Source organism: Vibrio satsumensis (genome assembly GCF_050337435.1).
Taxonomy (GTDB): Bacteria; Pseudomonadota; Gammaproteobacteria; order Enterobacterales; family Vibrionaceae; genus Vibrio; species Vibrio satsumensis.
Window position 1 is genome coordinate 288,357 of sequence record NZ_JAKJSX010000006.1, and the last position, 57,671, is coordinate 346,027.

General features: G+C 44.8%; 45 protein-coding genes (2 of these 45 cut by a window edge). 19 read left to right on the plus strand and 26 right to left on the minus strand.

What is annotated here, in order from left to right; translation table 11 throughout:
* Positions 1 to 280 carry the final stretch of an acetoacetate--CoA ligase gene (locus L4C44_RS08825; protein ID WP_428804893.1) on the plus strand. 1,775 nt of this gene lie to the left of the window's left edge, so only the last 280 of its 2,055 coding nucleotides appear in the window; its start codon lies beyond the left edge, outside the window; its stop codon occupies positions 278 to 280.
* A gap of 523 nt (positions 281 to 803) precedes the next feature.
* On the plus strand, positions 804 to 1,733 hold the full coding sequence (locus L4C44_RS08830; protein WP_428804894.1) for a carbamate kinase: 930 nt from the start codon (positions 804 to 806) through the stop codon (positions 1,731 to 1,733).
* Between the two features lie 316 nt (positions 1,734 to 2,049).
* Here L4C44_RS08830 and maiA read toward each other — a convergent pair whose 3' ends face one another.
* The 4 genes from maiA to hppD are packed head-to-tail and all read right to left on the minus strand — an operon-like array spanning position 2,050 to position 6,007.
* Complete coding sequence (gene maiA / locus L4C44_RS08835) at positions 2,050 to 2,739, minus strand: maleylacetoacetate isomerase (RefSeq protein WP_327784616.1); 690 nt, start codon at positions 2,737 to 2,739, stop codon at positions 2,050 to 2,052.
* A gap of 21 nt (positions 2,740 to 2,760) precedes the next feature.
* Complete coding sequence (locus L4C44_RS08840; RefSeq protein ID WP_327784617.1) at positions 2,761 to 3,798, minus strand: fumarylacetoacetate hydrolase family protein; 1,038 nt, start codon at positions 3,796 to 3,798, stop codon at positions 2,761 to 2,763.
* Between the two features lie 12 nt (positions 3,799 to 3,810).
* Positions 3,811 to 4,941, minus strand: a complete 1,131-nt coding sequence (locus L4C44_RS08845) for a homogentisate 1,2-dioxygenase (RefSeq protein ID WP_428804895.1) — start codon at positions 4,939 to 4,941, stop codon at positions 3,811 to 3,813.
* On the minus strand, positions 4,934 to 6,007 hold the full coding sequence (gene hppD / locus L4C44_RS08850; RefSeq protein WP_428804896.1) for a 4-hydroxyphenylpyruvate dioxygenase: 1,074 nt from the start codon (positions 6,005 to 6,007) through the stop codon (positions 4,934 to 4,936). The genes L4C44_RS08845 and hppD overlap by 8 nt, the downstream gene beginning before the upstream one ends.
* Before the next feature lie 83 nt (positions 6,008 to 6,090).
* Here hppD and L4C44_RS08855 point away from each other — a divergent pair, with 83 nt between their 5' ends.
* Entirely contained in the window at positions 6,091 to 6,273 is a 183-nt protein-coding gene (locus L4C44_RS08855) for a hypothetical protein (RefSeq protein ID WP_428804897.1), read from the plus strand.
* A gap of 94 nt (positions 6,274 to 6,367) precedes the next feature.
* On the opposite strand, the gene L4C44_RS08860 is transcribed toward L4C44_RS08855, so the two are convergent.
* The 6 genes from L4C44_RS08860 to L4C44_RS08885 are packed head-to-tail and all read right to left on the minus strand — an operon-like array spanning position 6,368 to position 11,759.
* On the minus strand, positions 6,368 to 7,027 hold the full coding sequence (locus L4C44_RS08860) for an HAD family hydrolase (RefSeq protein ID WP_428804898.1): 660 nt from the start codon (positions 7,025 to 7,027) through the stop codon (positions 6,368 to 6,370).
* Position 7,028: 1 nt separating this feature from the next.
* Complete coding sequence (locus tag L4C44_RS08865; protein ID WP_428804899.1) at positions 7,029 to 8,048, minus strand: ABC transporter ATP-binding protein; 1,020 nt, start codon at positions 8,046 to 8,048, stop codon at positions 7,029 to 7,031.
* Entirely contained in the window at positions 8,048 to 8,833 is a 786-nt protein-coding gene (locus L4C44_RS08870) for an ABC transporter permease (RefSeq protein ID WP_210472204.1), read from the minus strand. Before L4C44_RS08870 ends, L4C44_RS08865 begins: the two co-directional genes overlap by 1 nt.
* Positions 8,833 to 9,726 (minus strand): ABC transporter permease, encoded by an 894-nt coding sequence (locus L4C44_RS08875; protein ID WP_428804900.1) that lies wholly within the window; start codon positions 9,724 to 9,726, stop codon positions 8,833 to 8,835. The genes L4C44_RS08870 and L4C44_RS08875 overlap by 1 nt, the downstream gene beginning before the upstream one ends.
* Positions 9,723 to 10,622 carry an alkaline phosphatase family protein gene (locus L4C44_RS08880; protein ID WP_428804901.1) on the minus strand — a complete coding sequence of 300 codons (900 nt, stop codon included), beginning with the start codon at positions 10,620 to 10,622 and terminating at the stop codon, positions 9,723 to 9,725. Before L4C44_RS08880 ends, L4C44_RS08875 begins: the two co-directional genes overlap by 4 nt.
* 33 nt (positions 10,623 to 10,655) lie before the next feature.
* Positions 10,656 to 11,759: an ABC transporter substrate-binding protein gene (locus L4C44_RS08885; protein ID WP_428804902.1), complete on the minus strand. Its 1,104-nt coding sequence runs from the start codon at positions 11,757 to 11,759 to the stop codon at positions 10,656 to 10,658.
* A 211-nt stretch (positions 11,760 to 11,970) separates the two neighbouring features.
* Here L4C44_RS08885 and L4C44_RS08890 point away from each other — a divergent pair, with 211 nt between their 5' ends.
* The gene (locus tag L4C44_RS08890; protein WP_146492667.1) at positions 11,971 to 12,699 is read left to right on the plus strand and encodes a UTRA domain-containing protein; all 729 of its coding nucleotides are present in this window, start codon (positions 11,971 to 11,973) and stop codon (positions 12,697 to 12,699) included.
* A 115-nt stretch (positions 12,700 to 12,814) separates the two neighbouring features.
* On the opposite strand, the gene L4C44_RS08895 is transcribed toward L4C44_RS08890, so the two are convergent.
* Positions 12,815 to 15,220: a response regulator gene (locus L4C44_RS08895; protein ID WP_428804903.1), complete on the minus strand. Its 2,406-nt coding sequence runs from the start codon at positions 15,218 to 15,220 to the stop codon at positions 12,815 to 12,817.
* An 88-nt stretch (positions 15,221 to 15,308) separates the two neighbouring features.
* On the opposite strand from L4C44_RS08895, the gene L4C44_RS08900 reads away from it, so the two are divergent.
* On the plus strand, positions 15,309 to 16,067 hold the full coding sequence (locus L4C44_RS08900) for a substrate-binding periplasmic protein (RefSeq protein ID WP_428804904.1): 759 nt from the start codon (positions 15,309 to 15,311) through the stop codon (positions 16,065 to 16,067).
* Positions 16,068 to 16,249: 182 nt separating this feature from the next.
* Here L4C44_RS08900 and ybiA read toward each other — a convergent pair whose 3' ends face one another.
* Both ybiA and L4C44_RS08910 read right to left on the minus strand, forming a co-directional pair.
* Positions 16,250 to 16,735 carry a riboflavin biosynthesis intermediates N-glycosidase gene (gene ybiA / locus L4C44_RS08905; protein ID WP_146492670.1) on the minus strand — a complete coding sequence of 162 codons (486 nt, stop codon included), beginning with the start codon at positions 16,733 to 16,735 and terminating at the stop codon, positions 16,250 to 16,252.
* Between the two features lie 263 nt (positions 16,736 to 16,998).
* Positions 16,999 to 17,193 (minus strand): PA3496 family putative envelope integrity protein, encoded by a 195-nt coding sequence (locus L4C44_RS08910; RefSeq protein ID WP_004736928.1) that lies wholly within the window; start codon positions 17,191 to 17,193, stop codon positions 16,999 to 17,001.
* Positions 17,194 to 17,555: 362 nt separating this feature from the next.
* Here L4C44_RS08910 and L4C44_RS08915 point away from each other — a divergent pair, with 362 nt between their 5' ends.
* The 3 genes from L4C44_RS08915 to L4C44_RS08925 are packed head-to-tail and all read left to right on the plus strand — an operon-like array spanning position 17,556 to position 19,837.
* Positions 17,556 to 18,380 (plus strand): ABC transporter ATP-binding protein, encoded by an 825-nt coding sequence (locus L4C44_RS08915; RefSeq protein WP_146492671.1) that lies wholly within the window; start codon positions 17,556 to 17,558, stop codon positions 18,378 to 18,380.
* A 9-nt stretch (positions 18,381 to 18,389) separates the two neighbouring features.
* Entirely contained in the window at positions 18,390 to 19,322 is a 933-nt protein-coding gene (locus L4C44_RS08920) for an ATP-binding cassette domain-containing protein (protein ID WP_285953424.1), read from the plus strand.
* Positions 19,319 to 19,837, plus strand: a complete 519-nt coding sequence (locus tag L4C44_RS08925) for a transcriptional regulator (protein WP_371714101.1) — start codon at positions 19,319 to 19,321, stop codon at positions 19,835 to 19,837. Before L4C44_RS08920 ends, L4C44_RS08925 begins: the two co-directional genes overlap by 4 nt.
* A 381-nt stretch (positions 19,838 to 20,218) precedes the next feature.
* Here L4C44_RS08925 and L4C44_RS08930 read toward each other — a convergent pair whose 3' ends face one another.
* Positions 20,219 to 22,198 carry a replication initiator protein RctB domain-containing protein gene (locus L4C44_RS08930; protein WP_086714653.1) on the minus strand — a complete coding sequence of 660 codons (1,980 nt, stop codon included), beginning with the start codon at positions 22,196 to 22,198 and terminating at the stop codon, positions 20,219 to 20,221.
* 1,261 nt (positions 22,199 to 23,459) lie between these two features.
* Between L4C44_RS08930 and L4C44_RS08935 the strand changes: the two genes are divergently transcribed.
* The 4 genes from L4C44_RS08935 (at position 23,460) to L4C44_RS08950 (ending at position 29,941) form a co-directional block, all read left to right on the plus strand.
* A complete protein-coding gene (locus L4C44_RS08935; protein ID WP_285953426.1) occupies positions 23,460 to 24,677 on the plus strand; it encodes a ParA family protein in 1,218 nt (405 codons plus the stop codon).
* Between the two features lie 5 nt (positions 24,678 to 24,682).
* Entirely contained in the window at positions 24,683 to 25,657 is a 975-nt protein-coding gene (locus L4C44_RS08940) for a ParB/RepB/Spo0J family partition protein (RefSeq protein ID WP_371714099.1), read from the plus strand.
* Between the two features lie 93 nt (positions 25,658 to 25,750).
* On the plus strand, positions 25,751 to 27,853 hold the full coding sequence (locus tag L4C44_RS08945; RefSeq protein WP_428804905.1) for a tRNA(Met) cytidine acetyltransferase TmcA domain-containing protein: 2,103 nt from the start codon (positions 25,751 to 25,753) through the stop codon (positions 27,851 to 27,853).
* Between the two features lie 417 nt (positions 27,854 to 28,270).
* Positions 28,271 to 29,941, plus strand: coding sequence for a flagellar assembly protein A (locus tag L4C44_RS08950; protein ID WP_428804906.1), 1,671 nt, complete (start codon positions 28,271 to 28,273; stop codon positions 29,939 to 29,941).
* Positions 29,942 to 30,089: 148 nt separating this feature from the next.
* On the opposite strand, the gene L4C44_RS08955 is transcribed toward L4C44_RS08950, so the two are convergent.
* The 6 genes from L4C44_RS08955 to L4C44_RS08980 form a co-directional block, all read right to left on the minus strand.
* Positions 30,090 to 32,204, minus strand: coding sequence for a type I secretion system permease/ATPase (locus L4C44_RS08955; RefSeq protein ID WP_428804907.1), 2,115 nt, complete (start codon positions 32,202 to 32,204; stop codon positions 30,090 to 30,092).
* An 18-nt stretch (positions 32,205 to 32,222) separates the two neighbouring features.
* Positions 32,223 to 34,133, minus strand: coding sequence for a bifunctional diguanylate cyclase/phosphodiesterase (locus L4C44_RS08960; RefSeq protein ID WP_146492680.1), 1,911 nt, complete (start codon positions 34,131 to 34,133; stop codon positions 32,223 to 32,225).
* A 5-nt stretch (positions 34,134 to 34,138) separates the two neighbouring features.
* Positions 34,139 to 34,807 carry a transglutaminase-like cysteine peptidase gene (locus L4C44_RS08965; RefSeq protein WP_428804908.1) on the minus strand — a complete coding sequence of 223 codons (669 nt, stop codon included), beginning with the start codon at positions 34,805 to 34,807 and terminating at the stop codon, positions 34,139 to 34,141.
* Between the two features lie 59 nt (positions 34,808 to 34,866).
* Positions 34,867 to 36,258, minus strand: a complete 1,392-nt coding sequence (locus L4C44_RS08970; RefSeq protein WP_327784632.1) for an HlyD family type I secretion periplasmic adaptor subunit — start codon at positions 36,256 to 36,258, stop codon at positions 34,867 to 34,869.
* 112 nt (positions 36,259 to 36,370) lie between these two features.
* Positions 36,371 to 37,666 (minus strand): sigma-54-dependent transcriptional regulator, encoded by a 1,296-nt coding sequence (locus L4C44_RS08975; RefSeq protein ID WP_428804934.1) that lies wholly within the window; start codon positions 37,664 to 37,666, stop codon positions 36,371 to 36,373.
* Positions 37,667 to 37,734: 68 nt separating this feature from the next.
* Positions 37,735 to 39,672: a sensor histidine kinase gene (locus L4C44_RS08980; RefSeq protein ID WP_428804909.1), complete on the minus strand. Its 1,938-nt coding sequence runs from the start codon at positions 39,670 to 39,672 to the stop codon at positions 37,735 to 37,737.
* 167 nt (positions 39,673 to 39,839) lie between these two features.
* Here L4C44_RS08980 and pdxH point away from each other — a divergent pair, with 167 nt between their 5' ends.
* Positions 39,840 to 40,475: a pyridoxamine 5'-phosphate oxidase gene (gene pdxH / locus L4C44_RS08985; RefSeq protein WP_428804910.1), complete on the plus strand. Its 636-nt coding sequence runs from the start codon at positions 39,840 to 39,842 to the stop codon at positions 40,473 to 40,475.
* A 124-nt stretch (positions 40,476 to 40,599) separates the two neighbouring features.
* On the opposite strand, the gene L4C44_RS08990 is transcribed toward pdxH, so the two are convergent.
* The 3 genes from L4C44_RS08990 to L4C44_RS09000 all read right to left on the minus strand — a co-directional run bounded on the left by L4C44_RS08990 (position 40,600) and on the right by L4C44_RS09000 (position 44,878).
* Positions 40,600 to 41,382 (minus strand): helix-turn-helix transcriptional regulator, encoded by a 783-nt coding sequence (locus tag L4C44_RS08990; protein ID WP_285953431.1) that lies wholly within the window; start codon positions 41,380 to 41,382, stop codon positions 40,600 to 40,602.
* 375 nt (positions 41,383 to 41,757) lie between these two features.
* Positions 41,758 to 43,587, minus strand: coding sequence for a formylglycine-generating enzyme family protein (locus L4C44_RS08995; protein ID WP_146492684.1), 1,830 nt, complete (start codon positions 43,585 to 43,587; stop codon positions 41,758 to 41,760).
* 187 nt (positions 43,588 to 43,774) lie between these two features.
* A complete protein-coding gene (locus L4C44_RS09000) occupies positions 43,775 to 44,878 on the minus strand; it encodes a PEGA domain-containing protein (protein ID WP_146492685.1) in 1,104 nt (367 codons plus the stop codon).
* Positions 44,879 to 45,407: 529 nt separating this feature from the next.
* Here L4C44_RS09000 and L4C44_RS09005 point away from each other — a divergent pair.
* The 4 genes from L4C44_RS09005 to putP all read left to right on the plus strand — a co-directional run bounded on the left by L4C44_RS09005 (position 45,408) and on the right by putP (position 51,929).
* Positions 45,408 to 46,232 carry an AraC family transcriptional regulator gene (locus tag L4C44_RS09005; protein WP_428804911.1) on the plus strand — a complete coding sequence of 275 codons (825 nt, stop codon included), beginning with the start codon at positions 45,408 to 45,410 and terminating at the stop codon, positions 46,230 to 46,232.
* A 182-nt stretch (positions 46,233 to 46,414) separates the two neighbouring features.
* Positions 46,415 to 49,552, plus strand: a complete 3,138-nt coding sequence (gene putA / locus L4C44_RS09010) for a bifunctional proline dehydrogenase/L-glutamate gamma-semialdehyde dehydrogenase PutA (protein WP_428804912.1) — start codon at positions 46,415 to 46,417, stop codon at positions 49,550 to 49,552.
* A gap of 11 nt (positions 49,553 to 49,563) precedes the next feature.
* A complete protein-coding gene (locus tag L4C44_RS09015) occupies positions 49,564 to 50,268 on the plus strand; it encodes a 1-pyrroline-5-carboxylate dehydrogenase (protein ID WP_146492687.1) in 705 nt (234 codons plus the stop codon).
* 134 nt (positions 50,269 to 50,402) lie between these two features.
* Positions 50,403 to 51,929, plus strand: coding sequence for a sodium/proline symporter PutP (gene putP, locus L4C44_RS09020; protein WP_186728108.1), 1,527 nt, complete (start codon positions 50,403 to 50,405; stop codon positions 51,927 to 51,929).
* An 878-nt stretch (positions 51,930 to 52,807) separates the two neighbouring features.
* Here putP and L4C44_RS09025 read toward each other — a convergent pair.
* On the minus strand, positions 52,808 to 52,978 hold the full coding sequence (locus tag L4C44_RS09025; protein ID WP_186728051.1) for a hypothetical protein: 171 nt from the start codon (positions 52,976 to 52,978) through the stop codon (positions 52,808 to 52,810).
* Positions 52,979 to 53,258: 280 nt separating this feature from the next.
* On the opposite strand from L4C44_RS09025, the gene L4C44_RS09030 reads away from it, so the two are divergent.
* A complete protein-coding gene (locus L4C44_RS09030) occupies positions 53,259 to 53,747 on the plus strand; it encodes an Lrp/AsnC family transcriptional regulator (RefSeq protein WP_428804913.1) in 489 nt (162 codons plus the stop codon).
* 109 nt (positions 53,748 to 53,856) lie between these two features.
* Here the strand turns inward: L4C44_RS09030 and L4C44_RS09035 are convergent, their stop codons facing one another.
* Positions 53,857 to 54,561, minus strand: a complete 705-nt coding sequence (locus L4C44_RS09035; protein WP_428804914.1) for a DUF445 family protein — start codon at positions 54,559 to 54,561, stop codon at positions 53,857 to 53,859.
* A 286-nt stretch (positions 54,562 to 54,847) separates the two neighbouring features.
* Positions 54,848 to 56,698 carry an ABC transporter ATP-binding protein gene (locus L4C44_RS09040; RefSeq protein WP_215402661.1) on the minus strand — a complete coding sequence of 617 codons (1,851 nt, stop codon included), beginning with the start codon at positions 56,696 to 56,698 and terminating at the stop codon, positions 54,848 to 54,850.
* A gap of 544 nt (positions 56,699 to 57,242) precedes the next feature.
* On the opposite strand from L4C44_RS09040, the gene L4C44_RS09045 reads away from it, so the two are divergent.
* Positions 57,243 to 57,671, plus strand: partial view of an arginine deiminase-related protein gene (locus L4C44_RS09045; RefSeq protein WP_372385534.1) — the beginning only. The gene runs 546 nt beyond the window's last position; the window shows 429 of its 975 coding nt (coding positions 1-429); its start codon is at positions 57,243 to 57,245; the stop codon falls past the right edge of the window.

A 57,671-nucleotide genomic window follows, 5' to 3' on the forward strand; every position in this document is an offset into this window, starting at 1 on the left:
CGACCGTAATGAGCAGATATGGCTGTTCGTTCAACTACAGCAAGGTGTAGATCTAGATGAAACGTTATTAGCAACCATCAAGAGTAAGCTCAAATCATCATGCTCACCAAGGCATGTGCCAAGCCAGATATTTACGATCAGCGATGTGCCAAAAACACGCTCAGGAAAACTGGTGGAGCTAGCGGTGAAACAGGTAGTAAATGGCAAGAATGTAGAAAACCTAGGGGCTATCGCTAACGCAGAGGTCTTGGAAGAGATAAAACGCGCTGTTTCGCTTTAACGTAGAGCCTTAGAAAGTGGCTAACTATCTCCAATTTTCACTTGGCTGTCAGATAACATCTGGAGTAAAGGCAGCCGATTGAAAACCGAATCGAAGCCACTCTTTGAGCTCGTAACCCCTCGCCTCAGTTTGACCCCTTACCTTTTCTAAAGTTCTTAATGAGATCTGAACGTCATATTTAAAACAAAAATGTTAAATTATTCATTTTTTGGGCTGAGATAATATTCACTAAAGACGAATCATTTATACAAAAAAAGAGTCCACCACTGGATTGTATCCAAGCTTATGGATATTTAATCGAATTGCAATAATTTCCGTTTCCACAGCTCTATTTCTAGTAAAATGATAATTTGATAGCTATCACATTTAGAACGATTATTTTCCAATACTATCTCGGCATGTTAATTACTTAAGAGTAATTAAAAACCTAGTCATTGTTATTAATAAGCTTGAATTTAATTAGAAACAAGTGGTTAATCCCTACGTAAAATAAAATCATTATTAAATGATCGGAGACATTATCATGCGCATAGTATTAGCTTTAGGCGGTAACGCTCTTTTAGCAAGAGGCCAAGCATTAACGGCTGAGAACCAACGTGAAAATATAATAAAATCAGCGGCGAGTATTGCCGCGATCGCACGCGAGCATGAGATTGTTATCGTTCATGGTAATGGCCCACAAGTAGGTTTATTGATGGAACAAAACGCAGCTTATAGCGAATACTCACCAGAGACGACCCCGTACCCAATGGATGTACTAGGCTCTCAAACCTGTGGCATGGTGGGTTACATGTTACAGCAAGAGCTCAGAAACATTGATCCTGAATTAGACGTAGCGACGCTAATCACGCAAACTGAAGTATGCAAAAAAGACCCTGCGTTTGCTAACCCGACTAAATTTGTTGGGCCTGTATATACAGAGCAGCGAGCTAAAGAGTTGATGGCTCAAAGCACAATGCAGTTTAAAGCTGATGGCGAGTACTACCGACGCGTTGTGCCTTCTCCTATGCCAAAAAGCATTGTTGAAATTCAGCAAATTGAAACTCTTCTAGATACAGAAAACCTTGTTATCGCTTGTGGCGGCGGCGGTGTTCCCGTGAGTATTGAGCAAGGTAAGAGTACTGGCGTAGAGTGCGTAATTGACAAAGATCTTACGGCTGAACTACTGGCTGAAAAAATCCATGCCGACTTATTTATTATCTTAACCGATGGTTCAATTTTCCGGAACTATGGTAAAGAAGACCAAGCAGAAATGAAGCAAGCAACGCCTGCTGGTTTAGCAGAATTTTCATTCCCTGCTGGTTCTATGGGGCCAAAAATTGATGCCGTTTGTAAATTCGTTGAAGCTGGCTTAGGTAATGCGGCGATTGGTTCATTATTTGATTTAGATAAAATAATCACCAATGAAGCTGGCACTCTGATAACGAAAGGTGAAGGTATTGTTTATTACTAATATTCTCGAATGAGAATCACCACCAATATAAAAACCTTTGATTAAAGCCTCTTATTTAATAACGAGGCTTTTTTCTTATAAACATATTAGTGCTAAACGGGATAAATATTCATACACTTACTGAATTTCATATATTTAATTAACATTATAAAAACGAGTTTTGTGCTCCACATTTGGCAGTTTTGAGTACTAAAAGAATAACTTTCCATACCTGTATTTATTCAATAATAGCTAATATTTAATTTTGGAAACCGCTTCTTTCAAGAAACGGTTTTGATAGTGTAAGGGACGAGTATTTTCGTTTACATCAGTTATTCTACATGGGCTCATTTGCATCTCCTTGATTCTCTGGCATCGCACCAATAAACGCGGGCAATTTGTTACACGCTTCAGCTATCGAGTTAATCAGCGGATAAGGCGACATATCAAGATCAAAGCGCAACGCATTGTAGACTTGCGGCACTAAGCAAATGTCTACGATGCAAGGCGAATCCGTGAGGCTATACACCGAATCACCGTGTACTTTTCTGTGCTTCGCTAGCTTCTCTTCTAACGCCAAAAAACCTTGGCTCATCCAATGATGAAGCCAATCCATTTTCGCCTCTTGTTCGCACAACAATTCTCGCTCCAAATACTGCAACACGCGCAGGTTATTCAGAGGGTGAATTTCCATCGCAATATCCTGAGCCATCGCCAACGCTTGATAGCGCAGTGGGGTTTGCTCAGGGATCAACAAGGTATCTGGATAGCTCTCGTCCAAGTATTGTAAAATCGTCAGTGACTGATTGAGTTGAACTTCACCATCCACCAGCACGGGCACTAATTCACTGGCGTTGAGATCGCGATATTGTGGATCATGTTGCTCGCCGCCATTACGCACCAAATGCACCGATTTAGACTCATAGTTGAGCTGTTTTAGGTTCAACCCAATACGCACTCGATAGGCTGCAGACGAGCGCCAGTAACCGTAAAGTACAATGTTCTTGTTCACGATGCTCTCGCTCATGCAGAAATCCTATTATGTAGATTATAGCGCTCGATACTGGCTCACTTTTTGGTCTATCGCGCCAAAAATGGAATTACCCGCCTCATCGAACATCTCAAGTTTGATCGAATCACCAAACGACATGAATTGAGTCGAAGGTTTACCATCGCGAATCGTCTCAATCATACGAACTTCAGCAATGCATGAATAACCCACACCGCCCTCGGCAATTGAGGTGCCATGGTCAGTGCCTTGCTTATTGGAAACCGTGCCCGAGCCTATGATTGCACCTGAAGATAATGGGCGAGTTTTCGCAGCATGCACGACCAACTCTGCAAAATTGAAAGTCATATCGACGCCAGCATTCGGACGACCAAAAGGCTGGTCGTTGTAGGTCGATATCAGCGGTAGATGAACCTTGCTGCCTTTCCACTGTTCACCTAGCTCATCAGGTGTAACGGCAACCGGAGAGAACGCCGAAGACGGTTTAGACTGGAAGAAACCAAAACCCTTAGCGAGTTCAGCCGGAATCAAACCACGCAGCGACACATCATTCACTAACATCAGCAAGCGAATTGAATCGTGCGCTTGTTTAGCACTGGCACCCATAGGCACATCACCGGTCACAATCGCGACCTCACCTTCGAAATCGATACCCCATTCGTCGCTGGCAAATTCGATGTTGTCACGAGGGCCAATAAACGCATCAGAGCCACCTTGATACATGAGCGGGTCAACCCAGAAGCTTTCTGGCATTTCAGCACCACGCGCCTTACGCACCAGTTCAACGTGGTTTACATAAGCGCTACCATCCGCCCATTGATAAGCGCGTGGCAGAGGTGATTCACAATACTGAGGTGCAAAGACTTCACTGCCAGTCACATGCCCGTTGTTTAACGAGGTATATAACTCTTCTAACTGAGAAGCCACGCTATCCCAGTTATCCAAAGCCACCTGCATGGTTGGCGCCAGATGCATCGCATGGAAGATTTCAGTGGCAGCCACACACTGTTTGAGATCTTTACTTACGACCATCAACAGCCCATCACGAGTACCATTTTTCTTGGTTGCTAATTTCATCTTTGCTGTCCCTTACTTCTCTTGCCAACTGTAGACATATTCTTTGTTCTCAACGCTATCGAGTTCGTCAGAAAACTGTAGTGCGTGGCGAGTATCGATCATCACCGCCACTTCATCGGTGAACTTTTTCTTGTGCGCTTGCCCTGCCTTAAAGGCTTTAGGGTGAGGCCCATGCGTAAAGCCCGCAGGGTGGAAAGTCACCATGCCCGCTTCAATGTTGTCGCGGCTGAAGAAGTCACCTGCGTGATAGAAAAGCACTTCATCGTAATCATCATTGTTGTGGTAGAACGGCACTTTCAGCGCTCCGGGGTCGCTCTCTATCGGGCGTGGTACAAAGGTACACACCACAAAGCCAGCACCCACAAACGTTGTATGCGCAGAGGGTGGCAAGTGGTAGCGATGCGACATCAGCGGTCTGATATCGCGCCAATTCACTTTCGCCACCGCTAAGTCGCCATGCCAGCCAATTGCATCCAATGGATTGAACGGATAGGTGATCACGCTGACTTTATCGTGACGTTTTACCTGAACCTGAGTCTGGTTTTCTGAATACTGAGCGCGGAATTGATCATTGATCGACGGGATGTCGAGCACCGCAGGATCAAACACCGCGTGATTGCCGACCATGCCTTTCTCTGGCAGGGAGTAAGCCGCGTCTGTATTCTCAATCATCAAGATGAACATCGGCTCGCTTGGCTCCAAGCGCCAGTTGGTTGAGCGCGGTATCATCACGTAATCCCCTTCACTCACCGCTAGATGACCATAGTCACAATAGAGATCGGCGCTGCCTTGGTGAATGAACAACAGCTCATCCCCGTCGGAATTACGCACCAAGAAGTCCATCTTGTCATCCATGCGCCACACACGGATTTTGCAGTCCGCATTGTGCAAAAGATGAGGCACCGCCCAAGGGGTTATCTGGCCGGCTTTTTCCACCAGCGTAAAATCAAAAGCGCGAGGACGTAAATCACCCTCCCACTCCGACCAACCTGTTGGGGCATGTTGGTGATGAAAGTGAGTGGCAGGACCGAAGAAACCACTTCGGCCCGCCTCTCGCTCATAGATTGCCTCTTCGGGGAAGTCGGCATGCGCTTGTTTAGAACATACCCCCTCCCGATGAGGAAACGAGATCCATTTATGCATCGTCTAATACTCCTCGACGAATCTGGTCCTCTTCAATCGATTCAAACAGCGCCTTGAAGTTGCCTTCGCCAAAGCCTTCATTACCTTTACGCTGAATGATTTCAAAGAACACAGGCCCGATTACTGTCTGTGTGAAAATTTGCAGCAAGATGCCGTCTTTAGTCGGTGCGCCATCAATCAGAACGCGAAGCTCGCGCAGCAGATCAGTGTCTTCACCGTGGCCTTTCACACGCTCGTCGACTTTCTCGTAGTAGGTATCTGGGGTTGGCATAAAATCCATGCCGCGATCACGCAGAGTTTTCACTGTTTTGTAGATGTCATCCGTAGCAAGCGCGATGTGCTGGATGCCTTCGCCGTTGTATTCGCGGATGAACTCTTCGATTTGTGATTTGTCGTCTGAAGACTCGTTGATAGGAATGCGGATTTTGCCGCAAGGTGAGGTCATAGCGCGGCTCACAAGGCCTGTCAGCTTTCCTTCAATATCGAAGTAACGAATCTCACGGAAGTTACCGATACGCTCATAAAAGCCAGACCACAGGTCCATATTGCCTTGTTTCACGTTGTGCGTGAGATGGTCGATTTCATACAAGCCAACATTAGCTTCGGCCATGCGCTGTTCCGCATCGTCATAGAATCGGAAATCGACGTCATAGATGCTCTGCTTGCCATAGCGATCCACAAAATAGAGCAGGCTTTCACCAATGCCGTAAATGGCAGGAATGCTCAGTTCCATCGGCCCTATTTCTGTTTTGTACTCTTCACCACCGCCCTTGAATGCTTGCTCCATAGCAGCCGTTGCCTCGTTGACACGAAAAGCCATGCCACAGACCGATGGCCCATGCACCTTGGCGAACGCTTCCGCTTGACTGTGTGGTTGTTCATTAACGATAAAGTTGATGTCACCTTGTCGATACAGCCAAGCTTCTTTTGAGCGGTGCTTGGCAATCTCAGCAAAACCAAGTGACACAAACAGCGCTTTAAGTTGCTCTATTCCCTTGTGGTCAACGGCCGTGTATTCAACAAACTCGAATCCATCCGTGCCAAGCGGGTTGTATGACTCCACCATGAACTTTCTCCTTGTACCTATTGGTTTTGTGTTACGTGATTTTTGTCCTTAATTAAATTTGGCCCACAAGCGGAAAGATTGGAATGGATGGAAGGAAATGGGCAATAACGCTAAAAACCCGTCAGGTTGTAAAATATTTGTTACACAAAGAGCCTCGCAACAACAAAATGAGTGCTATCAAGGGATTGAAAGATGGTGGTTTGATTTACAGCAGAGCAAGAGATGTTATTAAATTGTTACGCATATCCTTTTGTCAGCTACGGTGATAAATCAAACATTAGCCTGATGATGCAAAAAAGCCGCTGTAGTCAGCGGCTTGATGAGTTCTAAGACGAACATGATTCAGAGATGGGTTAAGCGTTAATCCCAGTTGAGAATCGACCAATTCGGTTGATCGGCTAACGCTTTCAAACGCGGGCACGGGTTGACCAAATATGCAAAATCAGCGTGTACACACAAAGGTAAGTCGTTGATTGAATCGGTATAAAAGTGAATGTCTGAGTAGTTGGTTTCTTGATTGTCTAACCACTCTTTTAAACGCGTCACTTTGCCTTCACGGTAGCTTGGCACACCTGAGATCTGAGACGTGAAACGGCCTTGGTTTTCAATCAAATCAATACCGAGTGCGTTCTCAATACCAATCTTACGACCGACCGCTTCCACTAAGAAAGTCACGCTGGCAGAGATGATCAACATGTCGATATCATCATTCTCAAGCTGCTCAATCAAAGGTTTCGACTGCTTGAACTGTCTAGGCAAAATATGCTGTTCAACACACTCTTCCACCAATGCGCTGACTTGCTCTGTTGGCATATCGGCCAGTGGCTGCATGGAAAATGTTAGGTAATCTTCCATGTTCAATTTACCTTCCGAATACAGGCCCATTAAGCGCTTATCTTCTTCAATAAAGTTAGGCGCAGTGGCAATGCCCTTTTCAACCAAGAACGCATTCCAGAGCATCGCTGCATCGGCATTGATCAGCGTTTCATCCATATCAAATACATACAAAGGTTTGAACATCTTAGGCTCTCACAGGTTGAATTTCGTTAAGGTTAAACAGGAGTTCAAGTTGGCTACCGTTTGCCAACAGTCGTTCAGAAGAACGGTTAAGCAGGTCGACCGTCAGTTCACACTCATCAACGTCCACTTGATAGCGAATCACATTGCCTAATAGCTGGTGATTGCGAATGGTACCGGTTTTCGGCGCAGAGATATGTTCGCCATATTGTCGGCCTTGCTCTTTAACGTAGATAGATTCAGGTCGAATCGCCACTTTCCACTCGGTTTCAATATTAAACAGCTGCTTAGCTTTGTTGGCTTGCACCAGATTGTAGTGACCCATGAACCCCGCCACGAATTCATTGGCAGGTTGAGTGTAGATCTCTTCTGGTGTACCTGCTTGAACGATCTCGCCTTTGTTCATCAAGAAGATGCGGTCAGACATGATCATCGCTTCTTCCTGATCATGAGTCACGAAGATCGTGGTCAGGTTCATCTCTTTTTGGATGTCTCGGATCTGCTGGCGCAAATGCTTACGGATCTTCGCATCCAGCGCTGAAAGCGGCTCATCGAGTAATAATATACGAGGCTTAACCACCAAGGCTCTTGCCAAAGCCACACGCTGACGCTGACCGCCTGATAGCTGATGCGGGTAGAACTTCTCTTTGCCCGTTAAATCCACCAGCCCAATCACTTTTGCGACTTCACGCTTAATCTCGTCAGCAGCAAGCTTTTTCATCTTGAGGCCAAACGCAATGTTGCCCTCAACCGTCATGTTCGGGAACAGCGCATAAGATTGAAACACCATACCGATGCCACGCTGTTGCGGCACTTGGTGAGTAATCTCTTCGCCATTAACCCAGATTTCGCCACTATCGACCGGATTCAGGCCTGCCAAGCTGCGCAGCAGCGTTGATTTGCCACAGCCACTTGGGCCAAGCAGCGTGATGAACTCTCCCTTCTCGATGGAGAATTCAATGTCTTCAAACACTGTGTTGTCGCCAAAGCTCTTGGTGAGGTTTTTCGCATTTACATAGCTCATTATTTGGTTCCTTGGCTGAAACGACTTGCCAACCAAGTCAGTAAGAAAATAAACAGGAAGTACGTCATCACAAGCGCTGACGTGAAGTGACCACTGGTTTGACGCATGTTGTATAGGTAGATTTGCAGCGTCTCGTAACGTGTACCGACCAAGATATTGGCAAACACGAACTCACCCAATAGGAACGAGAACGACAAGAACAGCGACGCCATTAAGCCTTTCTTGAGGTTTGGCAGAATAATCAATAAGAACGCCTTAGTGGTGCTTGCGCCGAGTAGGTGGGCAGCGTCCATCAAGTCGTGCAGGTTGATCGCTTCAAAACTGTTGGCAATCGCGCGATACATAAATGGCAGCGCGATGGTGAAGTAAGTACCAATCAGGATCCATGGTGTGCCTATCAGTGAGATTTCGCTATCGGCATACAATTGAAGCAACCCCACCGACGACACAACAGGCGGCACGGCGAATGGCAATAAAATAAGGATATTCATGATCTTGTCGAGTTTCGGGAAATAATAAAACACCACGAAAATCGCAGGCAGAATCAACACCACACTCAGTGACAACGCCGCTACACAGATAAACAGTGAACGACCAAAGGCTTGTAAGAAGCGAGGATCCGTCAGAAGATTGATGTACCAATCCAAAGTAAAACCATCAGGCAAGATCGTGGCGCCCCAACGCGACGAGATCGAGTAAATGAAGGTCGCTAAGATCGGGATCATCATGATACCAACGATCGAATAGACCACGGTTTTATGAAAGTGAGTATTTACGGTGTTCATTACTTTCTCTTCCCTGCGTAGCTTTTGCTGATCAGCCATTGGTTAATCACGGTGATGAAGGCCAGCATCGCCATCAGAATCACGGAAATTGCGGCAGCTAGATTAGGTTCTAGGAACAAGTCGCCTGATACCAAGCTCGCGATACGAATCGTAATCACGTTGTAGTTACCCGAGGTCAACGCATACACGCTCGCATAGGCGCCAATCGCATTGGCAATCAAGATGATGAAGGTGCCAAATAAAGCTGGAGACAGCACAGGCAACGCAACTTTGGTCCAGTATTGCCAGGTTTTCGCACCAAGCAGCGCTGAGGCGGCTTGCCAGTCATCGCTAAGGGCATCAAACGCTGGATACAGCAACAGCACCGCCAATGGGATCTGGAAGTAGATGTACATTGCTAGCAAACCCCACTTGCCGTACAAGTCGAAGTCCCCTAGCAATCCATACTGCTTAAGCAATAAGGTGATTGCCCCGTTGGTGCCTAATATGATGATGAAGGCGAACGACAGAGGCACACCAGAGAAATTGCTGCTCATGTTGGTGAAAGCAATCACTGCGTCGCGGATTTTAGAGTCGACACGGCGCAATGAAGAAACGAGCAGAGTCGCAATGGCCAAACCAAAGATACTCGACCAAATCGACAGCCATAAACTGTTACCAAAGGCCTGCATCATGAAGGCTGAATCGAAGACTTCAGAGTAGTTTTCTAAAGAAAGCTCATCGTCGTAGAAGAAGCTGTTGATCAACACCCAAACCATAGGTGCTAGTTGGAACAGATAGAAAAACAGGGCGAAAGGCGCAAGCCACAAAGCGGGCTTGAAGCGTTTGAACCAAGATTTGGTTTGAGGTTTAAGCGCAGAGCCATCGCTCTGCGTGATTACAGAACTGCTCATAGGGCCAACAATTCCTGAGTGTAAGATTTATCGTGTTCAAGGTTGAGTAACTGACAGACGCTGCCGCAGATATCGGTCTGTTTCACTGAACATTCTTGGTGTGTGAACTTATCGCCAATCACAAAGAAAGGCACTTCACGCTCTTCAGGCAGAATACCACCGTGAGACAAGTCATTGTTCATGCCATGGTCACTGGTAATGATCACTTGATAACCATCGTCTACCCATTTCTCAAGGTAGTTCGACAGGTAGATATCCGCGCCACGTGCACTATTGCGGTACTGGCGAGAATCCAACCCATGCTTGTGGCCCATGTCGTCAATGTTCATTGGGTGAATCAATAAGAAATCAGGCTGATGAGTCACGCGCAGGTGCTCGGCATCCAAGAACAAGGCTTCATCTGGGTAGTGATCCCAGTGGTAGAAACAGCCATGTTGAATGTTCATGGTTTCATCGTTGGTGAAACGGTCACGCACGGCATCAAATGGCGCTCGATTATACAACTCGCTCACCCAGTGATAGGCCGCGGCAGCCGTCACTTTGCCTTGCGATTTAGCCAAACTAAAGATCGACTCGTGATTCGACAAACGCACGATTTGATTGTTAACGATGCCACTCTCAACAGGGCGAGCCCCAGTTAAGATGCATTCATACAGTGGGCGTGACATGGACGGCAGTTCACACTGCATTGGGTAAAGTGTGGCGCGCAGCTTGTTTTTTTGCGTGCTTTGCGAAGTGCTCTGTTTATTGTACGAATCGCCCTGTTTATTGTGCAAATCGCCCTGTTTTATCTGCAAATTGCTTAGTTCTAGAAGACCGTTCAGGTAGCCCATGCAATCACGGGCTACCTGATAATTCAGTCCATCTAGAACAACAAGGATAACCTTATTGCTCATGGTCTATTCTCTGTTGCTTGTTTTGAATATGGATTACTGCTGATGAATCAAGACGCTTTCTTGCCATTGACGCGGCAGACGACGTGCTGATTTTTCCCATGCTGAGAAATCAGTGACTGGGTGAACGTTGCTGTATTGCTCGTTCGAGATCAGCTTGTCTTGTACTGATTGAGGAAGCGTAACGTTGCTACGGATTGGGCGCGCGTAACCTTCTGCTAGGTTGATCTGGCCTTGGTCACTGAAGATATATTCACGAGCCAACTTCGCCGCATTCGGGTTCTTTGCATATTTATTGATGATGGTGGTGTAACCAGAGATCACTGAACCATCTTGTGGGATGTTTACGGTAAAGCGCTCACGGTCAATCTTGTCGCGGTAGTTCAGTGCGTTGAAATCCCACATGATCGCGACTTCCACTTCGCCTTTTTCAAGGTTCGCAATACTTGGATCTGTGTAAGATAGGCGACCTTGCTTCGCTAGTTCACCAAAGAACTTAATCGCCGGTTTTAGGTTCGACTCGTCACCGCCATTCGCAAATGCCGCCGCTAGAATCGCGTTGTTAGCTTGTGCTGCGACACCTACGTCACCTACAGTGACTTTGTAATCGCCTTCGAGTAGGTCACTCCAAGATTTTGGTGCGTCTTTAACAAGGTTGTTGTTTGATATAAACGAGATAGTGCCCGTATAAGCCAGAGCCCAGTGACCATCTTTGTCTTTCGCCCAGTCCGGAATATCATTCCAAGTACTTGGCTTGTATGGCTGAGTCACGTCTTTCTTCACCGCAACACGTGCAAAGGCGAAGCCAACGTCACCGATATCTGCGGTTGCGTTTCTTTTCTCTGCTTCAAATTTCGAGATCTCTTGTGCTGAGCTCATGTCAGTATCCTGATGCTTCAAACCGTAGTTTGCTTTCAGATCAGCCCATGTGCCTTTCCAGTTTGCCCAACTGTCTGGCATACCCACACTGTAAACCGCACCCTCTTTTTGAGCGGCTTCAATCAATGACTCAAGATCAGCATCCTTCGCCATCGCTGGCATTGAAAGTGTTGCCGTTATTAACGTTGCGCCGATTAGCTTTGTAGATGAACCCATAAGTTTGGCTGGCGATACAGTTGAACGGCTAAGCAAAGTTTTCATTGTCTCTATCCCTCTGGACTAGGTCAGTAAGTTCGTTTTGTATGCTATCGCCAGAATATGACGCTTTCGCGCAACTTATTTGACAGTTCAGATGCATTTACATGGCAGTTATATTTCACTCATATGACAGTAAGCCCTTGTTTACTGTCACATTCCTGTTAACTCCATGGTTTACCTTATTGAGCACACGAACTTATGGACTAGATCAGCAATGAGAACATTGGCAACAGCGCAATCAGGGACACAGCTAGGTAGAATTAAGGCGAGCATCAGAGAACAACTTCAATCGGGTATCTTCACCGAGGGACAAAAACTGCCATCCGAACGAGAGCTCAGCGAACTGTTTTCCACCACACGAATCACGCTCAAAGATGCATTGGTGTCGTTAGAAACTGAAGGTCTAATATACCGAGAGGAGCGCCGAGGCTGGTATGTGTCACCCGAACGTATTCGCTACAATCCATTGTCTCGTTCTCACTTTCATCAAATGATTCGCGAACAAGATCGCATTGCAGAAACACGACTGCTGAGCACTCGCACAGAGATGGCGGCTGGCGACTACGCCAAAGCATTAGAGATAGAGCAGATAACGCCAATACACGTGATTGAGCGATTACGCTTTATTGATGGTAGAGCGGTACTGTTCGTTGAAAACGTACTGAAAGCACCGCTATTTGAGAAAGTATTGTCGGAAAATCTCACCATGTCGCTGACGGGAATCTACCGAGAAAAATACGGCTACGAGACCAAACGATCGCGCTTTGATGTCATTCCCACTTCCGCTCCTGCGCATGTCGCTAAGGCGTTAAACCTAGCTGAAGGTCAGCCAGTGCTGAAGATCTGCCGTGTAAACTACAAACAAGATGGCGAGCTAATGGACTGTGAATTGGAATACTGGCGACCAGATTCTGTGGTGATCCACATTGATAGCATCGGGTAACGCCGTATGGCTTAGGTCTCGCAATAAGGGAGGAAGTAAAGCTAGCATATACAAAAACTCCGACGGATTAGGTCGGAGTTTTGAGGTTTAACAATCGGATATAATGGCGCACAGACTAAACAATCTTCTGTTCACCTTCTCCCGCTAACTCGCTCTTATCCGACAAAAAACTCGCTACGATCTCTCTCAGTTTGCCTTGGTTAACCGGTTTAGGTAAAAACTCATCCATGCCCACATCAAAGCACAAATGCTTATCCCTTTGCACTACATTGGCTGTCAGCGCTACGATTGGGATATGTTTCGACGTCCCCTCTTCGAGTGCTCGGATCTGTTTGGTTGCTTCAAAACCATCAAGAACCGGCATCTGACAATCCATAAATATCATCACATATTCATTGTATTTGAATTTATCGACTCCAACTTTACCGTTGTCGGCAATGTCGACTTCAAACCCGAGCTTCTTAAGCATCATCTTGGCCACTTGTTGATTCACTCTCGAATCTTCCACAACTAAGACTTTGCCACTAAAAGAGGTTGTGACCGCCGCAGGTTTTGGTTCTTCTTTTAAAGCCGTTTTCTCTGGTTGTGCTGGCTTAGCAACAGTCGCAGGTTTGGTGACTGGTACCGGTTCATTGTCTTTAAACGCCACCTCGCCTCGATTTGGATAGGTGAAGGTTGAAGTATCAGCGGCTCTCGCAAGCACCTCACTGATGGTCCACTTAAGTTGATTGTCTTGATAAGGGCGAGCGATGTAAGCGACAAAGCCGACTTGTTTCGCGCGAACTTCATCTTGCTTTCTTGGGTCGGCGGAGATCATCACTAACTTAGGACACTCGCTACCAAAGCGCTCGACCAAGCTTCTTGCCAGTTGGAAGCCATCAACCGACGGCATCACTTTATCAATCAGCACTAAATCGTATGGCGATGACTTAGCCACAGACTCTGAAACCAACTCTAACGCTTGGTTTGCCGTTTCACAGCACTCAGACTTAACGCCGAAGGATTGAAGCTGTGTAGACGTTATACGCATGTTCAGCTGGCTATCATCCACTAGCAAAACCGAAACCTTAGTGAAATCGATATTGCTTTCGTCGGCTTCTAAACATACGTCAAAGTCAGCCGTAAAATAGAATGTACTGCCCTGACCTTCAACACTGGTTAGTTCAAGCTTACTGCCCATCAATGTCACTATCTTCTCGCATATTGTTAGACCAAGCCCAGTGCCTCCGTAAATACGCGTGGTACTGCCGTCGGCTTGTTGAAACTTATCAAATACCGATTGCTGTTTGTCTTCTGCAATACCGATGCCGCTGTCGACAACCTCGAACTTCACTCTGAGTTTTTGCTCAGGCTCAACCACTTCTTCCAAACGAAGCGAGAGCGTGACATGACCATGCTCAGTAAATTTAATTGCGTTGCCGACTAAGTTATTTAGGACTTGTCTTAGTTGAGTACCATCACCGATCACCATGGTTGGGATCTTAGGGTCGATCGCCAATTGGAATCGAAGTCCTTTCTGTTCCGCTTTTACTCGGAAGGTTGACTCAACGTCGGCCGCAATGCCCATCATTTTCATCGGCTCTTGCTGAAGCTCTAGTCGCCCCGCTTCAATCTTCGAATAATCGAGAATGTCATTAATCAGGTCTAGCAGGGTAAGTGAAGAGGTGTTGAGCATATTGACATACTCTTTCTGCTCTTTCTGCATATCCATTTCAGAAAGCAGAGACGACAGCCCGATAATCCCATTCATTGGGGTACGGATCTCGTGGCTCATGTTAGCCAGGAATTCACTTTTGTTACGGTTAGCCACCTCGGCGATATCTTTGGCTTTTTCCAGTTCTTGGTACTGTTGACGAATGCGTTCAATTGACTGGTTGTAACTGCTTTCTAGCGTCGAGATCTCATCTTTGTAAGTCGAATCGGTTGGTGTTAAAAAACGCGGTTTGTTGTCTTCTACTCGTTGCTGATTGATCTGGGAAGACATGGTCATTAAACGCTTCACAACGAGGCGATACACTATCGTTAGACACACCAGAGACAACAAGAAGATTTTAACGGCTTCGAAGGCGAGTAGTAATAGTACGCGTTCTTCAAAGTCATTGAGGATCATGCTCAAATCAGATTGCACCGTGAGCGTCGCCAATGGGAAATCTGTCCCCGCCATTTGGTGAACCATTTCCCAAGACTGAGAATAAGACTGACCTTCAGTCTTTTTACCTAATTCTAGAATTTTTTCATCAGGGCTTTCGATAAGAAGATAGCTAACTGAGGGGAGGCGAGAGATGCCTTCAGCTTGCACAAGCAACTGCTCTCGATCTTCAACCCACAAACTCGCTGTTAAGCCAGAAAGATAGCCAGCCTTAACCTGTTCGATCTGAGAACTAATAAAAGAAACTCGACTTTGATACTCTACATACAACCCGAGACCTGTCACTATAACTGTGAATAAGGTACTAATTGCTATGATAGTCCCGATCAACTGTCGGGAGAGTCCAATATAGCGTTTTCCTTTTTTCACCATACACAAATTACCATTATTGTTATCCTAGCAAACTACAATTACTCAACTAGTATAATAGTAGTCATTCATCAAATAACTAGGGAAGGTTATGAAAAAACATCTTATCGTTGCATCCATAGTCAGTTTGTTTTCAAGCAGTTATGCTCTTGCAAGCGAACCTCTTCACTACTACATTATTGCGAGCCAAGCGCAACCTTTTCAGATCGAAACTGACGGGTCATCTCACAGAGGAATGGTTTCTGATATCGTTGAAGCGGTATTCGATGACAGCCAGTATGAGATCAAGTACCACACCTACCCATTTAATCGAATGATCGACAAACTCGATGCGAGAGAGAACCCAAACTGGGTAACCTACGGCAGCCCAAGTTGGGGAAATATCCAATCTGTTAACCTGTCTGAAGATCCGATTTACAATGTAAAACATGTGCTACTCAGCAGCGGTAAGAAGCCGTTTGAGTTTAATACAATCGACGATCTAGACGGAAAAGCAGTGGTATTGCTGGTGGGGTTTGAATATCCGAACCTAGAACCTTACATCCAACAAGGCAAGCTCAACGAGATTCGAGTTAAGGATTACAGCGCGGCTTTTCGAGTCCTGAACCGTGCACCTGGTGATACAGTGTTTGTTGAAATGGAATCACGAATCAAATACAACCTAAACGAGCAGAAGCTGAGTATTAATGACTACCAGATGCAAGAGTTCGGTTCAGTCATTAATAACTACCCTATCCATTTAGCGTTCGACCCTGAGATGGACCCTAAACTGCAAACCTTCATTAACCAACGTCTGGACCAGATGAAAGACGATGGGCAGCTCAACGACATTGTACAAAGCTATCTATAGCATTTGGCTAGCGCTCACTTGATTAGCTAATAGCCCATGAATGACTTCGTGACACGTTTTTGTACTTTTGGTCAACCTAGTGACTAACAATGACAAAGGCCGCTCTGTAAGCTTACAGGGCGGCCTTTTAATTTATTAGTGAAGGCTTAACAAACGTATCACTAGAACTCGAGTCAATTCATTTAATGCGCAGCAATCAAATGCAGTTGCTGAGTACGAAGCTCTTGACGCACTGCCATCAAAATCTCACCGAGGTGGTTTTCACCAGTTCCATCGCCCCCATCTCCCCAAAAGTGATCTTTATGAGAGTGCTCTTTAATCACTGAATCACCTGTCCCCGTCAGGAACAGAGCAAATTGTGGGTTCTGTCTGAACTTCTCGGTCACAATGAATCGCATCACTTCAACACGAATGTCATACCAATCTTTTCGAACTTGGTCTTCATAGTCACGACTTAAAGAGAACGCTTCAGCAGGGGTACTGGCTTCCAAAATGGTATTGCGTAATGCTTCAGAAGCAAACTTCATCGCTTGATAATAATGTTCGCTGGTTGCCCAAACTTGATCACCTACCTTGATGGGACAAGCCGCAAAATTTGACAGGTATCCGTTCGGATCTTCAGGTTCATAAAACAGCACTTCTTTAGCTTGTGCCACAGAATTAGACATAGCCTCTCCTTACCAACGACATCACATATTTTTGCTTTAACTTTAAAATTAGTGGCGTTGCATATTACTGTCAAACAACTTAGTTCAAGAGTATGCCATGTGCGTGTTTTTCATCTAAAGAACGTAATATCAAAAGGGATCAGCTAAGCGAAGCAAAGATCTAAAGAATCAAAATGTTGATTTAATCTAGATAGGAATTATGAAAAAGCACTTATAAATCAAAGGGTGGCATGGTGCCACCCTTCTAAATGCAATGGGGATTATTAGTGAATAAGACCTAGCTCCCTCGCTTCTTCCAGACTCAAACCGCTTTCTCTAATTTCTCTTAGAGCCTCGATACGACGACGAGCTTCAGCGGACTTCATTTTCTTTTCTGGTTTGAAAGATACTTCTTCTTCAGCATCCCACTTGTTTGCAATATTTGTCATTTCATCATGGTTGATAGAATTAATGGACATGTTTTCCTCCGAAAAGCACCATGTAATGGACAGGTAATCTGTAGCAAATGCTATTTCGCTTGTTAAGAAAATCTGTACTGAAATGTGATGATTCCGACGCTTCACAAAGCTAATTAATAAATGCCTCATTTAAACTTTGCCAAAGGCATTTTCTGCAATTACATTTAAAAGATTCCCCATAAGAAATGTGGTTTGATCCAACTCTCATTTTCCCCTCTTTCAATGCTTCTTTTCTGCTGAAAATTCGTGAAATAACCCAAGATAAATTTCGAGGCACTTCATTCTTTTTGTGCTGTTCGCTTTCACTAAATCCAACACATGTTAATGATAATAGTTATCAATATCATAACTGAGTATTTATCATGTCTGTGGGAATTTCAGATACACCACTTCTCGAAGTGAAGAATTTATGTGTCGATTACATCACCGATGACGGTGATTTCAACGCGGTCAAATCCGTCAGCTTTAGCATAGGCCAAGGTGAAATTTTTGGCTTAGCCGGGGAATCTGGCTGTGGCAAAAGTACCATCGCGTTTGCCATTAACCGTCTGCATAAGCCGCCCGCGTTCATATCCGGAGGCCAAATATTGTTTGGTGGACAAGATCTGCTGAGCTTATCAGACAGTCATTTGAATACCTTGCGCTGGAGCGAGATTGCTATGGTGTTCCAAAGTGCAATGAATTCACTCAACCCTGTATTAACCATCGAAGAACAATTTGCTGATGTGCTACGCCACCACAAAGGCATGAGCAATGAACAAGCCAAAGATCGCGCAGAAAAGTTACTCGACTTGGTAAACATTCCGCGCAACCGACTCACGGAATACCCTCACCAATTCAGTGGCGGCATGCGTCAGCGTTTAGTGATTGCCATTGCCCTCGCCCTCAACCCTAAGCTGATCATTATGGACGAGCCAACTACAGCTTTGGATGTGGTTGTACAACGTGAAATTCTGCAGCAGATACACCAACTCAGAGAGGAGTTTGGCTTCTCAATCCTCTTTATTACTCATGACTTAGCGTTAATGAGCCAACTGTGTGACCGCATTGCCATAATGCGCCATGGCCAAATCGTTGAAGTCAATCAAGCCTACGAGATTCGCAACAATCCGCAGCACTCCTACACCCAAAAGCTATGGAGTTCTTTCCCTAATATTCACGAACATGCTCACGCGACAGCGTGCTAGGAGAGCTCTATGTCACAACCTATTTTTCAAGTAAAAAACCTCGTCAAAGAGTTCACTGTTGGCGGTGGATTTGGCAAAGAAGAGATATTCAGAGCGCTGCACGGCGTGAGCTTCGACCTATATGCAGGAAGAACGCTGGCACTGGTTGGTGAGTCCGGTTGCGGGAAAAGCACCTGCGCGAGGCTGATGACCAAGGTTTACCCTGCGACAGAAGGAGAGATCTTGTTCAACGGCAGAGACATCTCTACGCTCAAGAGCCGCAAAGATATCTTGGATTACCGCAGCCGCGTGCAAATGGTGTTTCAAGACCCGTTTGGCTCACTTAATCCCACTCACACCATAGAGCACCACTTAACTCGCCCGCTTAAGATTCATAAGCAAGTCGCTAATAAAGCAGCTCTAGAAGCACGCCTTAAAGAGTTGCTCACGCTGGTGGAGTTACCCGTCGAAACGCTCGCCAAATACCCTCACGAGCTCAGTGGCGGCCAAAGACAACGGGTTAACCTAGCCAGAGCGCTTGCGGTTGGGGCCGAAGTCATTCTTGCCGATGAACCAACCTCGATGCTGGATGTTTCAATTCGACTTGGCGTGCTCAATCTCATGCAAAAAATGAAGAAAGAGCTTGGGATAGGCTTCTTATACATTACTCACGACCTTGCGACCGCTCATTACATCGCAGAAGAGACCGCAGTGATGTACAAAGGACAGATCGTTGAGTGGGGATCAACTCAGTCGATCTTAACTAATCCGCAGCACCCATATACCAAATTGTTGATCTCTGCAGTGCCGGATCCTGATCTGCCATTTGGCGAACTCGTAAAAAATGAGCCAAACTATTCCATAGACGCCGATCGTATTCGAGAGCAGAGCAGCGAAATACAGCATGAAATCAAGCAAGTTGCTGATAATCACTTTGTAAAACAGTGGGATAATGTTGCATGAATGAACTAGACACTTGGTTAGAGCGAGTCGGAGATTGGTACAAAGACCGAAAGCATGATCAAGTGGAACGGTTAGAACCTTTGATCTTAACGCCTCCAGATGCACTCTGGGGGCCTTTGATCACGGATGAACAAAGCAAAGGCATCGCATGTTGGCTAGACGGATGTCTGAGAATCTTTACTTTCTATCGCCACCTCGCTGACTTATCGAATCCGAAGTTGGCTTCACAGAAGGCCATCAACTCAAGCCATCAAGAAAAGGCCTACCAATACCTGATGTTTGCCTATAGCAAGCTGCAAGCCGTGTCATGTGACCCAAAATCAGAACCAGCCTTACAAGAGTGGTGCATACAACGGCTACAACACTTGTGTGTATTGGCTTTGGAGTTTACGAACCAACAGCAAAAACCACGTTGGAAAGCAGAGTCAGAGAAATTGATCGAATCACATGTACGCTTTATGACAACCCATCCCCGAAACGATGATCAAGGTAGTATTCAACGCCACCTCCACTGATCAAGTCCTTCTCGATCAAACATCAAATCAAAATCTCATCAAAGTTAGATCCATAGAAAGCATGATCTAGCCTTGATCATGCTTCGGAGTTTAATTCTATAAGCTATTGAATTTTAATGATTCACTGAATTTCAGGCAAAAAAAAGCGAGTCCCTTAGGAACTCGCAAAAATCTATTCAGTATGATGTAACAAAATATGAGCCAATCTATTAATCATAAGAAAGGACAAAGGTTGTCTATTCGGAATAAATAATAATCAACTGGGTGCGTTACTTTGTCATCACTTTGTCAGCGTTAGGTGCGATTTTAATCAGTATCTAATGTGTTCAAAACTATCCATTCATAAACGGTAAATACAGGCTTATCGCTACAGGATAATGACTAGTGGCCAATCGCCATTTCATCGAGCGCAAGGAACACGTTTTCGTCAAGGTGACCTTCGTGAACCTGTTTACACACTTTACGACGCACAGCTAAACCAGAGATCAAACGTTCAATGGACAAGTGTCGATTGCTGGTGCTATCACGGTCGTTGTAAAGCTCAATCAAACGACTCAGTGTTTCGTATGGAATAACGTCTTCCCCTACTCTCAACCAATCAAGCTTCTCAATGAGCTCTGAGCACTCTTCTTTGATTGAGGCATGTGAGTGCCCTGTCATTGCGGATAAAGCCGTTATACTGCGTTCTAGAGCCTCTGCAGAGGTATATTTAGAGAGAGTAATCATGATCTCGTCAGCGTTGATCTCAACAGAATGTTTACGTTGCTTAACTCGACGTCCCAATTTACCTCTTGGCGACGGTGCTTTACGCTGAATTGGCTCAAACTCACCGTCGATAATCTCAGACAACTCTTCCAGCTTCTGCTTAGACACCATCTCGTTACGAAGTGGATTCGGCAGCGTTGGCGCCATATTACGCTTACCGGCGTTGGTAGTACGCGCTCTTGAATATCGTAATACTTCTTCCACATTACATTTAATATCTACTTGATAATCCGTCGTTTTGCCTTTTTCGATCAACGCGGTGATCGTCAAGTGATAACCCCAAAGGTTAACCAGGAAAGTATCTTCTTGATCGCCGGCTTCACCAAGCTTTCTAAGCTCACGGATCAGATCCATTGAGAAACGACGCCAATCGATGTTACGCGCCAACTTCTGGTTAAGCTCGCTGAGCAACATGCAATCTGAATGACGGCGTGCCATACGGCTTCTAAAGTACGAATACATTTGGAAGACCAAGGTATGTTGTTTCAGAATTTCTGGCGGAAATAGGAAGAAATAATCACGCGTCAGTAGCTCTTCGTAGAAAGAAGGCTCCCAAACCAGGATGTATAGGTTCGGTTTAATGCGAATTTCGCCGTCAGAGCCCTCTGTAGGAGCCTCTTCCGATGCGGTAATGGTTCTAGCTAAGAATCGGAAACGATCACTCTTAAAGCCCTCTGGCATGTTCTCACTAAGCCAACGGCCAGTAAGCTCATGCAGTTGGAAATCCGTAAACTCGATACGGTCAATACTGTCGCGGATCGAATCACGTGCTGGACCACTGTCTTTCTTGCCACGTAAAGACAAAATATCAGTGATGTAGAGTGGAGTTTTGTTCGGCGTGTGCTTCGCGTCTAGATGGTAATCATCTTGATGATGATCATGATATTGAACCGTGAGTGTGAATAACGCGAATAGCGTCATCAGATCGTCAACTGTCATGATATTTTTAGAAGATCGTGTCTCGATCACAGCTCGAGTGCCAGAGATCGAGACCATGGATTTTTGATAGCTCTTGCGAGTTCTAGGTGGCGCTAACGCTTGATCAATAATCCCCGCCCAATTGGTTGGCGAAACAATGAATTGATCCGCTTCATCTTTCATCGTTGGGGGAGTATTAAGTCCATGCTCATTGAGTAAGCGTTTGTTTACTTTGGTTTGAGCTAGTGCTTTAGAACGCTTCTGCTTTTCATTTTGCTTCACGCTTTCTGTCACCAAGCTGGTGGCACCCAGTACCGATATCAATTGGTTTGGGTTCACAAAGCGGTGCAGCATGGTTTTACCAGCAAGGCCTTCTTCGAAGCGAACGGGGATTTGTTTGAACAATCCAATATTTACTGCGGCTCTTAGCCTTTGCTGTAAGGCCGCGCGAGTGACTTGACCATCGGTTGATTCAATAATCTCGGTGGTTGAAACGTATCCGTCTTTGCTGCTAAACCCACGAAGTGAAATTAGGTTAAGAAGCTCAACTATGCTTTTGGTGACACCTTTGAAGTGTTGATATTGTTCTATCCATTCAACGGCTGTTTCAGATACCTCAAATAAATGACCATCTTTGTGGCTTCGTGCCTTAATTAACAATTTCTCTTCTGGTTTCATTTTTGATCCGTATCACACTAACCGTAATTTCACTATAGTTCCTGAATGATAAAGAAAGAATGATCATAAATAAAGAGAATTTATTGGCTTTTAAATAACTGATCTTTTTGATTAATATGATCTTAAATGATTAAGTGATCTAATGATCTGGACGTAAACTTGCGCTTAAGTTGCTGAATTTAAAATATAAAAAAAAAACCGCTTGGAAAGCATGATCATAAAGAGTCCGAAACTATGATCATTAAACAGAAGAAAGCATGATCACAAAGCATCAGAACGATGATCATTAAGCCATTGTAAGCATGATCATTATTGGTTCGAAAGCATGATCATTATACTTGTACAGCTTATCCACAGTCCATAATTGAATATGGTCTGTTGAGTCACTTCTAACTCGTCAATGTGGATAGTTTTAATGGCTTATCTATCGGAACAATGATCAAGTAAGTGCTCTTTTCTATCGTTTCCACCCTATTACGTACAAAATTTGTTCTGAAGTTAGTGTTAACGGCTGGCTCGGATGTCATTAAAGCGGACGTGTATTATCTAGGAAGCATGATCACGAAATTGTCATGTTTCTGTATTCTGAGTCTGTGCAGATTGAATTTACAAGCAATGAGGCCTTATAGGCCTTGAATCCCCATTGCAAAAGCATTTGTCCGTAACTTAGCTCCTAAATTATATGCTTCCGGAACTATATTTACTTGATCATTTTTCCGGAAGTTGATCATTTCGAACAGTCACTCGTGCGGATCAATATTGCTGAGTTTACACCTTGATCATGCTTCGTAATGACGCCTTATCAATTCTCTTACGCGTGATGTATTCCATGATCATTCTTCCGTGTTAGGTTCAACTCTCTTTTATCTAGTGACGCTTCACCTCGTCGTGGTTTCGTATTTGCGATGCTATTTTTGGGTTTTGACTACTTCTCGGTTGAAAAGCTCACAATTTCGAATGCAAATCACATGAACCGTAATCTACGGTCGTATTTCAATCGTTCCGAAGGTTTTTTGATGGAATTGCATTTACATTGTAAATAAGTGATGCTGTAACATTTCAAATGTAAGCCAGAAATAGCATGGTTATACATAACAAAAACGGTCATTTTTTGTGTTTGTCTTAGCCGTTGTTTCATCAAACTGTAAAAATACAGTCTATTTTATGTGATTTTACTCATAAATGTATGTTCATGTTTTTGTTGTGTTTGTTGTTAATCGCTGTACAATTTGTACTTAGTTAATCATTACGGAAACTGGCAATGAAAAGAGAACAAACGATTGATAAGCTCTATCAGCTGGCCGAACAAACTCAACAAGTTCAGGCTGACCGAATTGAGATTATTCTGGAAGAGCGAAGTGATGAACATTTCCCTCCAATGTCTAAAGCTATGATGGAGACTCGTTCTGGCTTAACTCGTCGAAAATTGGATGAGGCGATTACCAAGCTTGAAGCGGATGGTCACCAGTTCACAAAGAACAACGCCAATCATTACTCGATTTCATTGACTGAAGCTCACATGCTGATGGACGCGGCGGAAGTGCCAAAGTTCCACCAACGCAAACAGCATGCAGACAACAAACCTTGGATTATCAACGTACAAAACCAGAAGGGCGGTACAGGTAAATCAATGACAGCGGTTCACCTAGCGGCTTGTTTGTCTCTGAATTTAGACAAGCGCTACCGCATTTGTCTGATTGATTTGGATCCACAGGGCTCTCTGCGTCTGTTCCTTAACCCACAAATCAGTGGTGCAGAGCACGACAGTATTTATTCTGCCGTTGATATCATGTTGGACAACGTGCCTGAAGGCCAAGAAGTTGACCTAGAGTTTCTTCGCAAAAACGTACTCTTGCCAACTCAGTATCCAAACCTAAAGACAATCTCTGCATTCCCAGAAGATGCGATGTTTAACGCTGAAGCGTGGCAAAGCCTGTCTCAAGATCAGTCACTTGATATCGTTCGTCTTCTGAAAGAGAAGCTTATCGACAAAATCGCCGATGATTTTGATGTGATTATGATTGATACCGGCCCACACGTAGATCCACTAGTGTGGAACGCAATGTACGCGTCGAACGCTCTTCTGATTCCATGTGCTGCAAAGCGTTTGGACTGGGCTTCAACGGTTAACTTCTTCCAGCACTTACCAACGGTGTACGAGATGTTCCCGGACGATTGGAAAGGGCTTGAGTTTGTTCGCCTTATGCCAACCATGTTCGAAGATGACAACAAGAAGCAGGTTTCGGTTCTCACTGAAATGAACTACCTGCTGAATGACCAAGTTATGATGGCGACGATTCCAAGAAGCCGTGCTTTTGAAACCTGTGCCGATACTTACAGCACGGTTTTCGATCTCACGGTTAGCGACTTCGAAGGTGGTAAGAAAACTCTGGCTGTCGCTCAAGACGCAGTACAAAAAAGTGCTCTAGAATTAGAGCGCGTATTACACAGCAACTGGCCTTCACTTAATCAGGGATAACAACAATGGCAATTAAAACATCTGACTTAAATGCAAAGCTATTTGGTAAAGCTAACAAACGTCGTGTAGCAACGCCTCAAGAGGCGCAAACTGCTGCTAAAGAACAGGCTCAAGTGATTGAACTTTCAGTTGCGGGCGAAGAATTGGTTTCATTTGAATTGGTTCGAATTCCTGCTTCTGAAGTGGCGACTCGAACGGTTGTTTTTGAAGAGAATGCCCGTGAGCAATCTTTCTTAAATGAACATGCGCTTTCAGACGTACTGACTACGTTAAAAGAACGCGGCCAGCAATACCCAGCGGTTGGTCGTAAGAACAAAGACGGCAAGATTGAAGTTCTCGACGGTAGCCGTCGTCGTATGTCATGTATTTTGGCCGACAAAGAGTTCCTTATCTACGTTGCCGAAAACATTAACGGCGAACACGCTAAGTTCTTATCTGATGTTGCAAACGCTCACAAACCACTTTCTCTGTATGAGAAGGGCAAAGAGATGCAAGCGAAGCTAGATAAAGGCGAAGCTGAAGATCAAAAAGCACTCGCGAAAATGTTCCAGTGCAGTGAAGCTTTGGTGAGTGGCGCATTAAAAGCGGCGGCTTTGCCACTTGAATTACTACAAGCTTACCCTAATGTGAGTGACCTTGGTCGTCCAACGATTGTTAAACTGCACAAGCAGTTTGGTGGCCTAACGAGTGAACAACAACAAACATTGCTGATTAAGTGTGATGCTTCTGAAGGTTTTGTTTGGCAACGTAGTGAAGCTCAAGGCGTAACTCGTCTAACTAAAGACGTGACAGAAACTTTGGAAGGTTGGATTCTTGAATTGGCGCCAGCGCCAGCGAAGAAAGCGTCTCCAAAAGTTGAGCTTATTAAAGGGCGCGCATCATACAGCCGTAAGGGTTCAAACTTGGCGTTGAACCTTAAGAAAATTGATGATGCGACAATGGAAGAAATCCTCGCTTTCGTACAATCGAAGCTCGACTAAGTCGACAGTTTTTCATTACTACTCTAAAGCCGCTTTATGCGGCTTTTTATTTGGCTGTGATAAACTGTGTTTAGATAAATCTGGACGCTAACTATGACAAACCCAACCAACACTTTTCTGCATACACTCTCTAATATTGCTCAACATAACGATCACCGTTACGGCGTGGTCTTTGATGGTGATTTTGATTGGCAAAACTCTGCTGTTTTTACCTTCCTTCAAGACTCACAAACTCCTAGGATCTTCCAGATTGGCGGTACTTCGTTTGAAGGGGCGATTTACGCGCCAGTAAAAAAGGGCCAGCAACTTCTTGGTCGCGAATGCCAACTTCTTGTTTGTGATTTTAGAGAGCAGTTCGATGCAAATGGTTTTAGCGCCGCGCTGGGTTCATTAGTAGGTGGCGGGCTGTTGTTGGTGTTGCCGCCAAAAGTTGATGACTCTAAAAATAGCGCGAGCTTTGGTCAACGTTGGTTAAAGCTACATTTTGATAAACTACTTTCTGTTTCGCAAAGTGACGAACAGGCGGGTGTGATTGAAGCGGTTAATTCGCTTCCTCAAAAACTTAATGACGACAATTTGACTGACCGATTTGAACAGCAAAAAACGGCGATTGAGTTAGTTAAGAAAGTCGTCACGGGACATCGAAAACGCCCACTGATTTTAACTGCAGACCGAGGACGAGGTAAGAGCTCAACTCTGGGTATTGCAGCTGCTCAGCTTTTGGCAGAGCGACAGGGCTTAAATATTATTGTTACCGCTCCGTCTTTGAAAGCGATTGAGCCCGTATTTTCTCATGCGTTACAGCGACTCGATACGTGTGAAGTAATTAACGCGACTCACATTGGTTATCAAGGTGGAAGTTTAAGATTTGTCGCGCCAGATGAATTACTTAAATCTAAGCCTGATTGCGATCTGTTGTTGGTTGATGAAGCCGCTGCCATTCCAATCCCAATGCTTAAATCTATGGTCGGTAGTTATCATCGCATGGTTTTTTCAACCACAGTTCATGGTTACGAAGGCAGTGGACGAGGTTTTGGAATTAAGTTTGAAGCTTGGCTTGCTGAGCACCGCCCTGGATGGAAAGGCTTTAAGCTCGAACAACCGATTCGTTGGAATAACAACGATCCACTAGAAGCTTGGTTGTTTGATTGCTTCCTGCTTGGTAACGACGTATCGCTAAGTGACTCCGCAGTCCATGAGTTAGATAGCTTTTCTGCTGAAGAAAGCAACCAATTAAACTTGGTCGAGTTGTCAAAAGCAGAATGCTTGGCTAATCCTGAGCAGCTACAGCAATGTTTTTCTCTTCTCGTTGATGCGCATTATCAGACGTCGCCGAACGACTTAATGCAGTTCTTAAATAATCCAGCTATCCATTTATATGCAGCTTGGCAGAAAGATGAATGTCTTGGTTGTATGTTGGTGACGGAGGAGGGCGGTTTAGAGAGCGAGTTGATTGCTCAAATTCAAACTGGAAAGCGCAGGCCGCAAGGTCACCTAGCTCCAGTCCTTTTAGCTAACCAGCTCGGTTCTGTTGAAGCGGCAACTAGCCGTTGTCTTCGAGTGATGCGCATTGCTGTCTCGATACGCCGTCAAGGTTTAGGTATTGGCCGTTGGATGTTAGAGCGGTTATCTGAGGAAGCTGTACAAACAGAGCAAGCAGATTATTTGGCGACAAGCTTTGGCGCGACCAGCGAATTGATTTCTTTTTGGAATGGTAGTGAATTCCAAGCTGTGCATATCGGCCACCAGCGAGATCAGGCGAGTGGCTGTCACTCGGTTCTTATGGTTAAGGCGCTTAACTCATCCTCTCAAAGCTGGCTGAAACAAATTCAAAATCATTTCGAGCATAGTTTCTGTTTTCTTGTTTCTGGTTCTTTGGCTTCCCTTGAAACCGATATGGTGCGCGTACTGCTGCCAAACAGTCTACAAGCCGTTAGCGAGTTTGAAATTCAGTTAGTCAGAAGTTATGTGAATGGCGGCAACAGTTATGATGCGATTAGCTTCAGTGTATTGAATTTGATTTTGCACAGTAACGCTCGAGAAGCCAGTATTTCTGACTTACTTATCGCAAAGGTGGTCCAGCAGAAAGAGTGGGTTGCCTGTGTCGAACAGTTTAATCTCGTTGGCCGTAAACAAGCAGAGATTCAGTTTCGTAAAGATGTCGATGCTTTGTTAGCAAATTTACAGTGTAAATAGACAGACCATCATTTTAATAAACTTACCGCTACGAACTAGATTTACAGTGTAAATTAGAATCTTGGATTTACACTGTAAACTGAAGCACAATATTTAAATCTGTTGTACCCGCATTACCTGTTTTATCCTTTCTGTTTTATCTCTCCATGACAGCCTCTAATCTTTCAAACCTATTCGCCTTTACTATTTGGCCCAACCTTGAATCAACATTTAATCGCACGAAATATTTTGGAAAATTCACCAATGTATTTGTAAAGGTGAAGCCGATCATAAAATGTGTCAGTCTTATTTATGAGTCATGTTTGCAGAATCGAAAGTAAGTGATGTGACGCTGATTATTCCAATAATGTGATTCTAAGCGCAGAACGAATTATATAGACTGAATAACAACTGAGTCATTAGGGATACTCAATTCGAATGTGGGATAACATCGTTACATTGTCGGAAGACAAGCAACAAGTGATGGCATGTCTGCCTACTGGGTTTGTGGTCGACACAAGCTTTGATAATAAGACACTGCCACCAACCTTGGAAGCTTTGAATGCATCAAACTATTTTCTTTTCGAAGAAGAGGTTTTGCGTTTCGTCACTCTAGCTAAAGAAGGTAAAGGTGAAGCTTATGAAGGAATCTTGATTGCCGAAGTTCGAAATGCCAGTGTTACGGTCGAACTGTCGGATGATGAGATGCTCGCGAGTCTTGTAGTCACTGGTCCATATAATGGACGTCCACTGCGTGGCAGCGACATCATCCATTGTTTATCCCAAGCTCAAATAACAAAAGGAATTAATAAGTTAGCGCTCAGAAAAGTTCTGATGATGAGTAGCAAACTTAAGCCTGGCGAAAAGTTTATTCAGCCAGTCGCTAAGGGGACACAACCAGTAAAGGGTAAAGACGCTAAGTTTGCCGCCTTGGTTGAAGACATTACTCGCCAAGTCTTGAAGCCTCGTAGTAAAGACGAAGGCAAGATCGATATGCGAGACTTGGGACAAACCATTACCGTTGGCCAAAATGACCACTTAATGAAACGTACTCCCGCAACCAAAGGTATCGCTGGCTTTACCGTCCAAGGTCGAATTATCCCTCCTCTTCCCGGACAAGATAGTTTAATTAAGCCTGGCAAAGGCACCTATATCTCCCCTGACGACCCTAACTTACTACTCGCCTCATATCCTGGACTACCCATCATTAATGATCGAACCATTGAAGTGGATGATGCCTTGTGTGTTAGTAACGTCGATGTCTCAACTGGGCACGTTAAATTCAAAGGCAATGTATTTGTCTCTGGCAACATCGAACCGGGAATGATCGTCAAAGCGACCGGCAGTGTTACGGTTGGTGGCTTTATCGAATCGGCAGAAGTTCAAGCTCAGGGTGATATCAAAGTCGCCAAAGGGATTATCGGCCATACGACCAAAGAGGGCGAGGCAAAAAGTTGTAAGGTATTTAGCAAAGGCTCTATCACAGCAAGCTACGCACAGAATGCCGAGCTACAAACGGCCAACGATCTTCGACTTGGTGTACACAGCATGGGAAACGAAATTCGTTGTGGTAATAATCTTATTGTGATGGATACCATGAAGAAGCATGGTACGCTCAGCGGTGGTGAAGCCAAAGTCGGTGGAAAAGTAGAATGTGTATTCTTAGGTGTTGAGGGAGATACCGTAACCAAGGTGCATGGTTTTGCCCGCTACGACGGCTACCGACAAAAGATAGCCGAGCTAAAAGAAATCTATAAACACGCTCAAGAGCAAACCATGGATGTGATTCGCCAAGAGCTCGAATTTAAGAAGCGACCAAAAGCGGAGAGAAGCGAAGAGCAAGCGTTGGAAATTGATCAGCAACGAGAAAAGAACAACCTTGCGATTGAAAATACTAAGTCGCAGTTAGATACACTCGAAGCTGAGTTTGAAACTAACCTTGTCGAGTCCACCGTCGAGGCACACGAAAAGGTGTATACCCGAGTGACGATTCAGTTTGGTGATGAGACGGTCACGACGAAGCGAACTCACGGCGGCAGTGTTTTCTCATTCAATCAATACGAGATTCAATGTTCATTCAAGATGGAACAAGAAGATATCTCATTGTGATTGAAAGACTCTCAAACTGAATGATTCTGACTAGATCGGTTCGAACCGTATTCTATATATTCGAATAAACAAAAAGGGGGAGCTGATGCTCCCCCTTTGCTTTTTACTGATATTTATTTAGTTAGATTCTTTAAGTCACATGAGCGCTTTAACTTGCAGCTCTTACCTTACCTTGCTTCAAGTCTGATAGAACTTGCGCTTTTGGTCCGTCGGCAATAATGCTGCCTTTCTCCATCACTATCACTCTGTCTACAATGTCCAACATCGACGTTTTATGTGTAATCAGAATTAACGTCTCACTTGGTAGCAATTGGTTAAGCTGGTGCTTGATGTGCATCTCTGAGCGATTGTCCATGGCACTGGTCGGCTCATCCATCAATAACACCGGAGGGCGGCCTAGGAAGGCTCTAGCAATAGCAATCGACTGACGTTGACCACCAGACAGCAAACCACCGCCTTCGCCCACTTGTCGTTCTAAGCCTGCTGGATCTTGCTGAGTAAAAGCGGTAACACCTGCACGGTTCGCTGCATCCATTACATCACGGTCATCGACCAATGGACGACCCAAGGTAATGTTGTCTCTTACTGAGCCGTAGAACAGGTTACTGTCTTGCGGAACACAGCCTATATTGCGTCGTACGTCGACATGATGTAGTTGCTCCATGTCGGTGTCATCAATGCGAACATGGCCTTCTGTAGGCTTGTACAGGCCCATAATCAGGCGCTCTAGAGTTGTTTTACCTGAACCAATTCGGCCTATGATCGCCACCTTTTCACCAGGTTTAATATGCAGCGTTAAGTCTCTGATAGAAGCGACTGGTGAGTCAGGGTAGTGGAACGTCACTTTGTCTAACGCGATATGACCTTGAATAATCGGGCGGTGAATGTAGCGTTTGCCTTCTTCTTGTTCATCTGGCATCGACATTACTTGTTCAATCAGAGTCATCGACGACTTCGCTTGGTTGTAACGTGTAGAAAGCAAAGACAGTTGAACAAGAGGGCCAATAGCTCGGCCGCTCAGCATGGTTGCGGCAATCAAGCCACCCATCGTAAGCTCGCCTTCCGCTATTAGGTACACACCAAAGATGATCATACCTACATTAGTACTTTGCTGAACAAAGCCGGCGGTGTTTTGGATGCTGTCGGTAATACGACGACTTTTGATATTCCAATTCGCCATGTGAGCAACCGCTTCTTCCCAACGGAATTGGAACTGACTTTGCGCACTGAACAGTTTAACGGTTTCTAAACCAGCTAAACTCTCAATTAAGTTCGCGTACTTTTGAGAAGCAAGACGCGAGCCTTCTTCAATAGTACGACGCAGTGGCCCTTGGATTAACAGTGCATAGATGATCAGAATGACCACGCCGACAACAGGAACAAATACAAGGTTTCCGGCCATTAACCAAATGAGCGCTAAGAACATCAGTGCGAAGGGCAGGTCGATTAACGAGCCGATGGTTGCAGAGGTAAAGAACTCACGGATTGATTCGAACTCTTGCAAGTTTTTGGCAAAAGCACCGACAGAAGCAGGTTTTGCTTCCATACGAATGCCCAGAACTTTGCTGAACAGTTTGGATGAAATGAGGATATCGGATTTCTTACCGGCAACATCAATGAAGTAGCTTCGCATCAATTTGAGCAGCAAATCGAATAGGAACACCACAAAGATACCACTGGCTAGCACCCACAAGGTTTCAAAGGCGAGGTTCGGTACAACTTTGTCATACACCAAACGTGTGAACATGGGCGCGGCAATAGCGAAGATGTTGATTAAAATGGAGGCAATCAACACATCTCGGTAGATGTTTTTCGATTCCCAAATGGTGCTCCAAAACCAGTGACCTTTACGGGTTTTTAGAACCTCTGGTGAACGTTCATCATAACGGAACTGTTTTTTTACCAAGAAGTAGCGGCCGATGAATTGTTCTTTCAGCTCTTCGACAGGAATGATGATTGGCACCATTCCGCTTTCCGCTGTAATGATTTCCGCTTCTTGTTTTTCTAAATCGATACTGTTGAGAACGCACGCTTCGCCCTGTTTAAGCAGTAAAACCGTAGGCAGTATCAGGTGAGGGATCTTTTCTAAGTCGGAACGGTTTTCTTTCGCCACTAATCCCGCTCGCTCCGCAGAACGAGGGAACAGGAAAGGGGTTAGCTTTCCATCAGATAGTGGTAGCCCATTGATCAACGCTTCGGGCGAGTTAGCTAGCCCGTAATACCGGCTAACGTAGATCAGTGAGTTCAATAGTGGATCTTGCATGTGATATAACCCTTACAACTATTTATCAACAATGAAGCCTTGGAACACTTCTACGTAGTTATCAGACAGGATATCCAGCTGAGTCTGAGTTTCTATTCGAGACGCGATGGTGGTGACGCCTAGGTTGTGAGCGGTTCTAGAGATCGACGTTAAGGTGAACTTCTGTTTTTCGTCATCAAGGTTATGTGTGAATAGGTAATCTAGCTTCACATAGCTTGGGCGGTATTCGTTGATGTAATCCAGAGATTGGAAATTACGTCCGTAGTTATCGACACCAAACACCGCTTGGGCGTTGCGAATGGTGTTACACAACAGTGCCGTGTAGTGCGGAACGTTGATGAAACAGTTTTCAGGAATCTCAAAGTGCAATAGGTGAGCGATTGAAGCGTTTTGTTCAAGTGTTTTACCAATCCAGCGAATGAAGCTTGGTTGAGAAATACTGCTTGGTGAGATGTTGATAGCAACAGGGCTCGTTACTTCTTTTGTATTAAGCTTTTCAATCATCTTCTCGATAACGTATTGGTCGAGAATGTGGCTCATTTCAAGCTGTTCTAGTGCGTATAAGTACTGGTTGGCACCGTAACGTACGCCATCTTTTTCAATCGCAGAGAACACCTCTTGGTGATAGGTTTTGCCAAACGCATTGTTTGCAGCTTGAAGACGGAAGGTAATGAGGTCGTTGATGATCGCTTCTTCGACCAACATGCGCCATTGTTGTTTGCCCATAACAGCGCCGTGATCGTCTGCAGTTACGTAGCCGTAAGAAAGCTCTCGGTTCGCCTTGGCACTTGAAAGAGCGTTATCCACCAGCGACATGATTTCAGTACTGGTCTTACGCTTGTTGCTGTAGGTCACACCCAGAGCAATATGTGGATTTGCAGTGCCTGTTGGGTCTGAACCTAGGCTTTGTATGCAGTTTACGATGCTGCTCGCGACAAGTTTAAGTTCGCTCTCATCAATGTTTGGCATAATGAAGCCGAACTCGTCACTAGAAATGCGGGCGATAGTGATATCAGGTGATGAAATTGAAGCTTGCAGCTGCTCAGCTAGCTGATGAACCAAGGCATCACCCTCTTGATAGCCTTTTTCATCGTACTCTTCACTAATAAACTCGGCTTTAAGTACCGCTAAACCACCTAAGCTGGACTCTTCTAACCACTGAGTTAACTGAGACATATAGTAAGCACGGTTACCTAGCTGAGATACTGGGTCGATATACGCTCTTTCACGTAACTTTTGAGCTTCTTTCGCTTGGTTCTTAAATGCCAGTTCAACTTGAGTCGACATGTGGTTGATACCATCGACAACTAAAGTTAGATCTTTTGTTTTCGGACGAGCCAGTGGTTCGCCAAACTGATTTTTAGCGATCTGATCCATCTTAGTAATGATCAACGAGAGCGGACGTAAGGCACGTTTGAGGATCCAAGATATAGACACTAAACCTAACAAGAAGATCGTGCCAAAGATGGTTAATAAGCGGATGAATGCTTGCCAAAGTTGGTCGTAGGCCGGACCTGGGTGGCTCACAATCTCAACCTCTGCTAGCTGCATCCAGCCACTGGTGATTACGCGGCGGTCATGAACAGGCTCAAACAAGTTAAGGTTGGTAAACCACTGTGGTACGCCGGTTGGCTTTACAGGGTATGAGCGAAGAATGTCTTCACCGCTGTCAAGAAAGATCAATCGAACGACGGAGTAAGAGCTGCCATCAAACAGGGCGTTGATAACAGACTCCACTGCCACCTTATCCTTTTCTTCTAGGTAAGGGGCGAGAGCCAGTCCAACAGTATTGATGGTATTACTTACCTCAGAGCGTTGCTGCTCTTCTAAGTATCCACGGGTGGTATTGAATTCGATCATAAAAACTGACGTCATCAGCAGTATGAATACCGCAACCATCCCGACCACAAGCTGTTTATATAAAGTCATTGTACCTACTCATCGTAATTGATAATGGGTTTGTTTAGTTTTAGATTGCGCTCACGAGAACGTAGGTCGTTCCATAAGCTCAGTCTTGATGATTTCCCTGCTAACTTACCACTGCCTGCTGCCGACTTGATCAGCCAAAGGTTTTTACCATTGAAACTGTATATCGGTCGCAGATCTCCGCGCTTAGAACCGTGTTTTATTTCAGGGTTTAAGTTGTCTAAAATTAGTGGCTCTGCACTGGGTGTTGAGTAATAAGCCAACACCATGTGGAATTGGTTTAACTCAAGTGCTTTTACGTACACTAATCGTAATTTCTTATCTGGGACGCCCAGTTCAAGCAAAGAGAAGTATTTTGCGATAGTAAAATCTTCACAGTCACCGGCGTTACTGCCTAGAAACTCCAGTGGTGTTGCCCAGTAGTCGTTTTTTCCCCACAGTATGTTGTCATCGACAAAGTACATTTGGTTGAAGAATCGATTTACCGAATCTAACTTCTCTTTTTCACTTAACCCTTCGTATGACGTCATATTTGAGCGCCATGTTGCTACTCGTTTTCCTGCTCTTTCCCCGTAGGTTGCAGTAACCGCGTCTATCCATCGTTGGTCGCTCTTATTGAGCGCCATAGAGGTAAAAGAGGTGAGGACCAGCAGCAATAGAGAAATCCGAGATCTCATAGCCTCTGCTCTCGTCTGTTTGCTGTGTATTGAAAGGCGTCATCAAGCATCAAACGTCCTTACTCTTTTAGTGCGTTGTTTTGAGCGCTTAATAGTGGCTTCAACATGTACTCCAGCACGGTTCTTTTACCCGTGATGATATCGACAGAGGCGGTCATACCCGGAATGATTGGCAACTCTTCGTTCTGTCCAAAATTGTGTTTTTCGGTGCGCACGCGCACGATGTAGAAGCTGTTACCTTCTTCATCTTGAGTGGTATCGGCACTGATGTGCTCTAACACGCCTTCTAGACCACCATATTTAGTGAAGTCATAGGCACTGAATTTAACGATCGCAGTCAATTCTGGGCGTAGGAACGCGATGTCTTGCGGGGCGATTTTGGCTTCAACCAATAGCGAGTCTTCTGTCGGTACAATCTCAACGATGTCCATACCCGGCTGGATAACACCGCCGACAGTATTAATGCCGAGTGTTTTAACGGTGCCAGTTACCGGAGAAACCACCACGGTACGGTTTACTCTGTCCTCAAGACCAACCGCTGATTCGGTCAATGCAGAGAGCTTATCTTGTGCTTGGTTGAGTTTTTCTTGTTGTTCTGAGCGGAAGTTCAGTGCGGCATCAATACGGCTGAGCATAGCTTCTTTGATTGCCGAGCGTAGAAGAGGTATTTTGAGTTCGCTTGAGGTCATTTCTCGGCGAGTGTCGTTGACCTGTCTTTGAAGCTTGAGCAACTCAATTCTTGGTACCACCCCTTCATCGGCAAGAGGTTTGGTGATATCCAGTTCTTGGCGAGCAAACTTGTAGCTTTGTTTTAGGTTACGAACACGTGCTTTAATTTCGATAAGGTCTTGCTGTTTCTGCTCAACTTGTTGATCAAAAACGGAAAGTTGGTTTTTTAGATTATTAAGATCCTGACGATATTCTGCTTTCTGGCGATTCACCAGTTTTGGTTGAAGCTCGTAAAATTTTGGAGGGAAAGCCAGTTTACCGTAGTCGAGTAAGACACTTTTTTTCCACTCTGCTACAGAGAAATCTTCGTCGATAACAACACTGGTTAATGAGGCTGAAAGCATTAAGACGCTGGCGGTTAAGTTGGCCACTTGTTGCTCACGTTCGCGAAAATCCGAGCGAAAACGAGTGTCATCGATTAACAGTAGCTGTTGACCTTTTTGAACGCGTTGACCTTCTTTAACCAAGATCTCTTTAACCAATCCCCCTTCAAGGTTTTGCACCACTTGGATTTGAGAGGAAGGGATCACTTTGCCTTGACCAACAGTGACTTTGTCGATCTCAGCCCAAGCAGACCACCCAATAGCAGCAACAAAAAACAGAACGATTACCCACAACATAATACGCGCACTGGTGGGCGTATTGAGGAGCAGTGCCGCTGTTTTATCATCGACATACTCAAGCTCGGTCTCGTTCAATTTGCTGAAATTTTTCTGACTCATAACAGTCCTTGTTCGCTAAATAAAAGTGCAAGCCTATTGAGTGTATTCTTACTTCTGATAAATGTTAAGATTTTGTTCCTTTAAATCTTTGAATTTATATATTTTTTAAGACTTATCGGTTTTTGAAATCGGTTTTATCGAGCTGGTGCTTTCTTAGTTTGTCATACAGTGTTTTTCGCGACACCTGCAGCTCTTGTTGTACTTCTTTTAAACGACCTTGATGGCGATGTAGTGCCTCAATCAAGATAATTTGTTCAAAGCTATCGGTACGTTGGTTTAACGATAGTTGTTGTACCTCAATGCTCACATCAAGTTCATTTTCGTCGCTCTGCTCATTAGTATCGCTATCGAGTGATGGCTGTTTGATTTGAGTCAGCACTCTGAGTTCGGCATGTTGGCGAAGCTGACGAATGTTCTCTGTCCAATGAGTCGCGATGAGTCGTTGAATCTCTTTTTCTGTAATGACGGGCGGAGGTAGTTGATATCGACTTGCTGCACCACGAGCAAAGTGCTTAAACAAAGAGCCAATATCTTCGGTTCGTTGCGCCAAGGTGAGTAAATCAAATCGGCGGAACTCACTTATAATTGTAGTAGGAACTATTGTGCTTGCGATAATGATACAAGTTGCATTGGTCTTGCATGAGTTTTCACGAAGTAGAGTCGGTTTTAGATTGGCGAACCACAGCCATTGATCCTGAGTTAATGTTTCTGTTTCATGGATATAGAGTGTTCCACCTTGATGCTTCAAAAACAGTTGCAAAACAAATTGATGAAATGTCGCTTCGTCACTGCGAGGCAAATTAAATGCTGCGACAGGGCAAAGCTCCGCAGTTTGATGACTGTGTAGATCATGGGTGTATTGTGCTGTGACCCTTTTCCCCGTTCCTAAATCACCAACAAATAATAAAAGTGGGTTGGTTTTGGTATCTAGGGTGATCAACTCTCGGCGTAATGCCTGCATTGATGGTGATTGACCAATCAGTTTTGGGCCAACTTGATTTTGCATTGCCAACTCTTTACGCAATAGGTTGTTCTCTTCAACCAGTGCGAGTTTATCCGCGGCTTTCTTAACGGCAGTGAGTAGGGCATCGACCACAAATGGCTTTTCCAGAAAGTCATAAGCGCCGGCTTTCATCGCAGATACTGCTGTTTGTACGTCACCATGCCCGGTAAGTACGATGACCTGAAAATGAGGATTTTGGCTCAGTAATTTTTGCGTTAATTGAATGCCATCCATCACCGGCATGTGAATATCGGTGATGACAATTCCGGCTTGCGACGTATCTATTTTCTTTAATGCCTCAATAGCGTTGGGAAAGCAGACGATATCGATGCCTTCAATGAGCATGGCTTGTTCTACTGAGTCGCGAATCGCAGGTTCATCGTCGACAAAATAGAGTTTAGGCATAGAGTGCAAAAGTCGAGTCCTTAGCAGTATGTGAAATTCGTTTTCTAATCAATGTTAACAACGGCGCGTTAGCTTTTATCGTTATATAACGGGATGTTTAGCGAGAATACCATGCCTGAAGGCTCTAACCGGTTTGCGCTGATCGTGCCGTGATACGCTTCAATAATCCGTTTCGATATTGAAAGCCCTAACCCTAATCCTTCCGGTTTAGTCGTAAAAAACGGGTCGAACAGCTGTTCTAGTTTGTCATCCTGCATGCCAATTCCGTTGTCCCAAATGATCAGCTGACAAGAGTTATGATGCAGTTGCCATTCGATGCCTATCTGTGGGCTAGCCTGTTGGTCAACGTTTTCCAGGTTTTGTTGCTCCTGCAAGATTTTCTGTTCAAGAACTTGCTGTTGAAGCGCTTGAATCGCGTTGTGAATCAGATTGACCAGTACTTGCTCAAGTTCGGTTGGATGAATCGCAATGTTGATGTCATCGGGCACCGTGCTTAACCTAAGTGTAATGCCTTGCTTGATCATCAGCGCACTGAGAATACTGGTGGCATTGTTGACCGCTTGGTGCAGGTTGGCCACATGATGTTCTTGTTTAGTGACTTTGCGAGTAAAGACTTTGAGTCGCGCGATGATGTCGGTAATGGTGTTGTTGAGGCCAATCATTTTCTCAAGATTGTTCTTCACCAAATCGGTTCGTTCCATCTCAAGTAGTTTTAAGCTGTTCTCACTGTAGGTTCGCAGCGCTGCAAGTGGTTGGTTGATTTCGTGGTTAATGCTGGCTGACAGCTCACCGAGTACCGCTAGTTTCGCGGTTTGTGTCAGCTCTTGTTCTGTCTGTTTCAACTTCAACTGCGACTCTTGGTATTGAAAGATGGTTTGTTGCAGCTGTTGATTGGATTGCTTCAAGTAGTGAGTACGTTTATCAACGGTTTGCTCTAGGTTTTGGTTGAGTCGGGTCAACGCCACTTTCGCGAGATAAGTCTGGCGCCACGACCAAGCGATGAGCATCACCAAGCTGTAAATCACCACGAAGATGACATCGATCTGCAAGACCTTAATAAACTCAGCTCTGGTCTCTTTTAGGGCGACGACTTGGTACTGGTTGTTGCTGACCGTTGCAGGGTAAAGATTAAAAGTCCCGAGTTTAAATAATTGGTTAGCGGTGAGTTCTTTTCGGATTTCGTTTGATTGAAGGTTGCTAGATCGATTTGTATTAGGTTGATTGGCGTTGCTAGCTTCTGACTGAGAGCTTGAAGAACGAAAGGCTTCGATGATCGAAATTTTGCTCTGACCGTATTGGCGTTGAAGTGCGATATCTGTTTGTTGCTGCTGAGTTAATGGCAACAATGAATGGTAAAGCCACGGAGCTTGGCTTGATAGAAACACCACTTGGTTAGAGTCGAGTACCACGATCTCAAAGTCGTCGCTGGTTAGGATGTTTTCAAGGTTCTCTAGGCTTACTTTTACGGTGATCACCCCGACAATATCACTTTCTAGATACAACGGTGACGATAAAAAGTAACCGCGTACATTAGATCGGGCACCCAGCGCGACATAGTGCGTGTTATTGCCTTGAATTGCAGAAGCAAAATAGGGACGAAACGAGAAATTTTGACCAACAAAGGTACGTGGCTTTTGGTAATTACTTGATGCGATCACAGTCCCGCTTGGGTCATGAATATAGATGGTGTCGGCCTGGCTTTGATTCGACCACTCAAACAGCAATTGATTGAGCTGCGCAGCGGAAATTTTGTCTGCTTTTGGTGAGGAGTCAAAATAAGAGAGTAGGCGCGGGTCATGACTGAGTAAATCAGGGATCTGTTTGAATTTATCCAGTTCAGAATCGATTTGTAGATTGGCTTTATTAGCTGCTTCATTGAGTTGCTGAGTGACGATTTTTTCTTGGAATTGACCGGCCAAAAAATGAGTAGCAGTCAGTCCTGCAGCTCCCAATAGCAATGAGAATAAAACAAAGGGAGTCATTAGGTTAGGCAGTATTTTGGTCACTTGGTTCTCAGCTTGTCATCGGTTTGTGTAAAGATTATCAATATGATTGAGAGAGTACCGAGATCTTGTTAACACAGAGCATCTTCAGTGAGACAAAACTATGACTGAGACTTGTGTTTCAAAGGATTACAGCGCAAAATCACAAAAAAATTGAAAGGAGCAACCAAATGGAACTGACAGATATTCGTCGCGAATACGCTAAGGGTGGATTGAGACGCAAAGACTTGGCCGCAGACCCGATTGAGCAATTCAATCTATGGCTAGAGCAAGCCATTGAAGCGAAGTTGACGGACCCTACTGCCATGACAGTTGCTACGGTTGATGAAAATGGTCAGCCATTCCAACGAATTGTTCTGCTGAAGAATGTTGATAAAGATGGTTTCGTTTTTTACACCAACCTAGGTAGCCGTAAAGCGCACCAGCTTCAGCACAACAGCAAAATCAGTTTGCACTTCCCTTGGCATCCACTTGAGCGACAAGTTCATATTACGGGCACGGCTGAAAAGCTGACAGCTATGGAAAATATGAAGTATTTCTCGTCACGTCCAAAAGAGAGCCAGTTGGCCGCGATTGCAAGTAAGCAGAGTAGCCGCATCTCAGCGCGTGGGATTCTAGAAGGTAAGTATCTAGAGCTTAAACAGAAGTTTGCCAAAGGCGAGATTCCTGTGCCTTCTTTCTGGGGTGGCTTTCGCGTACGTGTGGATAGCATTGAGTTTTGGCAGGGTGGCGAACACCGCTTGCACGACCGTTTCTTGTTCTCACGCCAAGACGACAACTGGGATATTGATCGACTAGCGCCTTAGGTTGCTTGATCGCTTAGCTGCTTAATAGATCCAAAAGTGCCGTTGATGATACTTATCTAATCAACGGCATTTTTTTGTCTGCACTCTTGTCAAACCAATAACCAACTGGCCTTCAATTACTTAACTAGTCACTGTGCAGAACAACGGAGATCTGTTTTTTGAGCAGAGTTTCTGGGATCACTGAGCCTAACCCCGAGTCCAATGCATATTCAATCAATTGGCTTTTACTGCGAGCGTCGAATTTCTGCTTCAATCTCGCGACATGACCTTCGACCGTTTTGATTGAAATGTTTAACGTAGACGCTATGTATTGAGGTTTTTTTCCGTAAAGCAGTAAGAACAGCACTTCTGATTCTCTAGAGGTCAGCCGCTTTTGCAGCTTAGACACACGCGGCTCTGATCCCGCAAGTGATGCTTGATTACCTTTCGCTCCTGTTGCCTGACAAACCCAATGACCGACCTCTAAGATTGCAGTATCAGTGAGCTCTTGCCCATAGAAGATAGTGCCTTGGACATTGTCATTATCATCAAGCCAAGGGGTTTTGGTAAAAATATGGGCATGCCAGCGTCCGTCTGGATAAGGGTGAATATCGAGGATCTTAAGGGTGCTGTGTGTATCCATCACATGTTTGTCTTGGGCTCTGAAATCCTGTGCACATTCAATAGTTTGACTGGGCATATCGAAGTCGGTCAAGCCAGTACAAGTCTCATCGGGTTTTAAGCCAATTAACTGGTTGTAAGCAAGATTGGCGTACACAAAGACCGAGTCAGTATCTTTGCAGCCCCAGCAGCCTGGAAGTTGTTCGAATAAAGAACGATGTATGGAGTTGAGTGGTTCGGGCAATTTTTTATCTCGTAAGCTGAGGTATGGTAATGATATCAGTTTCTTATAGTGCTGCAATGGCAATTAGAGTTTGTAGTCCGTGCGAAAAATAAGGGGTGAATGACAGTTAAACGGGTTGCTGACGAACTACTTCAATTACGTAGGATGGGTAGGCATAAAGAGTGATAAATAGGCAAAAAAAAGCCAGCCTGAAGAGGGGCTGGCTAAAGACAAGATATGCCTTGTCGACATGTAGAAGATTTTCAGTCTAATTTACGAGGGTCAGGTAAATTAAACTGAGGTATCAATTTGATACCCAGAGTGACTTACTACTCTATCGACGAATCTACTCCTAGGAATGCTAATGCATAAGGGGGGAATTCCCCTATAAATGCTGCTCAATGTGAGAATTGAGAACCTAGAGTAAATATTTCAAAATTTCAGAACCTAATGGAGAGCTTACAGCTCTCGCAATACTCGGAATCCTAGGTAGTTGGCTGCGGTTGAAGGTGCAACGTTCAGTTCGTTATACACTTTCGCTTCTTCTGGAGAGAAGCTCCACGCGCCACCCTTCGCTAGGCCTTTCTGAATGGTTGTCCATTCCCATACATTACCCACCATGTCGTAGAAACCAGTAGGGGTTGGTAAGAATGACTTAACCGGGGAGGTGCTTACGTTTGACCAAGGTGTGCCTGCCCAACCTGTATTGGCTTTGCCAGAGCTGAATTCGTTGCCCCACCAGAAATTGGTGTTTTGGCCAGCTCTTGCTGCGGCTTCCCACTCTTGTGGCGTTGGTAAACGGTAAGTGAAACCTGTGTTTTTAGACAACCAACGAGTATAAGCTTTTGCATCGTTCTGGCTGACACATACAACGGGTGAGCTATCTGCTTGTTTAAAGCCAGGGTTTTGCCAGTCATTGTCTGAAACAGTTGTGATTTCTGCATTGACGAACGTATCGCAGGTGTTCATCAGCTCTGCGTCTGTCTGGTAGCCTGTGCTTTTAATAAATGCTCTAAAGTCTTGAACACGGGTTGGTGTTGCTGCTAATGCAAACGGCTGTTTGATCGTCACTTGTTGTGCATTGTTTTCACCGAGTAGGTAGCGACCAGAGCCGACAACAATCATTTCAGGGCTCTGAATGTCGTTCCCTATCGGATCGGCAAACTTGGTACCGACATTCAATGAGTTCTGCTTGGCTTGTAATACCGCTCGTAGGTTGTGATCGCGGGCTATCTTCAACTCTTGGTGGAAAGAAAGGTAGCCTTCTTTTTCGATCGTGACCATGTGTTGGCCCGTAGGTAACATCACTTCAATCGGTGTGCTGCCATAGTTCACGCCGTTGATAGAAACATTGTCGTTGTATTGATTTGAACGCACCACCAAGTTAACCCAAGCGACTTCTTTTTGCTGGTCGTTGGTTTGTTGCTCGCTTTGCGTGAAACAGTTTGATGACTGAATACCAAGTAGCCGGCAAGGAGTGTTCTTATCTGGGCGAGTTTCTAGGTTCGCCGCAATTACCGCTCGGTAACGGTTATCTTCAGAGAAGCCAGAGGATTTTACTTTGTGTTGCAGAACGTGAATATTCAGAGAAGCAGACGCAAGGTGCTCTTTCACTGTGTTCGATTCAGTCGCGTTGTCTACCAAGCTGTGCTGGAACTGTTTTACCGCTTTTTGAAGTGCTAAGGTCACCGTTTGATCTGAACACTGCGCCAGTGTCATATCGCTGCTGCAACGGTTAGTAAAACTAACGGTCTGCTCTTCCGTCTGAGTGATCTCGTTTCTTAGTCGCTCTGCCCTTGCTCTTAGCTTGTCTTGGTTCAGGTTTGCGATTGAAGCTTGTACCGCCGCTTTTTCGGCCTGGATAGCCTCAAGTTCCATCACCAAGCCTTGCTGCTTCTGTTCTGATCCTGAAATCGTAAGCTTGCTCTCTTTTACGGTTTTCCAAGCGTCTTGGAATTGAATTTGAGCTGGCGAGATATCAAAGTCAGGCTCATCAATCATGCGTGTATAATCTTGCTCTAGACTCGCTTTCGCCTTTGCGAGTGTCTGCTCTGCTTGAGCGGATAACTTCGCTAGACGTGCCATTTGCTGCGTCTGATTGTCGACTTCATTTTGTTTGTCAGCCAGTTTCTTCTTAACAGCCGTTAAGTCGGCATGCTTTTCGAATAGTGAGCTTTCAATGTCGGTGACAGAAGACGCGATCGCTGGCGGTGTTGCCTCAGCGAAAACAGCAGGAGTCATTAGGCAGGGAGCAAGTGCAAATAGTAGAGTAGGAAGACCTTGGCGCATGATGGGCTACTTCAATCGTAATTTAGGTTAATCGAATATTCTAAACGAAAACGCCATTTCGTCTGCAGCTACTTTCTATAACTATCAACAAAATGGCGAGTATTCATTCAACTTTGTGAAATAGGCACGGCTATCTGATATAGCACTGAGCGTTTTGTATCGTCTCAGCTCTATGTAGAAAGGGTGTTTAGCTTTCCTTACTAGGAAGAAGCTTAACCCAAATCGTGTCGCTGCCGTTGATGGTAACTGTGCGGTTGTAAGACTCGTAACCTTGTTTTGAAATGGTTACTTGGTGACGACCACTTGGTAGCGCAACCTCAAGAGGTGTACTGCCATATTTAATTCCGTTGATCGTTACTGAGTCGTTGTACTGATCAGAACGTACCGTCACGTTAGCCCACTGTTTGTCACTCTTCTTAACGACTGCTGCGTCACTGCCCGTTAAACAGTAGCGCGTTGAAACGTTCAATAAGTTACACGCAGCAACCGCTTCAGGTTTTGCTTGAAGCTGAGCCTGCATTTGCATGAAGTAAGAGTTGTTACCAGAGAAGCCACTCTTGATTGCTTGGCTGTCTTGAACATGGATATTCAATTGAACACCCTGCAAGTTTTGCTTCGCCAACGTACTTTCTGTGAGCTGCTCAAGTAACTGACTCTTGAACGTCTGCACGGCTTTTTGATTGGTTAGGTATTTACCTTGAGCAGTACACTCACCCAGTGTCATTGTTGATGCACATGTAGTGGTGTAGCTGGTTTCAAGAACCGCACTTTCACGCAGTTCTGTTGCAATACGTTTAACACGAGCTTCAACTTTTGATTCTCTCAAATTAGCCAGCTCATTGTTTAGGCGAGCTTGCTTTTGTTTGATTTGAGAAAGGTGAATTTCGCTCTCGTTGATTGCTTGTTCATTGTCTAGCTGAGCCGATTGATTATCTTTAACCGCAGCCCAGGCATCTTGGTAACTTTTCTGGAAAGAGACCAAATCTGTTTCGGGATCTTCAAGTAAGCGACTGTACTGTTTGTCGAGTACAGACTTAGCTCTGTTACGTTTTGCCTTAAGTTCTTCACCTTCGCGTAACAACTTACTGTTTTTGTTCTGTAGTTGTTTTAGGTTTTCAGTCGCCGATACTTTGGTTGCTGAAATACGCTCAATATCTGAGTTTTTCTCTGTTAGCTTTGCATCGATAGCTGAAACAGGATCGACTTGATTCAGTTCTTCAGCTGATACCGATGCAGATACCCAAAGAGGGGATAGCGCAAGTAAAAGCGCTGAAATTCGAAAGTTAGTCATAGGTCCCTGCAACTTATAGATTGAAATTGGCTCGTTAATAAAGTGTCTACTTCCTAGTTGTCAGTCACTAGTTATTAGCAATTAACACAGTACCCGTCTTTATACCGTTTTATTGCATTTCAATCTACTCAAAAGCCAAGTTTCGGTACTTCGGATACACTTTTTACAAGTTGAAAGCGAATTATTTGAGCTATATAAGAAAATTTATTCATTATGTTGGTGCGATGAAGCATTTATTTATGACATGATTTTCGTGCTTGTGTGATTGCTTGTGTGATTGCTTGTGTGATTGCTTGTGTGATTGCTTGTGTGATTGCTTGTGAGGTCCCTAAACTCGTCGGAACGATTGGTTTTACAATGCCCGTAGTTTGTACACTCTTGATCATCTTTCCGGAGGCATGATCAAGACGATCGCAGTGATGATCTTTTCTTTGAGGTCAGGAAATGACTCTCATGATCATTTACAAATTCATCTTGTGCAGATTTCAGAGTATTATTCTTACTATGTTGACTTGAGTATTTTGCTGTCATGCCAAAACCTTTACCCTTTCCAAACCTAGACTTGTCTCCGCTAGGCCTTACTGGCCCTCGTCCCGCAGAGATCATTACTTTGCCATCGCATATGGATTGCCACGAGCACCATTATTCTCAGGTGGTGATCGGTCTAAAAGGTCAGGCGGAATTTGAAGTCAGTGGTAAGGGCAATCTTGTCGGTCCCGGCCAAGGATGTGTGGTGACAGCAAGCTCTGATCATGCTTTCGGTGGTGTGGTCGGTCAGTCGGATATCCTAGTGCTCAACATGCCTGTGCCAAGTGACGACGACCCTCTGATATTAGAGAAGATTAATCAGCTCGAGTCTTCTAACGTCTACTTCCAATTAGACGCGCAAATTCAAAAGCTTATCCATATGTTGGTGCAAGAGATGCAGGCAAGCCCTGATGATCTGCTATTAAGCCGTGCCTGTAATGATACGGTGATTGCACTGATGCAAAGACACATCTCGGCGTTTGAAACCTCAATCAAAGATTCGCGTTTCGATCTTGAAGCTCTGGATCGCTACATTGAGCAACACCTCGCGAATAAGATCTCGGTTGCGCAGCTGGCAGGCAGTGTGTTTTTGGGTGAAAGCCAGTTTCATATGTTGTTCAAAGAGCAGATGGGTATTACCCCTCACCAGTATGTATTAGGTAAGCGTATCGACCGCTCTCGCCGCTTGATCGAACAAGGTAATCTGAGCCTTGGTCAGGTTGCAGAACTTGCTGGTTTCTCCGGTCAATCCTCCTTTACTCACACCTTTTCACGTCTTCAAGGCATGTCACCATCCCAATACAAAAAGAAAATTTCTGTTAAATAGTGAAACAAAACGGCATATTATTTTAAAGTTTCATATGTGACGTTGTGTTTGTTTTGTTAATAAAGCGAGTTTTTAGCAAAAAACTCGGAGTTTTTGACAAGTAATCCTTATATACTCTAAATACACTGCAGCCATTGTAGAGATCCCCGGGCTAATTCCGGGTGTGAGATTAAGGAAAACGCATGTTTACAGCTACTGATGTGTTAAAGCCAGAATTCAACGAGCAGCCGCTTGCTGATCTATGGTCGCTTATCTCACCATTATATATGGTGGATGAAACCCAATGGCTAGAGCAACTTCTGCCACTAGCTACCCCTTCTGAGTCTGAAAAGCAGCAAATCACAGAGAAAACGACATCGTTGATCGAAGCTATCCGTGCGGATAAGACTTCTATCCAGATGATCGATGCACTGTTGCTTGAATACAGCTTAGATACTCAAGAGGGCATCTTGCTGATGTGTCTGGCGGAAGCCTTGATGCGTATTCCTGATTCAGCAACGGCTGATGCGCTTATTCGCGACAAACTAAGCGTTGCGGATTGGAAGTCTCACCTTAAGAATTCTGATTCGGTGTTTGTTAACGCATCCACTTGGGGCTTGATGCTAACGGGTAAGGTAGTTGGACTTTCATCTAAAGAGCAGAGTGCTGGTCAAGCGGTTAACCGTTTAGTGAATAAGCTTTCTGAGCCGGTAATTCGTAAAGCGATGCACCAAGCAATGAAGGTGATGGGTCACCAATTCGTTCTTGGTCGCAGCATTGCTGAAGCGCAGAAGAACGGTAAGTCTATGCGTGATAAAGGTTTTACCTACTCATACGACATGCTAGGTGAAGCAGCACTGACTACGGCAGACGCAAACAAATACTTCAAAGATTACCTAATGGCGATTGAAGCCGTAGGTCGAGATACATACGTATCTTCAAAATCGAGCCCAGCACCGTCTGTTTCTATCAAGCTTTCTGCACTTCATCCCCGTTATGAAGTGGCGAATGAAGACCGTGTTCTAAATGAACTGTGCGACACGCTAGAGCAACTATTGCGCCGCGCTGTAGAGCTTGATGTTGCGATTACGATTGATGCTGAAGAAGCGGATCGCCTAGAGCTATCTCTGAAATTATTCGAAAAACTGTACCGCACTGACCTTGTGAAAGGTTGGGGTAAATTTGGTCTGGTTATCCAAGCTTACTCAAAACGTGCGCTGCCGGTTCTGGTTTGGCTAAACCGCCTAGCGAAAGAGCAGGGTGATTTAATCCCGCTTCGCTTGGTGAAAGGCGCGTACTGGGACAGCGAGATCAAATGGTCACAACAGGCTGGTTTCACTGACTACCCAGTTTACACACGCAAAGAAGCGACAGACGTAGCTTACCTTGCTTGTGCGCGTTACCTATTGAGTCCAAGTGTTCGTGGCAATATCTTCCCGCAGTTTGCGAGCCACAATGCTCACACAGTTTCTGCTATTGCAGTAATGACTGATCATAAAGACTTTGAATTCCAACGCTTACACGGCATGGGTGATTCACTTTACAACCATGCGATGGAAGCTTACCAACAGTCGGTACGTATTTACGCGCCAGTTGGTAGCCATAAAGATCTACTGCCATACCTAGTACGTCGCTTGCTAGAGAACGGCGCAAACAGCTCGTTTGTACACCGTTTGGTTGATGCTCGCTGCCCAGTCGCTGAGCTGACACAGCATCCAGTCGATATGCTTCTGGCGTTCGATACGCTGAACAACACTAAAATTCCTCTGCCTCCAGCGGTATTCCCTGAGCGTAAGAACTCTTACGGTGTGAACATTGATATCGAAAGCGAAGCTCATCAATTTGAAGAGCAGGTTAAGTCTTTCCTTAACAATCAATGGACTGCAGGCCCTGTGATCAACGGTGAATCTCTTGCCGAAAGCATGATCAAGGCTGATCAGAATATTGAGCAAGTGACGGCACCTTACGATCGTCGTATTAATGTCGGTCAGGTGGCTTTCGCTAACCTTGATCATGTTTCCGCAGCGATCACTGGCGCAGACGCGGCATTCACTGATTGGAATACAACTTCGGTTGAAACTAAGGCCGCTGCGCTTGAGAAGCTGGCTGAACTGATGGAAGAGAACCTAGCTGAGCTGGTGGCAATTTGTCATCAAGAAGCGGGTAAGACTATTCACGACAGTATTGATGAAGTGCGTGAAGCGGTCGACTTCTGTCGTTACTACGCAAAGCAAGCTGATAATCTGCAAGGTTTCGAACTAAAAGGTTTTGATGGCCAAACACGAATCGCCTCTCGACAAGGTCGTGGTGTGTTCGTTTGTATCAGCCCTTGGAATTTCCCATTGGCGATCTTCCTTGGCCAAATTACAGCTGCACTAGTCGCGGGTAACACGGTTGTGGCGAAACCTGCAGAGCAAACAAGCTTGATTGCAGCTCGCGCCGTTGAACTGATGAATGAAGCGGGTTTCCCTGCTGGCACGATTCAACTTCTACCGGGTCGTGGTGCTGAGATCGGTAGTGCGTTAACTAGCCACGATGCGATTGCAGGCGTTGCCTTTACGGGTTCAACACCAACGGCACAACGCATCAACGTGTCACTGGCAAGCCGCAACGCTAAACCGGTGCCGTTTATTGCGGAAACCGGTGGTCAGAATGCGATGATCGTCGACAGTACAGCACTGCCTGAACAAGTGGTTCGTGATGTAATTCGTTCTGCCTTCGCTTCTGCGGGTCAACGTTGTTCTGCACTGCGTGTGCTTTACATTCAAGAAGACATTGCAGACCGCGTGGTTGGATTGATTCACGGTGCAATGGACGAACTGAGTGTTGGTATCCCGCATCTTCATAAAACGGATGTTGGCCCTGTTATCGACCAAAATGCGAAACAGAAGTTGTTGGCTCACTTAGAAAACATGACCAATACCCAGAAGAAGGTGGCTCAACTTTCTCTAGGTACGGATTGTGAACATGGTGACTTTGTCCCACCAAGTGCGTTTGAAATTGATGACATCAGTTGCTTGAAAGAAGAACAGTTTGGCCCTGTGCTGCACATTGTTCGTTTCAAAGCGAGTGAACTGGCGCAAGTGGTTGATCAAATTAACCAAACTGGTTTTGGTTTAACCATGGGTATCCACAGCCGTAACGAAACAACTTACCGTTGGATCGAAAAACACGTTCGTGTGGGTAACTGCTACATCAACCGTGACCAAGTGGGCGCTGTTGTTGGGGTTCAACCATTTGGTGGTCAAGGCTTGTCGGGTACTGGCCCTAAAGCGGGTGGTCCTCACTACCTATATCGCTTTACTGATGTTCATTTCTCTCAATTACAAGACAAGGCATAAGGAGCAGTATCATGGTTCATCAAGTGACAGGTTTTTCTGATGCTTTGTTAGCGTGGGAACAATGGAATCTTACCGACTTTGATCATAAGAGTGCTCAGGTACTTTCATTCAAATCAGAGATCGAAAGTCAATCTGCGCCTTTGGCGGCAGTGGCAACTTATCATTTAGAGCAAGCGTCTGCGCTGCTTTCTGAGCATCACCTCATGGCGGGTCCTACGGGTGAAACCAATGAGTTGTACGCTGCCGGCCGCGGTGTGGCTTTGGTAATTGTTGATGATTGCGAACAGAAAGTGTCGGCACTGCAAACCGCAACAGCGATGATTACTGCAGCACTATTGGCAGGTAACAGCGTTCAATTGTGCAGTGATGACGTACAGTTCAACACCTTAATTGCTGATGCTGCGAAACAAGCGAATTTGCCAACTAACTTAGTACAGGTTGCCTCCTATGACGCTGCTCAACAGCTGCTGTCTTGCGATGTACGAAGTGCAGGTTATGTGGGTAATTCACAAACGGCACAAGCTATCAATTTGCAGCTTGCTAAGCGTGACGGTGCAATCGTCGGTTTAGTCGCTGAAACGGATCTGACGGCAATGAATGTTGCTAATGATCCACACCTATCGCTGCGCTTCATTACCGAACGCACGCGAACTATAAATATAACAGCCGTGGGCGGTAACGCGACCTTGCTCGAACTTGGAAGCGAAGCTCACTAACCTTCAGTAAAATTGGCTCTAATCACTTTTGGTTTTTTCCACTTTTGGATTCATCCCATAGTGCTTTGGAGCCTGAATACCTAACTCAATGCACTCGCTTGCCTTTACGGTGAGTGCCTTGCATTGAATTAGGCATGGAAGGCTTTCTACAAAATGAGGACTATCAAATGATAGAAAACAGTTTTGCAATAACGACGACGTTCATTGCGTATCTAATTATGATGCTAGCGATCGGTGTTATTGCTTACAAACGTACATCTAACTCAACTGACTACTTCCTAGGTGGTCGTTCGTTAGGCCCATGGCCTGCTGCACTTTCTGCTGGTGCATCAGACATGAGTGGTTGGTTGCTACTTGGCCTGCCTGGTTACGCTTACGCTGCTGGCTTTGAAGCATTTTGGCTTGCTGGTGGCCTACTTGTTGGTACTTGGGCAAACTGGTTAATCAGTGCAAAACGTCTACGTACTTACAGCATTACGACTGAATCACTGACGCTGCCTGAGTTCCTATCTCGTCGTTTCAACGATAACTCTAAGCTGATCCAAACAATTTCTGCTTTCTTTATCCTTTTATTCTTCCTTTTCTACACAAGTTCAGGCTTGGTAGCAGGTGGTAAATTGTTTGAAACGGTATTCGGCCTAGATTACACAACGGCAGTAATTATCGGCACGGTATGTGTGGTTTCTTACACCCTGTTTGGTGGTTTCCTAGCGGTATCTTGGACTGACTTGGTTCAAGGTTTACTAATGTCTGCTGCGCTATTGATTGTACCAATCGCGGCAATGAACGGCGGCCTTGGTCAGCTATCTAGCGATCTACACAACATCAACCCAGAGCTACTAACGCTATGGAATGATGCGAAAGGTGAGCCTCTTTCTGCTATCGCGATCATCTCGCTAGCGGCATGGGGTCTAGGTTACTTCGGTCAGCCACATATCCTTGCTCGTTTCAAAGCAACACGTAGCAATAAAGACCTAACAACAGCGCGTCGTATCGCGGTGGTATGGACTGCACTGTCTATGATTGGTGCAATGCTGGTGGGTCTTGTTGGTCTAATCTACGTGACGAACTCTGGCGCACCTAAGCTAGACGATGGCGAGAAGATCTTCATGCTTCTTGTGAACGCGATGTTCCACCCAGTAATCGCAGGTATCCTACTTGCTGCAATCCTAGCGGCAATCATGAGTACTGCGGATTCACAACTTCTTGTTTCTTCATCTGCAATGGCAGAAGACTTGTACAAGCAAGTGCTTAAGAAAGATGCGACGTCTGAAGAGATCGTTCGTGTAGGCCGCTTCGCGGTTATCCTAATCTCTCTGATTGCTCTTGTGTTAGCGATGACGCCAGACAGTTCAGTACTTGGCCTTGTATCTTACGCATGGGCTGGTTTTGGTGCTGCATTCGGTCCAGCTATCGTATTGAGCCTGTACTGGTCTCGTATGAACCGTAACGGCGCTCTAGCGGGTATCGTAGTTGGTGGTGTTACGATTGTACTTTGGAAACAGTTCACAGGCGGTTGGTTCGATGTGTACGAGATCGTACCGGGAATCATCCTATCAACGATTTCTATCGTTGTGGTTAGCTTGATTACTGGCGAGCCAGAAGATGAAGTTAAGAAGCAACATGCTGAGTTCGAGAAGAACCTAGTTGAGCTAGACTAATTTACATTGTAAAGCAGATGTAAATTAGCTAAGAACATTGGCAACAACCAATTGATAAAAACAATAGAGTCACTTCGGTGGCTCTATTTTTTTGACCATTTCCTAATGCTTTCGACCTCGTGCTGGTCTATCTTCAATGACTCCCAACTCTTTTGATGGGCACTTGGCTCCATCATCTCAAACAGCTTGTGTCAGTTGTACATGTCTCTTCATTGCCCCCGCAATTCTCCATGACGTGACCCTAGTGTTCCTTATCAATATTGGTGTTTATTGCTTCGTGCTCGATCAATATGTTTTTTGTGATCATTAAAAGCCGAGTTTTTTATGTGGGTGCGACTTTTGTCTTATTTCAAATTCGGGTGAAGTACTGCCGTTATCGGGTTTTACAATGTAAATCGAAACCGAATGATTAAAGGGGGGGGGATAAATAGAAGAAGGATCTTGATGACGCTTGATATCAAAAAACAAAGGGAAAATTGGCTGTTTTTTGAACTTAGCGCTCACTTTTGTCATTAGCTCGGTGAATTGTTGAACTGAATTGGACATGATGTGTCAATTGTCAGTAACCACTAAAGACCTATAGGACAAAGGTATGCCTGATCTCTATTGCAAAGGATGTAAAAAAACAACACTACATAAGTCTATAATGAAACGTTGTGAATCAGAGCCCGAGACAGCCTCTGGCCGTATGATGCAATGGACGTCAAAGCTATTTAGTGGAAATCTGTATTACGACATGGAAACTCAGCACTTTTGTCGAACGTGTAACTGCCGTTGCGAAACAGGAAGTACTGTCCCCCAAGTTGGTTTAGCCTAGCTTATGGTAAGCGCTCACTAACTTAGAGAGAAAACCTCCGCTTTAGGAGGTTTTTGCGTTTCTATGCGGCTTTGAGCGCTGGCTCAGCGTCAATGGCGTCGCCATCAATCCTCACTTCCCATCCATAGTTTGAGTATTCACTTGCTAGTGCTTGAGCAACATCTTTTGATACCGTTACGTGTGTCCATGAACCAATACCGTAAGGCTTGTATGCGAGTTCTTGTGTTTTCATAATTAGAGTTATCCTTTCTCTTTGATAATTCTATTATTCACTTTGACCTATGTCCTTTCTTTCGTTTCTGGCTCAACTTGTTTGTTAATCGGGTCATTTCTATAATAATTTGTTAATAATTAGAGTTTGATTTATAAGAGTTGCTATCGTTGTTTGTTGATTTATATTTAGCGTGAATAGGAATGGTACGTTTAGTTTTCTAAATGTGTGAGCGAAGTTTTCTTCGATTGCTCTTGGTATGGAATATACTGAGCGGAACTTAGAATGTTTAAGGAATGTTATGTCTCAGCATCAACTCGATCGTATCGATAAAGAGATACTAAGAATTCTGCATATGAAAGGGCGTTTGGCTGTCGTTGAGTTGGCAAAGCAGGTCAACTTAACGACTTCACCTTGCTCTGATAGATTGAAGCGATTGGAGAAGGAGGGCTACATCACGGGCTATCATGCTGAGCTTTGTTCAGAAAAGTTGGGACTCGATGTTCAAGTCTTTATCCATATCCGTCTCGACCAGACTAGCTTTTCGATCTTCGATAAATTTGCTCAAGCGGTTGAATTGATGCCTGAGGTGGAAGAGTGTTACTCACTGTCGGGTGACTTTGACACCATGATCAAGGTTCGAGTGAAAGACATGAAGGCGTACCAAGCGTTTATGGCAACAAAGTTAGGTACCTTGCCTGGTGTCATTCAGACACGCAGTGAAGTGGTCATTGAAGAGCACAAGAAGGGCTTTGGTGTTAATCCTGAGTTGTTGGCAACTTTAAAATAGTGTCCTGATTTCGCCTTACTAAGGTGATTTAGATATAAAAAATGGAAGCCAATAAGCTTCCATTTTTGTTGAATGTTAGAGAAAGAGCAACCCGATAGACTTGTCCGGTTTACAACGTAATTGCCGCCGAAATTAAGCCAATCACACCGCCGAATACACCGCCCCAGACGACCAACCAGCCAAGGTGTTTCTTGATCATGGTCTGAACCATTTCTTTCACCAGTTTAGGTGTCAGTTCATTCAAACGTTGATCAATGATTGCTTCGATGTTCTCTTTGATTTCGTCCATCATTGCTGGCGATTCCAGCTCTTCCTTGATGGTATTCTTCACTGAATCGCTCTTGCTGATTTCAATCACAGATTCTTGCATCTTCTCCACAAATGGCGCTTTCATAGGCTCTAGTGCTTCTGTGCCACCAAACATTGCCAACATGCCACCAAACTGTGAATTCTCGATAACGTTTACTAACGAGTCGAATGCTGGATTAAAGTCGATCTTCTGAATTACAGGCTCTAGATTGAGTGACTTTCCTGTCATCTCGCTGCTTAGAAAACGGTCGATGTTACTTTCAGTAAAGAACTGTTCCATCATCAGTTGCTTGATGGCAGCCCTGAACTCTTCAAAGCGTGCTGGAATAACGCCAGAACCGTATAGACCGGGTACTTTCTCGAACAACATGTGAATCGCAAGCCAGTTGGTGATGGCACCAGAAAATGCGAATAGACCTGCATAAAGCAAGTATTGGTTTGCTGTGACATAGCCGCCAGCAAGCAGTGCTAACGCAATAACGTTAGTTAAGACACTTTTGTTCATGGTTAATCTCTAGAAAAAATATTGCGCGCATTTTAAGAAAAAAACGCCAAGAAAAAAACAAAAGGATCGATGAAGTTTATTGGACAGGTAGTAAAGATGGCCAAATAACAGGCATAAAAAAGGCTAGCCTCCCCCCGAAGTCTAGCCTTATTCCAGAACGCGCAAGCGAGGCGTCTTTGGTATTAATGTCATTATATAATTACGACATAACATTCTGCCACGTGTAATTTACCGCTAATTAACAAATTGGTGTGAATCACGCCGCACTTTTAAAATAGCACAAAAATTAAGCGCTCGTAGCTTGCTCAAGATCATCGGCAATGAAGCCACCTGTTTGGTGATTCCATAGTTGTGCATAGATGCCATTTTGATTAATTAGCTCTTGGTGCGTGCCTTCTTCTACGATATTGCCTGCATCAAGCACGATCAGGCGGTCCATCGCAGCAATGGTCGACAGGCGGTGTGCAATCGCGATAACCGTTTTGCCTTCCATTAGCTCAATCAAGCTCTCTTGAATGGCCGCTTCTACCTCAGAATCGAGTGCAGAAGTTGCTTCATCGAGAACAAGTAACGGAGCATTTTTCAGAAGAACACGTGAGATAGCGACGCGTTGACGCTGACCACCAGATAGCTTAACGCCACGTTCACCTACTTGAGCATCGTAGCCCACGTTGCCAAACGGGTCGGTTAGAGTTTCGATAAACTCATGTGCGTGAGCCTGTTTGGTTGCTGCGTAAACTTCTTCATCTGATGCTTCAGGTCGACCGTAAAGAATGTTGTCTTTGATCGAACGGTGCAACAGTGAAGTATCTTGGGTCACCATACCGATGTTGCTGCGCAGCGAATCTTGCGTCACTGTTGAGATCTCTTGACCGTCAATCAGGATGCGACCACTCTCTACATCGTGGAAACGCAGCAGTAAGTTCACTAGGGTAGACTTACCCGCACCTGAACGGCCCACTAAGCCCACTTTTTCACCCGGCTTAATGTTGAGGTTAAGGTTGTTGATCACGCCCTTATTCTCACCGTAGTTAAAGCTCACGTTGTCGAAATGGATGCCACCTTGTGGAACGTCCAAAGGTTTTGCGTCTTTCTTGTCTTCGATAGCGATGGGCTTAGACAGGGTTTTAATACCATCAATCACAGTGCCTAGGTTTTCAAACAGACCACCGATTTCCCACATGATCCATTTCGACATGCCGTTAATACGCAGAGCCAAACTGACCGCAATCGCGATCGCACCCACAGTGATTGCGTTGTCTAACCATAAGTAGATAGAGATACCCGCAATGCTGAACACCAACAGATAGTTAGCGAATTCAACGCAGATATTGAAGCCAGTAACTAAGCGCATTTGACGATGTACTGTATCTAAGAAACCTTCCATGCCTTCTTCGGCGTATTCAGTTTCTCTTTTACTGTGTGAGAACAGTTTCACGGTTGCGATATTGGTGTAGCTATCAACAATACGACCTGTCATCAATGAACGCGCATCCGCTTGCTCTGAAGAAACGTCTTTTAGCTTTGGTACAAAGTGCAGTTGGATTCCGATGTAAACGAATAGCCAAATCAGCATCGGAGCCATTAAGCGCCAATCTGATTCAGCCAGCATGAACAGCATCGCGGTGAAGTAAACCGTCACGTAGACAAACACATCAACCATCTTGGTCACGGTTTCACGTACTGCGAGCGATGTTTGCATTACTTTGGTGGCGACGCGGCCAGCAAAATCATCTTGATAGAATGACAAGCTCTGCTTCAAAAGATAGCGGTGCGCTAACCAACGAATCGACATTGGGTAGTTGCCCAGCAAAGTTTGGTGAAGCAAAAGCGAGTAAACACTGATCAAGATTGGCATCACGACCAACAGCAGCACACCAAGACCCATAAGAGTGGACTGGTTATCGGCTAAGAAGGTTTCTGGGTTACTGGTTGATAGCCAATCAACCAGTTGACCCATGTAACCGAACAGCGCGACTTCGATGATCGCGATGGTCATGCTCATTAGGCCGAGCAAGATTAACGGCTTTTCAAAACCACGAGTGTAATGGCGGCAAAATGCCAGTATTCCAGTAGGAGGTTGTATCGGCTCTCCCTTTGGAAAGGCTTCAGTAAAGCCTTCAAATTTTTTGTACATAGATTTCCCTTTATAAACGAATGCATCGATTAGCAACTGCATCGTCTGTGTAGCTTTGTTTTTATAGGTTTGATTTGAAATTTTACAGTCTTAGTTTGAAATTATATAAGTGCCAATTCGTTCTTATAAGCATTAAGTCATTCGATGGATTTTGGTTTAAGCGATGCCGCAGGAAAGGTCCAAAGAGTGTCTTTCATGACGCGTATTTTAGAGTGAATCGGACAGGAAAAGTTAAGCTTATTTCAAACGTAATTGATTGTTATGCAACGGTGATAATCCTAACGCTAAATGGATTAAATTGTAACCTAAACCCGCAGCAAGCTAGAGAATGAAGCTCGGATATTTATTCAACAAATTCTGTATCTAATATGCAAACAGTTGGTTCTTTCTGATGTGCTGTTATCTTGCAGTAAAATTTACCGAATAAACTGAGTTTTGCAGTAATTGTTTGGGATAAATATTCAAATCATTATTCTTTTCAGTGAATCTTATCGTAACAAGTTGTTTACAATTCTGAGGTAAATAAAAGATAGGGACGGTTGAGATGTTAAACCTACACAAAAAATCACTTCACATTACTAATGTTCAAAACGCCAATTGCGTTGTTATGGTGCCGCCAAAAGAATTTAAATTTAATGAAGAAACGGCACAAGATAATGAGTTTCAGCACAGAGTTAATCTGACTGAAGCTGAGGTAAAATTAGAAACCATGGCCGAATTTAAGGCGATGGTCGCTTCGTTGCGTAAAGAAGGTGTGCAAGTTGTAGAGTTTGATTACCCAGAACTTGGTGTGGAAACCCCAGATGCGGTATTCCCTAACAACTGGTTCAGCACCTGTGGTGACGGAAGCTTATTTACGTTCCCTATGGCGTGTGAAAACCGCCAAAATGAAGTGAAGCCAAGTGCCCTTATTGAAGCGCTTGAAGCATCTGGTCGCATTGTTAACCACAGCGAGTCTCTAGAGTCTTACATC

What these genes read in the sequence shown, in the direction of transcription:
- L4C44_RS08930 (WP_086714653.1), bottom strand. Translation starts at nt 22,198, where the DNA reads ATGAAACCAGAAGAGAAATTGTTAATTAAGGCACGAAGCCACAAAGAT.
- L4C44_RS09030 (WP_428804913.1), top strand. Translation starts at nt 53,259, where the DNA reads ATGTCTCAGCATCAACTCGATCGTATCGATAAAGAGATACTAAGAATT.
- L4C44_RS08995 (WP_146492684.1), bottom strand. Translation starts at nt 43,587, where the DNA reads ATGCGCCAAGGTCTTCCTACTCTACTATTTGCACTTGCTCCCTGCCTA.
- L4C44_RS08855 (WP_428804897.1), top strand. Translation starts at nt 6,091, where the DNA reads ATGGATGGAAGGAAATGGGCAATAACGCTAAAAACCCGTCAGGTTGTA.
- L4C44_RS09005 (WP_428804911.1), top strand. Translation starts at nt 45,408, where the DNA reads ATGCCAAAACCTTTACCCTTTCCAAACCTAGACTTGTCTCCGCTAGGC.
- pdxH (WP_428804910.1), top strand. Translation starts at nt 39,840, where the DNA reads ATGGAACTGACAGATATTCGTCGCGAATACGCTAAGGGTGGATTGAGA.
- L4C44_RS08945 (WP_428804905.1), top strand. Translation starts at nt 25,751, where the DNA reads ATGACAAACCCAACCAACACTTTTCTGCATACACTCTCTAATATTGCT.
- L4C44_RS08950 (WP_428804906.1), top strand. Translation starts at nt 28,271, where the DNA reads ATGTGGGATAACATCGTTACATTGTCGGAAGACAAGCAACAAGTGATG.
- L4C44_RS08910 (WP_004736928.1), bottom strand. Translation starts at nt 17,193, where the DNA reads ATGTCCATTAATTCTATCAACCATGATGAAATGACAAATATTGCAAAC.
- L4C44_RS08870 (WP_210472204.1), bottom strand. Translation starts at nt 8,833, where the DNA reads ATGAACACCGTAAATACTCACTTTCATAAAACCGTGGTCTATTCGATC.
- L4C44_RS08830 (WP_428804894.1), top strand. Translation starts at nt 804, where the DNA reads ATGCGCATAGTATTAGCTTTAGGCGGTAACGCTCTTTTAGCAAGAGGC.
- maiA (WP_327784616.1), bottom strand. Translation starts at nt 2,739, where the DNA reads ATGAGCGAGAGCATCGTGAACAAGAACATTGTACTTTACGGTTACTGG.
- L4C44_RS09015 (WP_146492687.1), top strand. Translation starts at nt 49,564, where the DNA reads ATGGTTCATCAAGTGACAGGTTTTTCTGATGCTTTGTTAGCGTGGGAA.
- L4C44_RS08915 (WP_146492671.1), top strand. Translation starts at nt 17,556, where the DNA reads ATGTCTGTGGGAATTTCAGATACACCACTTCTCGAAGTGAAGAATTTA.
- L4C44_RS09040 (WP_215402661.1), bottom strand. Translation starts at nt 56,698, where the DNA reads ATGTACAAAAAATTTGAAGGCTTTACTGAAGCCTTTCCAAAGGGAGAG.
- L4C44_RS08875 (WP_428804900.1), bottom strand. Translation starts at nt 9,726, where the DNA reads ATGAGCAGTTCTGTAATCACGCAGAGCGATGGCTCTGCGCTTAAACCT.
- L4C44_RS08920 (WP_285953424.1), top strand. Translation starts at nt 18,390, where the DNA reads ATGTCACAACCTATTTTTCAAGTAAAAAACCTCGTCAAAGAGTTCACT.
- L4C44_RS08975 (WP_428804934.1), bottom strand. Translation starts at nt 37,666, where the DNA reads ATGCCTAAACTCTATTTTGTCGACGATGAACCTGCGATTCGCGACTCA.
- putA (WP_428804912.1), top strand. Translation starts at nt 46,415, where the DNA reads ATGTTTACAGCTACTGATGTGTTAAAGCCAGAATTCAACGAGCAGCCG.
- L4C44_RS08955 (WP_428804907.1), bottom strand. Translation starts at nt 32,204, where the DNA reads ATGCAAGATCCACTATTGAACTCACTGATCTACGTTAGCCGGTATTAC.
- putP (WP_186728108.1), top strand. Translation starts at nt 50,403, where the DNA reads ATGGAAGGCTTTCTACAAAATGAGGACTATCAAATGATAGAAAACAGT.
- L4C44_RS09035 (WP_428804914.1), bottom strand. Translation starts at nt 54,561, where the DNA reads ATGAACAAAAGTGTCTTAACTAACGTTATTGCGTTAGCACTGCTTGCT.
- L4C44_RS08965 (WP_428804908.1), bottom strand. Translation starts at nt 34,807, where the DNA reads ATGAGATCTCGGATTTCTCTATTGCTGCTGGTCCTCACCTCTTTTACC.
- L4C44_RS08970 (WP_327784632.1), bottom strand. Translation starts at nt 36,258, where the DNA reads ATGAGTCAGAAAAATTTCAGCAAATTGAACGAGACCGAGCTTGAGTAT.
- L4C44_RS08940 (WP_371714099.1), top strand. Translation starts at nt 24,683, where the DNA reads ATGGCAATTAAAACATCTGACTTAAATGCAAAGCTATTTGGTAAAGCT.
- L4C44_RS08935 (WP_285953426.1), top strand. Translation starts at nt 23,460, where the DNA reads ATGAAAAGAGAACAAACGATTGATAAGCTCTATCAGCTGGCCGAACAA.
- L4C44_RS08840 (WP_327784617.1), bottom strand. Translation starts at nt 3,798, where the DNA reads ATGAAATTAGCAACCAAGAAAAATGGTACTCGTGATGGGCTGTTGATG.
- L4C44_RS08845 (WP_428804895.1), bottom strand. Translation starts at nt 4,941, where the DNA reads ATGCATAAATGGATCTCGTTTCCTCATCGGGAGGGGGTATGTTCTAAA.
- L4C44_RS08890 (WP_146492667.1), top strand. Translation starts at nt 11,971, where the DNA reads ATGAGAACATTGGCAACAGCGCAATCAGGGACACAGCTAGGTAGAATT.
- L4C44_RS09000 (WP_146492685.1), bottom strand. Translation starts at nt 44,878, where the DNA reads ATGACTAACTTTCGAATTTCAGCGCTTTTACTTGCGCTATCCCCTCTT.
- L4C44_RS09025 (WP_186728051.1), bottom strand. Translation starts at nt 52,978, where the DNA reads ATGAAAACACAAGAACTCGCATACAAGCCTTACGGTATTGGTTCATGG.
- L4C44_RS08900 (WP_428804904.1), top strand. Translation starts at nt 15,309, where the DNA reads ATGAAAAAACATCTTATCGTTGCATCCATAGTCAGTTTGTTTTCAAGC.
- L4C44_RS08880 (WP_428804901.1), bottom strand. Translation starts at nt 10,622, where the DNA reads ATGAGCAATAAGGTTATCCTTGTTGTTCTAGATGGACTGAATTATCAG.
- ybiA (WP_146492670.1), bottom strand. Translation starts at nt 16,735, where the DNA reads ATGTCTAATTCTGTGGCACAAGCTAAAGAAGTGCTGTTTTATGAACCT.
- L4C44_RS08960 (WP_146492680.1), bottom strand. Translation starts at nt 34,133, where the DNA reads ATGACTTTATATAAACAGCTTGTGGTCGGGATGGTTGCGGTATTCATA.
- L4C44_RS08885 (WP_428804902.1), bottom strand. Translation starts at nt 11,759, where the DNA reads ATGAAAACTTTGCTTAGCCGTTCAACTGTATCGCCAGCCAAACTTATG.
- L4C44_RS08865 (WP_428804899.1), bottom strand. Translation starts at nt 8,048, where the DNA reads ATGAGCTATGTAAATGCGAAAAACCTCACCAAGAGCTTTGGCGACAAC.
- hppD (WP_428804896.1), bottom strand. Translation starts at nt 6,007, where the DNA reads ATGGTGGAGTCATACAACCCGCTTGGCACGGATGGATTCGAGTTTGTT.
- L4C44_RS08860 (WP_428804898.1), bottom strand. Translation starts at nt 7,027, where the DNA reads ATGTTCAAACCTTTGTATGTATTTGATATGGATGAAACGCTGATCAAT.
- L4C44_RS08895 (WP_428804903.1), bottom strand. Translation starts at nt 15,220, where the DNA reads ATGGTGAAAAAAGGAAAACGCTATATTGGACTCTCCCGACAGTTGATC.
- L4C44_RS08925 (WP_371714101.1), top strand. Translation starts at nt 19,319, where the DNA reads ATGAATGAACTAGACACTTGGTTAGAGCGAGTCGGAGATTGGTACAAA.